Below are 53,280 nucleotides of genomic sequence, written 5' to 3' on the forward strand. Positions count from 1 at the left end.
GCCGCCGAGCTGCGTCACGCGGGCCTCCCGTGGAGCGCCGAACGCCACGACGCCCTCCTCACCCGCGTGCTCGGCCCCCGCCCACGCGAGGGCGAGCGACCGGCCGAGCTCGAGCGGCTGCTGCAGAGCATCCGGAGCCTGCTCGGCGACCCCACGGCCAACCCCGACTCCCCGGTCGAGCTGCTGAAGGCCCTGCGCCGCGCCGGCATCACGGTCGACAGCACCCGCGAGTGGGAGCTGAAGTCGATCAAGCACCCCGCCATCGAGCCCCTGCTCGACTACAAGAAGCGCTCCCGCCTGCTCACCGCGAACGGCTGGAACTGGCTCGACACCTGGGTCGTCGACGGCCGCTTCCACGCGAACTACCTGCCCGGCGGGGTCGTCACGGGCCGGTGGGCGGCCGAGGGCGGCGGGGCCCTGCAGCTGCCGAAGCAGGTGCGCGGGGCCGTCGTCGCCGACGAGGGGCGGATGCTCGTGGTCGCCGACGCCGCCCAGCTCGAGCCGCGCATCCTGGCCGCCCTCGCCGGCGACCGCGCCATGGCCGCCGCGGGCCGAGGGCGCGACCTCTACGACGGCATCGTCGCCTCGGGCGCGGTCGATACGAGGGCCCATGCCAAAGTCGGCATGCTCGGCGCGATGTACGGCGGCACGGCCGGCGAGAGCGGCCGCATGCTCCCGCGCCTCGCCCGCGCGTTCCCGGCGGCGGTCGCCTACGTCGAGGCGGCGGCCCGCACGGGCGAGACGGGCGGCGTCGTGAGCACGCGCCTCGGCCGCACCAGCCCGCGCCCGAGCGACGAATGGCTCGACCTGCACGACCTGGCGGCCTCCGACGGGGCGACGGATGCGCTGCGAACCCGCGCCCGCACCGAAGCCCGCTCGTGGGGGCGCTTCACCCGCAACTTCGTGGTGCAGGGCACGGCCGCCGAGTGGGCGCTGTGCTGGATCGGCTCGATCCGCCGCCGCCTGCACGCTCTGGCCGCGGCAGACGCCGCCGCGAACCCGCGCACCGCGCCCGCCGCGGCCACCGACCCGACGACCGCCGCCGACCCGACGACCGCCGCCGACACCCTCACCACCGGCCCCCACCTCTCCTTCTTCCTCCACGACGAGGTGATGGTGCACACCCCCGCCCACCTCGCCGACGCCGTCGCGCACGAGCTCCGCGAGGCCGCCGCCGAAGCCGGCCGCCTCATCTTCGGCGACGCCCCGGTCGAGTTCCCCGTCACGGTCGCGATCGTCGACAGCTACGACAAGGCGAAGTAGCGAGGGCGAAGTAGCGACACGGCGAGAGGGCGTACCAGCCCGCCCGCCCCCCGCCGTAACGTCGCATCCCCCCGCGATATAGTCGAGAGGTCGCCCCGCCCCCGCCCCCCAGGAGTCCCACCGTGAGCTTGATCGTGCAGAAGTTCGGCGGCTCGTCCGTCGCGAACGCCGAGAGCATCAAGCGGGTCGCGAAGCGCATCGTCGAGACCCGCAAGGCCGGCAATGAGGTCGTCGTCGCGGTCAGCGCCATGGGCGACACCACCGACGAGCTGCTCGACCTGGCCCACGAGGTCGCCCCCATCCCCGCCCCGCGCGAGATGGACATGCTGCTCTCCGCCGGCGAGCGCATCTCCATGGCGCTGCTCGCGATGGCCATCGAGAGCCTCGGCCACACGGCCCGCTCCTTCACGGGCAGCCAGGCCGGCATGATCACGGATGCCCGGCACGGCGCCGCCCGCATCGTCGACGTCACCCCCGTGCGCCTGCGCGAGGCGCTCGACGAAGGGGCGATCGTCATCGTCGCGGGCTTCCAGGGCTTCAATCGCGACACGAAGGACATCACGACCCTCGGTCGCGGCGGCTCCGACACGACGGCCGTCGCCCTCGCGGCCGCCCTGAACGCCGACATCTGCGAGATCTACACCGACGTCGACGGCATCTTCTCGGCCGACCCGCGCCTCGTGCCCAAGGCGCACAAGATCGACCGCATCACGAGCGAGGAGATGCTGGAGCTCGCCGCCAACGGCGCGAAGGTGCTCTACATCCGCGCCGTGGAGTACGCGCGGAGGCACGGGGTCACGCTGCACGTGCGCTCGAGCTTCAACAACAACGAGGGCACCATCGTCTACAACCCCACCGAAAGCGAGACCGCCGTGGAAGAGCCCCTGATCGCCGGAGTCGCCACCGACCTGAGCGAAGCGAAGATCACCGTGGTCGGCGTGCCCGACATCCCGGGCAAGGCGGCCCAGATCTTCACGCTGGTCGCGAAGACCGGCGCGAACATCGACATGATCGTGCAGAACGTGTCGGCGGCCAGCACCGGACTCACGGACATCTCGTTCACGCTGCCCAAGAGCGACGGCCAGCAGGTGCTGACGGCGCTGCGTGCCGAGCAGTCCGAGACCGGCTTCCTCGGCCTGCAGTATGACGACCAGATCGGCAAGCTCGCGCTCGTCGGCGCCGGCATGCGCACCAACGCGGGCGTCTCGGCGAAGCTGTTCACCGCGCTCTACGAGGCGGGCATCAACATCGAGATGATCTCGACCTCCGAGATCCGCATCTCGGTCGTCACCCGCGCCGACACCATCAACGACGCGCTGCGTGTCGTGCACACGGCCTTCGGCCTCGACGCCTCCGAAGAGGCCGTCGTGCACGCCGGCACCGGCCGCTGACGCGAATCCGCTGACCCGAACCCGCTGACGCGGACCCGAAAGAGAGACAGTATGAGCAAGGCACTGAACGTGGGCGTCGTCGGCGCGACAGGACAGGTCGGCAAGGTCATGCGCCGCCTCCTCGAGGAGCGCGACTTCCCGATCGCGTCGATCCGCTTCTTCGCCACCGCCCGCAGCGCCGGTACCGTGCTGCCGTTCCGCGGCCAGGACGTCGTGGTCGAGGACGTCGAGACCGCCGACCCCACGGGCCTCGACATCGCCCTCTTCTCGGCCGGCGCCACCGGCTCCCGCGCGCAGGCCCCGCGCTTCGCGGCGGCCGGCGTCACGGTCATCGACAACTCCAGCGCCTGGCGCATGGACCCCGACGTCCCGCTCGTCGTCTCCGAGGTGAACCCGCACGCGATCGCCCAGGCGACCAAGGGCATCATCGCGAACCCGAACTGCACCACCATGGCGGCCATGCCCGTGCTGAAGGTGCTGCACGAGGAGGCCGGCCTCGAGCGCCTCATCGTCTCGACCTACCAGGCCGTCTCGGGCTCGGGCCTCGCCGGCGCCGAGGAGCTGGCCGAGCAGGCCCGTGCCGCGGTCGCCGACGAGCACCTGCTCGACCTCGTGCACGACGGCTCCGCCGTCACGATGCCCGACCCGGTGAAGTACGTGCGCCCGATCGCCTTCGACGTCATCCCGCTGGCCGGCTCGATCGTCGACGACGGCGACGAGGAGACCGACGAGGAGAAGAAGCTCCGCAACGAGAGCCGCAAGATCCTCGAGCTGCCCGAGCTGCTCGTCTCGGGCACCTGCGTGCGCGTGCCCGTGTTCACCGGGCACTCGCTCTCGATCAACGCCGAGTTCGCGAACGACATCACGCCCGACCGCGCCCGCGAGCTGCTCGCGGCGGCCCCCGGCGTCGAGCTCTCCGACGTGCCGACCCCGCTGCAGGCGGCGGGCAGCGACCCGAGCTTCGTCGGGCGCATCCGCCAGGACCAGTCGGCTCCCGGCAAGCGCGGCCTCGCTCTGTTCATCTCGAACGACAACCTCCGTAAGGGCGCCGCGCTGAACGCCGTGCAGATCGCCGAGGTCATCGCGGCGACCGCCGGTGCGGCCGCCGACAGCGCCGAGGCCACGGCGACCGCCACCGCCTGAGCCGAGCCGCCCGACCCGAGCCGAGCCGAGCCGAGCCGCCTGAGCCGAGCCGCCCGAGCCGAACCGGCCGAGCCCGGCCAGCCCCCGCACCAATCGCCGTGACGCGCTGCACCGAATACTCCTCATGGAGCCTCGTGCAGCGCGTCTCGTCGTCCTCGCCGTCGCGGCGCTGGTCGCCGTCTGCGCCGTGCTCGTCACGGTCTCGGTCGTGACCGGCAGCAGCCGTGCCGACCAGACGGGAACGACCACCGGCCAGTCCACAGGAACCGGCCAGACGACCGGCGGCACCACCGACCCGAACGCCCCCGTCGTCGCCTTCTACGGCGACTCCTACACCCTCGGCACCGGCGCCTCCGACCCCGCCAATCGCTGGTCGAGCGTCATCGCCGCCGAGCGCGGCTGGAACGAGTTCAACTACTCCGTCAACGGCCTCGGCTTCGTCAACCACCGCCAGAGCACCCCGCCCGACTACGGGCCCGAGGACGGTGTCTCGCGCTCCATCGCCGCCGACCCCGACATCCTCTTCGTCACGATGGGCCTGAACGACAACTTCTCGATGCCCGACCGCGCCGCCGACATCCGCACGGCGATCCGCACCGACTTCGCCACCCTGCGCGCGGCGCTCCCCGACGCGCGCATCGTGGTGGTCGAGCCCTTCTGGTACACGGATGACCGTCCCGACTCCCTCGCGCAGATCATCGGTTGGGTGCAGAGCGAGGCGGCCGTCATCGACGCCGACTTCATCCCGGGGGCCTCGCACTGGATCGAGGGGCACCCCGAGTGGATGGCCTCCGACGGCCTGCACCCGAACGACGACGGCTACGCCGAGATGGCGGTGCGCATGGACGAGTCCCTCCGCGCCATCGGCCTCTGAGCGAGCGGATGCGCGGCAGCACCGGCCCGCGGCGTACCGGCGGCCCGCCCGGTGCACCCACCGCACGCCGTCCGGATAAACTCGCGGCATGACGGTGCGCGACACGATCCGGACGGGGTCGTTTCTCGGCTCGGCGGCGCTCGCCGCCGTGGCCCTGGCGACCGCCGTGGCCGGAGTCGTCTCGGGCCTGTCCGACCCGCCCGACAGCGTGGTCGCGTGCCTCGTCTTCCTGATCGCCGTCGGCGTCACCGCCGTCTACCAGCAGCCCATCGGCCGTGTGCCGGGGCTGCCGCCCTTCGGCGTCGCGAGCGCGCTGCTCGTGATCGCCCTCCCCGCCGACAACCCCGTGCTCGAAGTTGGGCTCTGGGTGCTGGCGTTCTTCGTCTCGAAGGCGGTGACCTCCCGCTCCCCGTGGATGGCGGCGCAGTGGACCGGCGTCGCCGCCCTCGGCGCGATCGCCTTCGTCGGCCTCGGCCGGCTGCTGATCGACGCGGGTGTGCCCACCGTCGTCGCGATCGTCGCCGGCAGCGCCGCGCACATCATCGTGGTGCTCGCGGTCTACTTCGCCTGGCAGCAGGGGCGCTGGAACGCCGACGGCGGCCGGGGCCTGTCAGGCATCAGCGTGCTGCGCGTGCTCTTCGTCTTCGCCCTGTCCACCGTGGTGGGTATCGCGGTGCACATCGCGAGCGTCGGCGCGCTGGGCCTGCTGGGCCGGGGCGAGAACGTCGAGCTGGCGCGGATGACCGTTCCGCTGCTGGTCGTCGCGCTGCTGTTCTACGGGCTCGCCAAGCGCTCGCAGACCCGCAGCGGCGAGCGGCGCCTCGGCGGCGTGGTCGACGCGGCACGCGCCCTGCCCTGGGACGTGACGGTCGACCCGAAGGAGACGATGGTCGAGTTCGCCCGCCGGGCGATCGACGCCACCGAGTTCGAGGTGCGCCGCACCCCGCCCGGCCGCAACGAGATCGGCGCCCGCTTCTCGGCGCTCGACACCACCGACCCCCAGCTGAACCCCGAGTCGATCGCCCCGGCCGACGACGACGTCGCGAACGAGCACCGCGAGGACGCGGTCGAGCCGCAGGAGTTCCTGGTGGCGAGCCGCAAGGCCGGGGGAGTGCCCTTCACCTCCGACGACGAGCTCGCCCTCGACGCCATCGGCCACATCGCCAGCGAGACGGCGCGCGTGCGCGGCGCCTACGACACCCTGCTCGACCGGGTCGACCGCGACTCGCTCACCGGCCTGCCGAACTACAACGCCTTCCAGCGCTCCCTCGCGCGCCTGAACGAGGACCGCACCTACGCCTCCGGGATTGCGGTGCTGTTCATCGACCTCGACCAGTTCAAGCGGCTGAACGACACCGAGGGCCACCACATCGGCGACGAGATGCTCTCGGTCGTGGCGACCCGTCTGCGGGCGAGCGTGCGGCCGCACGACTTCGTCGCCCGCGTCGGCGGAGACGAGTTCGTCGTGGTGCTCACGAAGCTGCAGTCGCTCGCCGAGGCGAAGGGCGTGACCGACCGCATCGTGGCGAACATCGGTGCGCCCGCGAACCTCGGCGGCCGCGAGTTCCGCCCGCTGGTGAGCGTCGGCCTCGCCTACTCGGGGCACCAGGAGACCGATCCGCAGTCGATCGTGGTCGACGCCGACCACTCCATGCTGGCCATCAAGAAGTCGCGCCGGCAGGGCGGGCCGTCCTCGGAGTCGAGCGTCGGGATCTCGCCGCACCGCTCGAGCCGCATCAACGAGATCGTGGCGCGGGCCATCGACGACGGCTCGCTGAACGTCGTCTACCAGCCGATCGTGAACACGCTCGAGGACAAGATCTGGGCCTTCGAGTCGCTGGTGCGCTACACGCACCCGGAGCTCGGCCGCATCTCGACGGCGTCGCTGATCGAGAAGGCCAAGGGCCTCGGCCGGATGGACGAGCTGACCCGTCAGGTGATCGCGACCTCGCTGCAGTCGGCGCGGGAGTTCCGCAAGCTGGTGCCCGGCATCACCGTGATGACGATCAACCTCGAGGTGGGCCAGATCCGCGACGAGCACGTCGGGTCGTTCCTGAAGGACATCGTGCCGCGCTACCCCGACGTCACCCTCTGCCTCGAGCTCAACGAGCGCTCGACGAAGGACATCGACGACGACCTCCGCGCCCAGGCCGAGCTCTTCCGCGAGCTCGGCATGCTGATCGCCCTCGACGACTACGGCTCGGAGGCCTCCTCGGTGGGAGCCCTGGTGCGCATCCCGATGGACATCCTGAAGATCGACCGTTCGCTGGTCGACAACCTCGACGACACCCGGCAGCGCGAGGTGGTGCGGGCGCTGCAGGGCTTCGGCGACGCCTTCGACTACTCCACGATCGTCGAGGGCATCGAGACGCAGGATGCGGTGGACGTGCTCGTCGGCATCGGGGTGCGGCACGCGCAGGGCTTCTTCTACGGGCGGCCGGTGCCCTTCGCGCAGACGATGTCGCGGCTGAAGAGCTACGGTGCGGCCGGCACCGTGGGCCGTTCGGTGGCGCCCCCCGCCCCCGCCCCTGTCGCCCCCGCCCCGACCGTGCAGACCGGCTAGAGTTGCGCTGTGTCGACTAGGGGAGTGGCGCGGCCGGTGCTGCCGCGCATCGGGCTGATCGTGGCGGTGCTCGCCATCCTGGCCGTGCTGATCGGCATGGTCGTCGGGGTCGGCGCCATCCTGTCGCAGGGCGGCATCGCCTCGGGCAATCCGTTCGCCGGCACCGCGCTCTACGCCGATCCCGCGTCGAAGGCCGCCACCGCGGCCGGCGAGGCCACCGAGGCGGGCGACAGCGACGACGCCGCCGTGTTCACCCGCATCGCCGAGGTGCCCACCGCGATCTGGCTCACCCCCGAGAAGCACCCGATCGGCGAGGTGGGCGGCTACGTCTCCGACCTCGTGAAGGCGAGCGCGAAGCTCGGACAGGTGCCGCTGTTCACGGTCTACGGCATCCCGAACCGCGACTGCGGCAACTTCTCCAGCGGCGGCCTGACCGTCGAGGAGTACCCCGTCTGGATCGACGAGATCGCCACGTCGCTCGACGACAGCGACTCGATCATCATCCTCGAGCCCGACGCGCTCGCGCTCGCCGACGAGTGCGACAACGTCGAGGAGCGGCTCGGCGAGGTCAGCGCCTCGGTCGACGCCCTCGCGGCTGCCGGCCTCACCGTCTACATCGACGCCGGTCACTCCAACTGGGGCCCGCCCGCCGACATGGCCGATCTGCTCAACCGCGCGGGCATCGACCGGGCCCGCGGATTCTCGACCAACGTCTCGAACTACAACAACACCGACCGCGAGCAGTACTACGCGAACACCATCTCGAACCTCACGAACGGCGCGCACTACGTGATCGACACCGGCCGGAACGGCAACGGATCGACGGGGGAGTGGTGCAACCCCGCCGGGCGCGCCCTGGGTGCCGAGCCCTCGGCCAGCCCCTCCGGATCGGCGCAGGACGCGAACCTCTGGATCAAGCCGCCCGGCGAGAGCGACGGCGAGTGCAACGGCGGCCCCGCGGCCGGCGAGTGGTGGAACGAGAACGCGCTCGAGCTCGCGGCCGACGCCGCCCGCTGACCCCGCTCGGAAGAAAGCCCCGGCATCCACTGATCCGTTGGTAGCATCGGGGCAATGGACACACATGGGGAACGTCGCGTCGCCGTCATCATCGAGGACGACGCCGACATCAGGCATCTGCTCGAGACGGTGCTGACCCAGGCCGGGTTCGAGGTCATCGCGACCGGGAACGGCCTCGACGGGGTGCAGGCGGTGCGCGCCTACGACCCCATGGTCACGACCCTCGACGTCAGCATGCCGGGCATCGACGGGTTCGAGGCGGCCAAGCGCATCCGCACCTTCAGCAACACCTACCTCGTCATGCTCACCGCGCGCGACGAGGAGATCGACACGCTGCAGGGCCTCGAGGCCGGCGCCGACGACTACCTCACCAAGCCCTTCCGCCCCCGTGAGCTGCGCGCCCGCGTCGAGGCGATGATGCGCCGCCCCCGCCAGGTGCTCGCGGTCGACGGCTCCGGCCCGGTCGCCCCGATCGCCGTCCCGGTGCAGGCGCCCGTCGCCGCGCCCGTGCAGGCTCCGGCCGCCACCCCGTTCGCCGCCCCGGCCCCCGCCGTGGCCGAGCCCCAGTACACGCCGGCCGCGACCGTGCAGGCCGTCGCCCCGCAGCCCGCCGCCGCCGAGGCCGCTCCCGCTCAGCCGGCCGTCGCCAAGAACTACGACCGCGAAGACGGCTGGCTCGACCACAACGGCCTCTACGTCAACTCCGAGATGCGGCTGGCCGAGAAGGAGGGCAAGGCGATCGATCTCACGCGCAGCGAGTTCGACCTGCTGAACGCCCTGATGGAGAGCCAGCGCCGGGTGCGCAGCAAGGCCGACCTGGCCCTGCTCCTGCGCGGCGAGAGCTACGTCACCGCCCACTTCGTGAGCGAGGCCGACAAGCGGGCCATCGAGGTGCACATGGCGAACCTGCGGCGCAAGCTCGCCGACAGCATCACCACGCCGCGCTGGATCGAGACCGTCCGCGGCGTCGGCTACCGGCTGGCGGCCTCCGACAACGACTGAGGCGCGGGCCGACTGACGTCTGGCCCGACTGAGGCCCAGCCCGGCTGAGGCCGGGCCGGCTTCCGATCAGGCCGACTTCGCCGACCGGGCCCCGCCGGCCGGGGCATCCGGGCGCCGCATCGATTCGAGCACCCCGAGCAGCTCCTGGCAGGTGGCCCCGCCGACGGCCTGCAGCCGCGGCAGGTGGCGCAGGCTCCCCTGCAGGTCGAAGCCCTTCACGGCCGAGTGCACCATGCCGGCGATCGCCTCGAGCGACCAGGCTCCGAGCATCGTGCTCGACGAGCGGATGCTCAGCAGCACGACATCGGCGTCCTCGAAGTCCCGGTTGCCGAGTGCTTTCATCAGCCTCTGGGATCGGGTCTCCCAGAGGCTGATGAAGTCGTGCACGAACCGGCCGCGCCGGTCGTCGTCCCCCACGGAGTTCAGGAGTGCGACGAGCGCGTCGTGTTCGACGTAGTTCGAGGTCAAACCTTGTACCCGCGGTAGCGGCGGAGCACCTTGCCGAACATCTCCAGGGTCTGGATGATCGTGATGACACCGAGGATCGGCCAGCCGATCCAGAGGATTGTCGACTGCATGAAGGCATCGAGCTGGAACCAGCCGAGCACCAGCACGGCGATGGTGAGGAAGATCACGACGAACGGGATCAGGTAGCTGTTGCCGCGGCCCTTCTCGGCCTTGGCCTGCGCCGCCCAGTTGTCGGTCTGCTTGCGGGAGAGGAACTTCGTCCAGGCGCGGATGAAGTGCCCGAGCCTGATCCACATGTAGACCTCGGCGGGGAACAGGGCCACGGCGAAGAAGATGTCGCGGGCGCTGCGGTCGTGCATCGAGAGCGCGGTGCGCAGGTTCAGCAGGATGGCGACGATCGGGGGCACCAGCCAGATCGGCGAGAACACGAAGGCGCTGATCGAGAGCGAGGCGAGCAGCAGCAGCACGAACAGCACGCGGGTGACCAGGTTGATCAGCATCGAGAAGTTCTCGAGCCAGCGCAGTCGCAGGTTCGGGTGGAAGGGCTGGCCCTTCGTGTCGCCGCGCTGGCCGGGCCACATCAGCTCGATGGCGCCGAAGTTCCACTTCACCTGCTGGCCGTCGAGGCCGCGGATGGTGGTCATGCCGCCGACGTCGGCGCGGGCCTGGGCGGAGATCTTGGTGAGGTAGCCGGCGCTCTTGATCTGCAGCGACAGCAGCGAGTCCTCCACCTCGCTGTCCTTCACCCACGGGGTGTTCTGGTGGTTCTCGACCATGATCTGGCGCAGCGCCTTGGTGGAGAAGATCGAGAACTGGCCGCCGAGCACCGCCATGTTGCGGCCCTTCAGCATGTTCTGCATGTTGAAGGCGGCGAACTGGAAGCGCTGGCCGGTGACGAGGAACTTGGCGACGAAGCCCTTGATGGGCGCCTCGTCGATCGAGAAGATGGCCGAGATGCCGCCGATGCGGGAGTCGGACGTGATCTCCTCGGCCAGGCGCTCCACCGCATCCGGGGCCGCCGTGGTGTCACCGTCGACACCGAGCAGGAAGTCGCAGCCCTCGACCAGCTGGTAGCCGTAGTTGAGCGCGCCCACCTTCTTGTCCTTGTTCTTGCCGATGTCGTGCACGTAGACCTCGGTGAACTGCTCGATCCCGTCGACCTCCTTGAGGTGGGGGCCGGCGTACTGGGCGGCGATCTTCACCGTGTCGTCGGTGGTGTTGTTCACGACGACGTGGATGACGTCGGGGAGGCGGGTCTGGCCCAGCAGCGACTCGAGGACGTCGGCGATCGACTCGGCCTCGTTGTAGGCCGGCACGATGCAGCCGATCGTGGGACGGTAGCTCGGGAGCGATTCGACCGATTCGATGAAGTCGTTCTCGAACTCGTCGCCGTGGTCACCGAGCTCCGTGCGATCGGTGACGTAGGGGTTCAGGTTCTCTGCCATGCCCACAGTCTGACGCAGGGCCCCCAGCGTTGTCGCGCGAATGCGCTAGGGTCGCGTCAAGATCGGCTTAAGATTGCCTCAAGCGAACCGAGAGGGTGTTCTGATGGCACGCATGCGGCGGACCACGCGGCAGACGGGCGCCCTGTCCCGGGGCCGACTGACGGGTTTCGCCGCGCTCGCCCTCACCGGTGTCGTGGCCCTCAGCGGCTGCGGCACGGCGCCGTGGGACCAGTCGCGGTTCAGCACCACCACGCCGACGTCCTCGCCCACGAAGACCCCGACGGCCGCGCCCACGATCACGCCCGTCGTCAACGAGCTGGCCACCGGATCGGCCCAGCACCAGCTGCAGGCCGGCGACATCGCGCTCACCATTGACTACTACTCCACGCTGAGCATGGACGAGTGGACGGCGGAGGCGAACAAGCCCATCACCTTCACGCTCGGCGGCAGGCTCGGCACCGACGACGGGCAGAGCTTCTACCTCTCCCGCGTCTCCGTCACGCCCGCGGTGAACGGCCCGGCGGGCAGCCTGCCGGCACCGGCGCCCATCACCGACCAGTCCTCGGTGAGCCCCGGCTACTACATCAAGGCGCCCTACAGCTACAGCCAGACCTTCATCCTGCCGGCGTTCGACCCGTCGGCCACCTCGGTCACCCTGTCGTTCACCTACGAGATCCTGCTGCAGACCGCACCGGGCTCGGGCGACTACGCGAAGCAGACGGCGAGCGACCAGCTCACGGTCGCGATCGCGCAGCCCGCCGAGTAGCGGCGCGGCCGGGCATCCGGCTCAGTTCACCGCGCTGCGGCGCCCCAGGACGATCCGGTTGCCGCCCTCGTCCCGGGCCTCCGACGCGGCCGCGTCGAGCGCCGAGCGCAGCACCGGCAGGCCGTAGCCGAACGTCTCGGTGTCGACGACGCCGAAGCTCGCCGTGGCCCGCAGCGACTGCTCGGTGTCGATCGGCTCGTCGACGAGCGCGGTCTGCAGCCGGATGGCGAGTTCCTCCGCGTCGTTCGCCGTGGCCACGACGGCCACGATGACGAAGCGTCCGGCACCGGTGTGGCCGAGGAGCGAACAGGTCGGGGCGTGGTGCCGGATGATCTGCGCGACCGAGCGGATGGCGCGGTCGCCGAAGTCGCGGCCGAAGGCCATGTTCATCTGCGGCAGGTTGTCGACGTCCATCGCCACCATCGCGAGGCGCTCGCCGTGGAACGAGCTGCGCTCGATCCAGTCGGCCCACTGCTGCATGAACGGGGCGGCCGAGAGCACGCCGACCACGGAGTGCACGCCCACCGTCACGTCTCCGAGGGCCCGGGCGCCCGAGCGCTCGGCCTGCAGGATCGACAGCGAGATGGTGCTGAGCAGCACCAGGAGGATGGTGATGATCGTCGTGGTCTGGCTGCCGAAGTAGGTCTGGAAGACGTCGCTCGACGGGCCGAGGGTGACGAAGATCGAGGTGCGCAGCACATAGTAGGCGCAGACGATCCAGAGGCAGAAGCTCAGGATGCGCGCGTTGAGGTTGCGCCGCATGCGCGAGCGCATGGTCTCGGCGCCGCCGAGCCCGGCGAACACCGCGATTCCGGCGAACAGCCCGGAGGAACCGGTCCACGCCCCGCCGGCGGGGCCCTCGATCGCGGTGAGCAGGGCGATGACGCCGCCGCCCGCCAGCGCGATCCAGACCAGGCTGCTGCGGCCGTTGAACACGCGGGCCCCCGACCAGAGCGCCCCGATCGAGACGACGTAGGCGGAGTTGCCGATGACGAGCACCCACCAGAGCTCGGGGGCGACGTTCCAGGCCGAGAACGACAGGGCGGTGAGCATGCCGCCGAGGAAGGACAGGCTCCACAGCCGGCCGGAGGCGTCGTTCCGCCGCATGGCGGTGTTGACGATGAAGGACACCCCGCAGAGCAGGATCACGAACGTCGCCGTGAGAAGGAGCGTGCTGCCGTCGAGCTGCATGCCACCCCTCCCGTGATCGCCGTCGAATCTCAGCCTGTCGAGGCGGAGCCCCGCTGCCGAGACATCGCCCCGCCTGTCGAGTCGAAGTCTAACGCGCGCGCGGGATGGTAGCGGTGAAGGTCGTGCCGACCCCGCTGGTCGAGGAGACCGACAGCTCCCCGCCGTGCCGCCGCACGATGTCACGGCTGATCGTGAGCCCGAGGCCTGAGCCGTGGATGGTCGACTGCCGCACGCCCTCCGCCCGGAAGTAGCGGTCGAACAGCTTCTGCTGCTCGAGCTCGCTCAGCCCGATCCCGGTGTCGCTGACCGAGAGGTCGACGGTGCTCTCGCCCGGAGCCACCGACACGGTCACCCGGCCGTTCTCGACGTTGTACTTGATGGCGTTGGTCAGCAGGTTGTCGACGACCTGACGCAGGCGGAACCCGTCGGCCTCGAGCAACACCGGGCCCTCGACCGCGTTCTCGATCGCGATGCCCCGCTCGCCGGCGGTCAGCACATGGGCGTCGATCGCCTGCGCCACGATCTCCGAGAGGTCGCACTGGCTGAACGACATGACGATCTGCTGCTCCTTCTCGCTCGCCGCGGTGAGCAGGTCGGCCACCAGGGCGAGCAGCCGGTCGGAGTTGGCCGAGGCCACCTCGAGCATCGAGCGCGTGCTCGGGTCGAGCCGCTCGTCGTCGAGCGCCAGCTCGAGGTAGCCGAGGATCGAGGTCAGCGGCGTGCGCAGCTCGTGCGACACCGAGGCCACCAGGTCGTCGCGCGCCTGGATGGCGTTGATCTCGCTGGTCACGTCGCGCGACACCATCACACCGCCGTCCAGCCGGCCGTCGGGCGAGGTCAGGGGCCGCGAGCTGATCGACAGCGCGACACGGTGCTCGCCCGGTTCCCCGAGCCAGACCACGAGGTCGTCGTAGCGCTCACCGGCGGTCGCGCGCCGGAACGGCTTCTCCTCCTCGGCGTAGGGGGTGACCCGGTCGGGCTGGTAGAGCACCGGATGCTCGACCGTCGTCTCGGGCAGCCCGAACTCCGTCTGCACCGAGCGGTGGGCGCGGTTCAGCAGGGTCTCCCGACCCGCGCGGTCGAACGCGATCACGCCGAACGTCACGGCGTTCAGCACCTCGTCGAGGGTCTGCTGCTGCCGGCGGGCCCGGCCGAGCGCCACCTCGAGGAGCCCGGCCTGCTGACGCAGCAGTCCCCGCTGCGCCGCCGTGCGGGCCGAGGTCGCGAGAGTGGTCGTCGCGATGAACACGAGGGTGGTGGGCAGCAGCAGCACCGTGGGGATGGAGGCGACTCCGAGCGCCTCGCCGCGGAGCGCGGCCGAGGCCCAGAGCAGGGCGGTCGAGAGCCCCACGCTCACGACGGCGCCCGTGAAGCCGTAGTGGCTCGCCAGCCAGATGACGGGGAACACCAGCAGCAGCCCGGCTCCGAGCATCGTGTTGCCCTCGCGCACCGCGATGATCGCGACGATGTCGACGAGCGGCACCAGCGCGGCCCAGTTGCGGTGGAGACGAGACCACGGGATGAGCGCGGCCGCCCCCGTCAGCGCGAAGACCACCGCGACGCCGCCGAAGAAGCGGACGTCGAGCACCGAGGTCGGCTGGAAGACGTAGCTCGCGCAGACGAGCAGCAGCAGGGCGGCCGACAGCAGCAGTTGCGACTGGAAGACGCCGCGGTCCAGCCGCGAGCGCCGCTCCGCCTCGGTGCTCTCCGCTGCCCTGGCCATGTGTTGAGGCTACAGGCAAGTCCCCGCGCCGGATTGGACTGCCCGAAGGTGTGCCCGGTACCATCCATGAAGGGGTCAGGGGTGATGGCGGCATGAGCGACAGGGTGCACACGGTCGGCATCGTCGACGACCATGAGCTGATCCTCGACAGCCTCACGGGCTGGCTCGGCGCGCACGCCCCCGAGCTCGACGTCGTGGCCCACACCACCTCCTGGGTCGACATGGCGCGGCACCCTGCCTTCCCGCCCGACATCGTGCTGATGGACCTGCAGCTGAAGGAGCCCGTCTCGGTCGAGGCGCGCATCCGCATCTGCCGCTCGGTCGGATCGACGGTGGTCGTGCTCAGCGCCCTCGACAACCCCGAGAACGTGCGGCGCGTGCTCGCCGCCGGCGCCGCGGCGTTCGTGTCCAAGTCCCAGTCGGCCGACGAGCTGCTCACGGCGGTGCGCCGCGTGCTCGGCGTGCGCCCCGACCCCGGGGCGGTGGCCTGGGACGAGGTGGGGCGGTCGGCGCGCAGCCCGGCCTCGAGCATCCGCTTCAGTGAGCACGAGGAGGAGACGCTGCGCCTGTACGCCTCGGGCCACAGCCCGGTGGAGGTCGCGATGATCCTCGGCACGAACATCCAGATCGTGAAGACCGCCCTCGAGCGGGTGCGCGAGCAGTACGCCTCGGAGGGGCGGCAGGCCGAGCGCAAGCAGGACCTGATGCTGCGCGCGGCCGAAGACGGCTACCTCGCGTGAGCGCGCGATGACGCTGCAGATCGCGGCCGACGTCGACGGCCGGAGCGCCAGTCGCGCGCTCGCCACCGCCGGCACCTGGCTGGCCGGGGTGTTCCTCGCGGCCACCGCTCTCATCGCGGCCCTGTTCATCCCGGTCACCGGGCGCGCCGACATCGTGCTCGGCATCGCGGGGCTCGCGGTCACCGGCGTCGGCGTCGTGGGGGCGCTCCGCACGGTGTCGCACGTCCGGGCCGTGCTGTACACGATCGTGGCGGGCCTCGCGCTCGGCCTCTACGCCTTCGTGGTGACCGGGGTGAGCATGGCGGGCGCCACCGCCGCGACGGCCCCCTCGAGCGACTACGTGCTGCTGTCGATGCCCGAGTTCGCCATCCTCGTGGCGGGCATCTCGGCCCGGTCGCTCGGCCGCTCGCTGGTGCTCGGCACCCTCGCCCTCCTGGTCGGCCCTGGCCTCGTGCAGCTCGCGGCCTGGCAGCAGGGCATGCGGCTCGCCGTCGACGTGCCCGTGGTCGCCTCGTACCTCGCCCTGTCGCTGTTCACGATCGCGCTCTGGGTCGGCCGTCGCGAGGCGGCCCGCGGCACGGCGCAGATGCTCGACTCGGCGCTCGCCGAGGAGCGCGACCTCGCGAACGCGCGCTTCACGGCGCGCACGGTGGAGTGGGTGGGAGACACCGTGCTGGCCGACCTGCGTGCGCTCGCCACCGCGGCGCCCGGCCGGCTCGAGCACCGCACCCTCCAGTCGCTCGACCGCGACCTGGCGAACCTCGCCGACACGAGCCTCGTGCTCTCCGGCCCCGAGATCGGGGCGTCGGCCTCGCGCTCGCTCGCCTCCGTGCCGCTCCTGGTGGCGGTGGTGCGGGCGGCCGAGCAGCAGGGGCTGCGCATCCGCGTCACCGGCGACACCGAGGTGATCAACGGCGTGCGGCCCTCCGACGCCCGCAACCTCGAGCGCGCCATCACCGAGTGCCTCGACAACGTGCGCCGGCACTCCGGCCGGAACGACGCCGAGATCGCCGTCTACTCCAGCCCGCCCGAGGTCAGCGTCATGGTGTCGGATGCGGGGGTCGGCTTCGACGTCGACGCCGCGGGCGACGAGACGGTCGGCCTCCGTGTGACCGTGATCGACAGCATCGTCGAGACCGGCGGCTCGGTTCAGATCTGGTCACGGCCCGGCACGGGCACCGCCGTGTTCATGACGGTGCCGGGAGCGCGCGCGTGAGCGCCGGGACGCCGAGCCGCTCGGTGCCGCTCGGCTCGGTGCGGGCACCGCGCGGCTCGACCGCCCTCGACTTCGACCCGCTGGCCGCGATCAGCGCTCGCGGCTTCCTGATCGTGGTCGCGGCCGTCTGCGTCGCGGCCGCCGTGGGGCTGACCGTCACGACCGCCTCCCAGGTGTCGTCCTGGCCGCTGGCGATCGGGTCGCTGGTGGCGCTCGCCGCGGGCTTCGGCTGGTTCATCCGCTCGGCCTTCGACTTCACGGTGGGCGTCTCGAGCGACCGCTACGCCACCGCCTTCGCCCTGCTGGCGGTCGCCACGGTGCTCAACTCGCTCAGCTCGCTCGGCAGCAACCTGCTGGTGCGCGACGACTGGGGCCTCTTGACGCTCGCGTTCGCGCTGATGGCGGCGGGGCCCTTCCGCACCTCGGCCGAGCTCGGGCTCTACACCGGCATCTCGACCGCGCTGGTCACCGTGCTGTCGCTGCTGCACGTGTTCTTCAGCCCGCTCACCGCGGTGCCCATCGTCGTCATCGTGCTGGTGGCCTGCGCCCCGGTGCTCGCCCTCGGCCTCGGGGCGATGGGCTACGCGCGGGTGCTGCTCGGCGGCATCTACGCCGAACGGCTCGCCCAGGCCGAGGCCCGTGACCGGCAGTTCGACGCGCTCCGGCAGCAGTTCATCGACGATGACGGGGTGGGCGCGATCGGGCCCCTCCGCACCGAAGTGGTGCCGTTCCTGGCTCGGCTGCGGATGACCGGCGAGCTCTCCGCCGACGACCGCGCCCGAGCGGCCGAGCTCACCGCGCTGCTCCAGGCGGCGGTCGACGACGCGCGGCCGATCGACTCCCTGGGCGACCAGGTCGACGTGTTCATCGACGAGGCGGGGCTGTCGCTTCGGATGCACGAGGACGACCGGGCGACCATCCGCGCCGTGCTGCGGGAGCTGCAGCAGTCGCCGCGGCGCACGCCCGGCACGCTCGTGCTCGAGCTCCTGGAGGGCGAGGAGGACCGCTTCGGCATCATCCGCTGCTCCAGCACCGACGTGCGGAGCCTGCGGGCCGAGGTGCTGCCGTTCATCCGGATGATGCGGCTGATGATGGGCACCGCCTCCGACGAGGTGGCGGGTGACGAGCTGCTGCTGCACTTCGACCTGCAACGGCTTGCGAACTAGCGGGGCCGGACTGACGGGCTAGGACGCGTCGTCGAGCGCGTCGCTCATGCTGAGCAGGAAGCGGTGCAGCACCTCGGCCTGGGTGCCGTCGAGCCGACGCGCGACCGTCATCATGCGGGTGTGCATCGCGCCGAGGGTCTGTCGCACCTCGTCGTCGGAGCCCGGCGTCGCGATGACGGCGAGGCTGCGGCGGTCGTTCGGGTGGGGCATGCGGGAGAGATGACCCGATTTGGTGAGGCGATCGAGCATGACCGTCACCGAGGCCGACTTCATGGCGAGGTGCTCGGCCAGCATGCCGGGCGTCACCAGGCGGCCCTCGCCCTGCGCCTTCAGGAGGAAGCGGAGGGCGGCCAGGTCGTTCTCGCCCATGTTCATCGACTCGCGCGTGCGTCGGCGCATGGCCTCCTCGGCCAGCCGGTATGCGCGCAGCTCGGCGAGGACCTCGTAGTTCTTCGGTGCCGTGGTGGCGTCAGCCGCGGTCATCGCGCTCGGGCTGGTGGTTGTCGACCTGGTCGACCGCCTCGCGCATCTCGGTGAGGAAGTCGACGATGATGCGCACCTCCTCGGCACTCAGCCGCTCGACCACGTCGATCAGCTCGGGGCGCACGTCACCGAGCGTCGCCGCCTCGATCGCGTCTTTCGGAACCGTCGGCACGATGATGAGCGCGCGGCGGTCGAAGGGACTGGGCTCGCGGTGGATGTGCCCGTTCTTCTCGAGACGGTCGAGCAGGACGGTGATCGAGGCGCTGGTGATGCCGAGGTACTGCGCCAGCTCCTTCGGGCCCACCGTCTTGCCCTGTTCGGTCGCTCGGAGCAGGTAGCGCATGGCGATCAGGTCGTTCTCGCCCATGTTCATGGACTCCTGCGATCGCCTCCGCATGGCGGATTCGGCCGCGCGGAACGTGCGCATCGCCTCAAGCACGGCGATGCTCCTGTCGCGTTCGGCGTCGTCTCCGTACCAGTAGTGTGGCGCCGAATCGGGTCGATTCGTGGTCATCCCATAATCGTAGTCCAACTCTTTACTAGACGGGCTAATGATCCTGGGATATCACCCGTCAGGCGGCGGCGAGCAGCTCCTCGGTCACCCGCACGGCGGGGACGGCCTCGAGCATCGCGGCGGCGGCGGAGAGCGACAGCGCCTGGCCCGTCTCGACGGCCCGGTCGTAGCGGCTGCCCGAGAGGGCGACGTACACCTGGCCGGCGCGCTCGACGAAGCCGAGGAACACCTCGCCCGAGACGACCTCGTACAGGCCCTCGTCGCGGCGGCTGACCTCGTAGCTGATCCCCTGTGAGATGAGTTTCATGCTGGTCATGAGCGCCGCCCTCCGTGTTCCCTCGTGTCGAATTACTACTAGACAGACTAATTAGTAGTTGCCCGACGGCAACGGGGTTGACGCGGGGCGCCTGGATTGATACACAAAGAGAGCCGCCTTCCGCAGTACCGACGGATTGTCACTACTCTGGAGGCACACCGCGGTTCGAAGCCTGAGCCGACAACCTGACCCGGGGGTTTCAGCGTGACGGAAGCAGTCGACGGCGCGCCGAGAGCGGCGGAGCCCGACTCGCAGCGGCCGCGGTCCCGCATCCCGGCCGCCGAGGTACGGCGCCGGGTGCTCGACGTGGCCATGGAGCGGGTCGAGGGCATCGGGCTCACGATCGGCTTCGAGCACATCGTGATGGACGACCTCATCCGCGAGGCCGGAGTGCCGCGCAGCTCGACCTACCGGCTGTGGGACTCCAAGGACGCCTTCGTCACCGAGCTCCTGATCGAGATCGCCCGCGAGACCTCGAACAAGCTCACCGACGACGAGACCCTCGAGCTCAGCGAGCGCATCCTGCTGGCCCATGTCGACGAGCTGGCGGATGCGCGGCAGCGCCAGCAGGTGCTGTACGAGGTCATCCGGGTGGCCCTGGAGCACAACTACCGCGCCGTCATCGACTCGGTGGCCTGGCAGTCCTACGTCGGACTCTCCGCGACGCTGCTCAGCCACCTCGACTGGCCCGCCCGGGTCGAGATCGAACGTGCGCTGCTCTCGGGCAGCGCCGAGTTCGTGGAGCGCATGGCGGAGTTCCACCGGCAGTTCTCGGCCGTGCTCGGCTATCGCCTCAAGCCGGAGTGGGACGGTGACTACCGGCCGTACGCCACCGTCATCTCCGCCGTCGTCGAGGGCCTCGGACTCCGCCACCTGGGCAACCCGGCCATCGTCGACGCCCGCTACCGGGGGCCGGCGACGATCACCTCCGACGACGCCGAGTGGGCGCTGCCGGCCATCGCGCTGCTCGCCGTCTTCGAGCGCTTCCTCGAACCCGACCCCGACTACGACGCCGCCGCGGTGATCGCGTCGCTGAAGCAGCGGGCAGGCCAGGAACCCGAGGCCTAGCGGCGCTGCTCGTTGAGGGCGCTGGGCACGGCGCTCGCGAGCGCCAGGCGGTGGCACTCGCGGGCGGCCTCCTCGAGCGTGCCGAAGTAGCCGGCGCCGATGAGCTCCCGCGGCTGGGCCCAGGTCACGGCACGGAAGGCCCAGACCGTGCGGTCACCCACCTTGACGGGCAGGTGCCGGATCTCGGCGTAGGGCTGGGTGGTGCCGGGTCGTGGGAAGACCCACGAGTTCGCGTGCAGGGTCTGAACGGGATGCCAGTCGGCCAACGATGCTCCTCTCGAGAAGCACGCCGGCCCGCGCACCACCGATGGTAGTGCGCGGGCCTGACATCCGTGGCCGAGAGGCCGCCGGCCTGCGCCGGAGGCTGCGGATCAGCCGGAGGGGTTCTCCACCGGGCTGCCGCCGGGCTCGGTGCCCGTGTCGGGGTCGACCGTCGAGGGGTCGGGGACGTCGGTGTCGATCTCGGGCTCGGAGCCGGGCTTCTGGTCGCTCATTCCGTGTCTCCGTCCTGGTTCCCGCTGTCCTGGGCGCCGCCGCCCGAGACCGTGTCCTCGCCGGGCTCGGAGGTGCTGCCGTCGGAGCTCGAGCCGTCGGGCAGGTCTTCTGCGCGGTTCTTCTCGGACTCGCTCACGTCGGTGGATCCGTCTTTCGCGGTCATCGTCGTCTCCTTACTGTTCGGTGGTGGGGTTTCGGGTCAGAGGTCGAGCTTGGCGTTGTCGCCGCCCTCGTAGGGCTCGCCGGTCACCTTCGACTTGACGAAGCTGAACAGCGTGGCGACCCGGCCGCCCGGGCTGTCCCAGTACTCGGCGCCGTCGGCCGTGAACTTGAGCAGGCGCACCTCGGGGTCGTCGGGGCCGTCGGGGAACCAGGCCTCGAGCGTGGAGCTCCACAGCTCCTTCACCTTGGCCTGGTCGGCGACCTCGGCGGCGGTGCCGGTGAGCGACACCCAGCTGTCGTTCGAGCTCAGCGTCACACCGGCCGTCGGGTTCACCTGGAGGTTCTGCAGTGCCGAGGCGTGGGCGCCCACGATGAACCAGAGGTCGCCGTCGAACTCGGCCTCCTGCACGGTGAGCGGATGCGCGACCAGGCGACCCTGGTCGTCGACCGTGGTCAGCATCGCGAACCGGAAATCCTTCACGAGGCCCGCGAGGGTCTCGGTGTCGCTTTTCTCTGTCATGTTCGCGACCGTACTGCTGTTGGCGGTTTTCGGCTCGCGTGTCTCACTGGGAGAGCGCCTCGCATCGCGAGCCCGCCCTCCGAAGAGAACAAGGAACTCATGCCCGACTCCCGCTCCCTGCCCTATCCCCTCGGCATCAGCTTCGTCGACGGCCAGGCGAACGCCGCCGTCTACAGCGAGACCGCCGACGCGGTCTACGTCTGCACCTTCGACGAAGACGGCACCGAGACCCGCACGATGCTCGAGCAGCGCACGGGCCACGTCTTCCACGGCCTCGTCGCCGGCATGGGTGTCGGCACCCGCTACGGCCTGCGCGTCGACGGCCCGTGGAACCCCGAGGCCGGCCTGCGTCACAACGTGCACAAGCTGCTGCTCGACCCGCACGCCACCGCGATCGAGGGCGGCTACGACTACTCGAAGAACGAGACGCTGTTCGGCCACAAGCTCGACGACCCCGAGACGCTGAACGAGCTGGACTCGGCTCCGGCGAGCCCGCGCTGCGTGGTCACCACCGGTCCCGACGGGCCCGACTTCGACTGGGGCGGCGATCGTGCGCCGCGCATCCCGCTGAGTGAGACGGTCGTGTACGAGACCCACGTCAAGGGGTTCACGATGCTGCACCCCGAGATCCCCGAGGACGTGCGCGGCACCTACGCCGGCCTCGCGCATCCGGCCGCCCTGAAGCACTTCACCGACCTCGGCGTCACCTCGGTCGAGCTGCTGCCCGTGCACCAGTTCGTGCAGGACAGCCACCTCGAGGAGAAGGGCCTGCGCAACTACTGGGGCTACAACTCGATCGGCTTCTTCGCGCCGCACAACGAGTACGCCACGGGCGGGGCCGACGCCGCCGGCGGTCACCAGGTCGACGAGTTCAAGGCGATGGTGAAGGCGTTCCACGCCGCCGGCCTCGAGGTCATCCTCGACGTGGTCTACAACCACACCGCCGAGGGCAACGACCTCGGCCCGACGCTCAGCTTCAAGGGCATCGACAACGCCGCCTACTACCGCCTGGTCGAGGGCGACGAGCAGCACTACTTCGACACCACGGGCACCGGCAACAGCCTCAACGTCAGCCACCCGGCGGCCCTGCAGCTGATCATGGACTCGCTGCGCTACTGGGTGACCGAGATGCACATCGACGGCTTCCGCTTCGACCTCGCCACCACCCTCACCCGGCAGGGCGGCGACGCCGAGCTGCACAGCGCGTTCCTCACGCTGATCCAGCAGGATCCGGTGCTCGCCCCCGTGAAGATGATCGCCGAGCCCTGGGACACCGCCGGCTACCAGGTCGGCGGCTTCCCGGCCGGCTGGTCGGAGTGGAACGGCAAGTTCCGCGACGACGTGCGCGACTTCTGGAACGGCACCGACACCGTGCTCGGCACCGTCTCGCAGCGCATCCTGGGCTCACCCGACGTCTACGAGGCCTCGCGCCGCTCGCCGTTGTCGAGCGTCAACTTCGTCACCGCGCACGACGGCTTCACGCTGCACGACCTCACCTCGTACGCCTCGAAGCACAACGCGGCGAACGGCGAGGACAACAACGACGGCGAGAGCGACAACCGCTCGTCCAACGGCGGCGCCGAGGGCCCCACCGACGACGAGGCCGTGAACGCGCGCCGCGACCGCAAGCGGCGGAACCTCATGGCCACGCTGCTGCTCTCGGCCGGCGTGCCGATGATCCTCGGCGGCGACGAGCTCGGGCGCACCCAGGGCGGCAACAACAACGCCTACTGCCAGGACAACGAGGTGTCCTGGTACGACTGGGCCGCCGTCGACCTCGAGCTGTTCGAGTTCACGCGGGCGCTGCTCCAGCTGCGGCGCGAGAGTCCGGCGCTCCGCCCGGAGTGGTTCCGGCACGCGCCCGACGCCGACGTGCCCGAGGAGATCGCGGGCGACACCGTCGTGCTCGAGCGCAGCGACGGCAAGGAGTTCGCCGACCACGACTGGGACAACCCGAACGCCCGCACGATCACCCTGGTCTTCGAGCACGAGGGCGACGACTCGTTCGCGCTGCTCCTGAACGCGGCCGAGAACGGTGTCGAGTTCCAGGTTCCGGATGCGCCGGGCGCCGAGTGGGAGCTCGCCCTCTCGAGCGACCCCGAGCAGCAGGTGGTCGCCCCGGTCACCACCCTCATCGCCTCGGGCGGCTCCTTCACCCTCCTCCGCTCCCGCGCCTGACCGCCACCGCGTGACCCCTGAGCGGGCCCGGCATCGCGCCCGGGCCCGCTCAGCGCCTGGTTCGTCACTGCACGCAGGGGCTCTCCGCGGTGACACGGATGCCATCCGGCAGCCCGCGGATCGTGGCCCGCTCGAGGCCCGGCCCGCCGGTCGCCGGCGCCCAGATGTCGAGCCCCGACGCCCGTTCGACCCGCTGCAGGCCGGCCGTCAGCCAGGCGCCCGTCACGGCGTCGAACGCCACGGTGTCGGCGTCGTCGGCCGCCTCGCCCTCCCAGACGGGCAGCAGCACCGTGCCCGAGGCGCGCTGCCCGGCGCCGTCGGAGCACTCCGCGACCGTGACCGCGGGCGCTGCGTCGGCGTGACCACCGTCGACCCCGGCCTGCGCGAGGAACGCCGTCACGGCCGCCGACGCCGCGGCGAGCGCGGCATCCCGGTCGGCGGGAGCTGCCGTGGGCGCGGGCGACGCGCTCGCCGGGGGCGCGCTCAGCTGCACCGACCGGCCGTCGTCACCGGGCCAGAGCAGGGTGACGGCGGCCAGGGCCCCGATGCCGAACCCCGGCAGGGCCCGCACCGCGGCTTCGACGTCGGCCGGCACCGCCGCCGCGGCGGGCTCGGTGAGGGTGACCGTGGGACCGAAGGAGTCGGTCGAGACCGCCGCCGCCAGAGGGAGCCGACGGAGCAGCTCGGTGGCGGCGAGCTCGTCGGGCGGCGAGCCGTCGGCGGGCAGCGGATCCCCGAGCGTCGTCACGGTCACCGGGGCGATGCCCGGACCACCCGGCACCGTCAGCGTGATGTCGACGCGGTACGCGCCGCTGAACGTGGCCGGCCCCGCGGTCGCACGCACGGCCGCGGGCAACCGCGTGAGGCCGTCCGAGTCGGCGGCGTCGACGACGATCGACACGATCCAGTCGCCGTGGTGGTCCATCAGGTCACGATCCTGCACCTCGCCGCGGGCGGCGGCGACGCCATCCAGGGAGCCGAGTGCGAGGGCAGCCGCCTCCGCTTGCTTCTGCAAGGCCTCGGGAGGATCGGACCGGAGCCAGGAGCAACCGGTGACCCCGAGGGCGATCGACGACAGCACGAGGAGGATCGCGGTGAGTCTCGTGGTCGGTCTGCGCATCCGTGCCCCCCGGCTGGTCGAGGTTCGACACTAGCGGGGGAGGCTGAACGGCGCGGTGGCCGCCGCGGGTGGCCGGAGAGTGAGGGGGCGCCGGGAATGGGGTGCCGGGTGGGCGGGGCAGGCGTACGGTGACGGCCATGAGCGACCAGAGCGACATCGACGAATCCGTGGCAGGGGCGGCGCCCGAGGGCGAGACCCTGGGCGGCACCCACCCCGACCCCGACAACAGCGCGAGCAAGGACCCGAGCGACTGGGTCACCGGCGACGAGCCGATGACCGGCCCGCAGAAGAGCTACCTCGACACCCTCGCCCGCGAGGCGGGGGAGGAGCTGCCCGCCGACCTCACCAAGGCGCAGGCCTCCGAGCAGATCGACCGGCTGCAGCAGAGCACCGGCCGCGGTCAGTGACCTCGCCGCGCATCCGCACCGCTGGCACGAGAACCGCCGAGCACGAGAACCGCCGAGCACGAGAGCACGAGAGAAGGAACCGAGAATGAAGAGAGTCCTGGTCTGGGCCGCCGTCGGCGGAACCGCCGTCTGGCTGCTGACCCGCAAGTCGAGCCTCGACAAGGGCCGCCTCGCCAAGGAGGCCGCCCTCGCCGTGTGGAACGACCCGGCGGTGAAGAAGACGCGCAAGCGCACCGCCAAGAAGATCAAGAAGGCCGCGAAGAAGCTCGACTAGAGCCCTCCGCCTCCCGCTAGAACGCGCGCCGGGCGCCGCCCTCTCCGAGTGGCGGCGACCCGGCGTTGCCGCGTGCACCGGCCAGCCCGCCGAGGAGCTCCCGCAGCGCCTCCGGAGCCGACACCGCCGGGGCCCAGCCGAGCACGGCGCGGGCCCGCTCGGTCGACATCAGAGGCACCGAGGTGGCGATGTCGAGCCAGCCCGGGTCCGACGGCTGCACCCGGGCCTTCCACGTCACCCACATCAGCGCCCGCACGACCGCCGCGCGGATGGGCACCGCCCGCCCGCCGAGCGCCGCCGCCAGCACGTCGGGCGACACCACGGGCTCGGTGGCGATGTTGAACGCCCCGCCCGCCTGCCGCTCGATCGCCCGCCAGAATGCGTCGGCCACGTCGTCGGCGTGCACGACCTGCGAGATCAGCTGCGAGGGCAGCGTCACCACCGGCAGCCGCAGCCGCCCGAGCAGCCGCCGCGGCACGAACGGGCCGGCGAACAGCCGCGCGATCTCCGACGACGCGTCGGCCTGGAAGACGAGGCCGGGCCGCAGTCGGGTGACGACCGTCGACGGGTTCGCCCGCTCGAACGCGTCCAGGGCCCGCTCGTTGATCGCCTTGTGCCGTGAGTAGTGCGAGCTCGGCAGACCGCCCGTCGGCCACTCCTCGTCGACCCGGCGGTACTTCGGCCCCGGGCTGTAGGCCCCGACCGACGACGCCACGAGCACGTGCGGCACGCCCGCGTCGGCAGCGGCACCGAGCACGGCCGCGGTGCCGCGCACGTTGGTGCGCCAGAGCAGGTGCTCGACGTGGTTGGGCTGCAGGGCCCAGGCCAGGTGCACGACGGCGTCGGCTCCGTTCAGGATGCTCGCCAGCCGCCGCCGAGCGGTGTCCTCACCGACGTCGACCGCGTGCCAGCGCAGCCCGGCGTAGGGCTCCGCCTCCTCGGGGATGCGGCGGGCGACGCCCACGACCTCGGTGGCGGCGGGAGCGTCGGCGAGACGGCGGAGCAGGGCGGTGCCGAGATTGCCGGTCGCGCCGATGACGACGATCTTCACGAGTGGTCCTTCCGGAGCGGATTCGGGGCTGTGCGAACCAGCATCGTCCGGTTGCCCGATTATGGGAGTACGAGTCTCAACGGATTCTCGCTAACCTCGACGCAGGTCGGGCGGCGGCGCCGACCGTTTCGGGTACTGTCGGCGCCGCGCCCCACCGTTCCTCCCTACCTGCCCCTTTGCTGGGAGTGCTCACAGGAGTAGGCAGGAGGCATGAGCGACAACGATTCCGACGCGCTCGGAGCAGACACACTGCCCGATGTGGATGTTCAGAAGGGCGACCTCGGCGACGAGGACCTGACCCGCAAGGACATGACCTACAGCCCCTCCAGCGGTCGCGAGACCGAGGAGCTGCAGCACGAGGCCGGCGAGTCCGCCGCCCTGGACGACCCCGACATCGACGCCTCCCGCGTGACGTCGCTGCCCGGCACGGGCGGCCCCGACGACGTCGGCGAGATCGACATCGAGGGTGCGGAGATCAACATCCCGCACCGCACGAACTGATGTCCCCTCGCGACGAGGACAAGTCCTCGATCGGCGAGCGCATCACCGGTGAACGTGATCCGAAGGATCCCGACGGTCTGCTGACCGTCGACGACGTCACCCCTCAGACGGAACCGGCAGACAGCATTGCCGGGGACGAGTACCCGACCATCCCCGAACACAAAGGAATCACATCATGAGCTTCATCGCCTTCCTCATCCTCGGCCTCATCGCCGGCGCCATCGCCAAGCTGATCCTCCCGGGTCGCCAGGGCGGCGGCTGGTTCGTCACCCTGCTGCTCGGCGTCGTCGGCGCCCTGCTCGGCGGCTGGCTCGGTGGCCTGCTGTTCGGTGCGGACCTGCAGGAGTTCTGGTCGATCCAGACCTGGGTCGTCGCGATCGTCGGCTCGATCATCGTGCTGCTGATCTACGGCCTCATCTTCGGCCGCAAGGGCCGCCGCGCCTGATCATCCCCTGAGGTCGCACCCGCGACCCGCTGAACGACCGCGAAGGCGGCCGGCTGACTGGTTCAGCCGGCCGCCTTCGCCGGTTCCGTCACCAGCTGGATGTCGCCGCGGTTCGCCGTCTCGGCGATCGCTGCGACCCACTCCGGGTTGATCGGATGCCGGTCGGCGGTGTCGAAGCGGAAGCGCAGGGCCGTGCCCGGGTTCAGCCAGATCGTCTCGCGGCCGCTGCCCTGCGTCTTGGCGACCGTCCAGCTCAGCGCGCAGGACTCGGCTCGCCGCAGTTTGCCGATGATGACGATCTTGAGATGCGCGAGCATCCGGTCGTCGATCTCGATCTCGAAGTCGCCGCCGTAGATGAGTGAGCCCACGGCCCCATTATGCGCGCTCGGCGAGCGGGCACCGTACAATCGGGGCAGGCTTGGGCCATGAAGCGAATCACGTATGCCGGAGAGACGGTCCTGACCTCGGATGAGGTGGCCACCGCACTCGTGGAGCTGACCGCGGCGCTCGCCAAGCGAGGGCTCGCGGAAGCGGTCGTGATCCCCATCGTCACGGCGTCCGGCCGTCTCGACCGCTCGGCCGAACTCGTCGTCGGCATGGGCAACGACGTGCTCGCCGTGCCGGATGACCAGGAGGGCGAGGAGCCCGACTTCTCGGCCGAGGCGAAGACGCTGCGCGACCACATCGGATCGGTCACGCCGAACCGCTCGAAGGCCGTGCCGGTCGAGCGTGCCGAGCCCGGGTCGTCGTTCAACGACTTCGACCTCGAGCTGGGCGACGTGGGCGGGCTGAAGCCGCTCTGAGAGCGACGCCCTACGCGATCTCGCTCAGCGCGTCCTCGGGCGACTCGTACGGCCCGAACCAGGCCTTCCCGGTGTGCAGGTGCGCCAGTTTGGCGTGCCAGCCGTCGTTCATGCGGTAGAGCCGCGCGATCGGCTGCGTGACGTCACCCGTGTGCACGAGTGCGCTCTTCTCGTTCTCGAATTCGATGGTCCCCATGAAGCAACGATAGACAGCCCCCGGTTTCCGGCGGGTAAACACTTCGCTAAGTGACCTGCGCGACAAAGGAGGTCACCAGGACGACAGAACGACCCCTCCCGCTTCACCCCGTTCCACCCCCTCGAAATGCTGATCCAGCGGTCGCCGATGAGCGTCGCCGCGATCCGGAGAACGTCTCGAGGGGGACCCATGCTGCAGAACAAGAACACGTCGATCGACGCCGAGAAGGGCCTCGACCGCCGCACCGTCATGAAGGGCGCCGCCTGGTCGGTTCCCGTCATCGCCCTGGCCGTCGCCACCCCGGCGCACGCCGCCTCCATCGTCGACGTCGGCGCCTTCGCGCTCCGCGGCTCCTGCGGCACGCTGGGCCTCCTCGGCCCCGGCTTCACCCTGCAGGCCGGCCCCACCACCCCGCTGCCCGTCGGCACCACCGTCACCATCACCGGCTCGGGCATCGCCAACATCGGCGTGTTCTCGGTCTCGGGCGGCACCGCCACGGTGAACGTGCTCTCGAACACCAGCCGTCAGATCACGCTGACCGCCGCCCTTCCGGCCGGCGCCACCATCGCGTTCCGCACCACGCTGTCGATCAGCGTCGCGTTCCAGCTGAACGCCGTCGCGACGCTCCCCACCGGCTACTCCGGCTCGGGCGCGAAGACCGCCGGCAACGTCAGCAGCACGCTGATCCTCTGCTCGGCCAACTGACCCACCCCGCCCGGCGCTCGGCGGCGGCCCTCCGGGGTCGCCGCCGGGCGCTCCGCCGTCTCTGCGGGTGCCGTCGCCCGCTCCGGAGGAAGTCCCGCCGATGACCGCTGCCGCCGCCGCCCTCGCCCTGACCCTCGCCGCCGTGCTGCTCGTGAGCGGCACCCTCAAGCTCCTGCCCGCGGGTCGGCTCAGCCTCGACGACCTGGCCGCGCTCGGCGTTCCCCGGGTGCTCCGGCGCCCCTGGTTCGCCGCGGCCCTCCCCGCCGCCGAGCTCCTGCTCGGGCTGGCCCTGCTCCTCGCCCCCGCGCCGCTGTTCACCGCCGCCGCCGCCGCCACCGTGCTGCTGACCCTCGCCTTCACGATCGTGGTGGCCGGCGTGCTCCGCCGCGGCGACCGGGTCGACTGCTCCTGCTTCGGGATGCTCCGCTCACCCGTCACGCCCGCCACCGCCGCCCGCAACGTCGCCCTGCTGCTCGCGGCCGCCGTGACCGCGGTCACCACCCGCCAGGGGGCGGTGCTCACCCTGCCCGCCCTGGCCCCGGACGGCTGGACCGCCTTCTTCGCCACCACCACGGCGGTCCTGGCCGTTGCGGCGCTGCTGCTCAGGGCCGCCCGACGGGCTCCGTCCGCCGTCCACCCGGCCGCCGCGCCGGCCGTGCGCGACGGCTCCGCGTGGCCCGTCCCCGACGTCGAGGTGCTGGCCGGCGGCGAGCTCGTCCTCCTCGCCGACCTCGCTCGCGCCAAGCCGCTGCTGATCGTCCTGCTCTCGGCCGAGTGCCACGCCTGCGAGCGGGTCGCGCCCCAGCTCGGCGGCTGGCGGGAGACGTTCGGCGGGGCGGTCGAGGTGGCCGCGCTCAGCTCGGACGACGCCTCGGCGCTGGCGGCCGCGCATCCGCTTCTCGACGTGCCTGTGCACCGGGGAGCCCGCGCGCTCATGACCGTGGCCGGCATCCCGGGCTACCCGTCGGCGCTGCTCGTCGGCACCGACGGCCTGGTGGCCGGCGGGCCCGCGGTCGGTTCGGCGGAGGTCGAGGCGCTGGCCGCGACCATCGCCGAGGTCCTGACCGCCGCCCCACCCGTGACATCTCGGTAGTGATTGCTGATGTGCCGATGGCGTGAGGTCGATTGGATGATTGAGCGGCTTAGCGATCAACGGGTGTCGATGCACCCTGAAGCGCGAGAAGCAACCGGAAGCACGGGGGAGTGACGATGGCACAGAACGCACGCACCAGCTCGACGATGGAGTCGATGCGCCGGCAGCGCGCCGCGAGCGAGCGGGGCGCCCGCTTCGGGCAGACGGAGCTCTCCATCCTGCGCGTGCCGTCGGGCGGCACCCCGGTGCGCAAGATCTGCCGCCCCGACGAGATGGCGGTCGAGGTGGTCGTGCCCCTCGGCGGCACGATCATGGTGCGCCCCGAGAGCCGCGACGAGCGGGCGGTGCGCGCCGGTGAGGCGCTCTACCTGATCGGCTGCCGCCGCTACGCCGCCTACGCCCTGCGCGGCGCCAGCGCCGTGACCCTCGGCCTGCCGTTCTCGGCCGTCGACGAGTACATCGACCGCTCCAGCACCTCGCCCGTGCTCGTGCAGAACTCGGCCGTGCTCCAGCCGGCCACCTCGTTCCTCGGCACGCTGCTCGAGGGCGGCGACGAGCTCGACCGGCTCTCCAGCTACTTCGCCGAGAAGCTGATCTGGGAGATGGTCGCCTCCGTCTACCTCGAGGGCAAGGGCGTCGGAGCCGCCGAGGCGCCGAACACGGGCATCCTCGATCGGGCGATGGCCCAGATCGCGGCCTACCGCACCGACCGTTCGCTCACCCCCGAGGCGGTGGCGAGGTCGCTCAACGTCTCGATGCGCCAGCTGCAGCGCGTGTTCTCGGCGACGGGATCGACGCCGTCGCGGGAGATCCGCCGGCAGCGGGCCGAGCTGGCGGTGTCGATGCTGCGCAGCGAGTCGTTCGGCGTGCTGAACGTCACCCAGATCGCGCACCACAGCGGCTTCAGCGACGCCGCCGAGCTGCGCCGGGCGCTGGTCGCCTTCGGCTACCCCTCGCCGCGCGAGCTCAGAGCGGGCGCGGGCTCATAGAGAGCCCGCCGACGACTCGATGAGCCGCCGCTCGACCAGTTCGGCGAGGAACGCCCGCACGTCGCCGCCCACCTCTGCAGGCTCCAGCCCGAAGCGCTCGGCCACCGCCGTCAGCACGCCGTCGGCCCCCTCGGAGCCGTGCTCGTCGACCGCGATCCAGATGGCGGCCGCCGACCCCTCGAGCACGAACGGCACCGCGCCGATCTCGGCCAGGTCGAGCACCGCGATGCGCTCGGCCGCGTCGTCGTCGGACCGATGCCACGCGACGTCGGGCCCGATGCGGTAGGTCGTCACTCCTCCACTCTATCGACGCCCGTCACGCCCTCCCGGGCGGTCGAGACGTCGATGAACTCCCGCAGGTCGGCGACGACCTCCTCGGGAGAGCGCCGGGTGGCGAGCGCCAGGTGCCCGGCCAGCCACGACAGGCAGACGACGGATGCTCCCACCACGTCACCCGCATCCGGCGCCGAGGCGCCGCCGATCAGCTCGCTGAGAGCCGTCGTCATGGCCCGCATGTTCTCGTCGTTCGTGGCGTCGCCGCTCTGCGACACCACCGCGTCGAGCAGGAGCCTGGCGGCCCTGGCGCCGTCGGCCGGCATTCCGTTCTCGATCATCCTGGACCCCCACAGTCTCGGTTGAGCGTATTAACCCGCCCGGAGACGGGGTGTCAACCCTATCGATCTCAGTAGTGGCGTCTCTCCGCATGACACCGATGGCAGTGTAAATTCCGTAGTGCGTCAGTAGTCCCTGGGGGAGACCCGACTCCCGCTCTGCTCAGGCGCATCCTCGATGGAGAACCATGACCCCGAGTTCCCCGAGCGATCCCAGCGATCGCTCTCCCCACGACCAGGCCGTCGCCGAGACCGCGTCCTGGGTCTCCGGAATGGTCGCGCGCTCGCGCAGCGCCGCCGAGCCGGTGCCCGGCATCGTCGCGCCGCTGGAGTTCGTCGTCGACTTCGCCGCCAACAGCCAGTCCGACGCGGTGAGCGTGTCGATGGCGAACGGGTCCGTGGGCGTCGCGCCCTGGGCCGCCGACGCCTCGGGCGTCGTGACGATCAGCCTGCGCTGGTCGGAGGGCTTCCGGCTGGCCGGGCTCGAGCCGGGGCGCGAGATCGACGGCTGGACGGTCTCGGCCGTCGCCGCGGGCCGCGCCGACCTCGAGCATCCGTCGCTCGGCCGGGGCGAACCGGCGGTCGCCGTGCCCGCGCTGACGCTCGTGAAGGCGGGAGCCCCCGACGGTCTCGACGAGATCACCGCGCGCGTGTCGGGCACCTCGGACTACTGCCGCGACTTCACGATCCGCGGCTGGTCGCGCGCCTGAGCCGCTGGCTGCGCCTGAGCTCCTGGCTACGCCCTAGCTGACAGTCCACCCCCGGGCATGAGGAAGGCCCCTCACCGGATCGTTTGGGGTTCACCGGCAAGGGGCCTCTACGTGCTCGCGGCGATTGGGTGACCGCTGGTGCGAGACGCCGTCGAATCCTCAGACGTCATCGGGTCCGACTACTCCACACTAGGCGTGTCGCGCCGTGCACCAACCCCCTGTCGCTGATATCACCCGCAGTATCACCCTTGGCTCACCCGCCCCCGTTCGGGGGCCGCGAGCGAACCCCGCTCTGGTGGGCGGCGCGGGCGGAAAGCTAGGGTGATGGCGTGCAGAGCGAGCTGGTCGACCGCATCGAGGACGTCGCCCGCCGCGTCTTCGGCTGGCAGCAGCTGCGCCCCGGTCAGACCGAGGCGATCACCGCCGTCGCGGGCGGGTCGGACGTGCTCGCCGTGATGTCGACCGGCTACGGCAAGTCGGCGATCTACCAGATCGCGGGCCACCTGCTCGAGGGCCCGACGGTCGTCGTCTCGCCGCTGATCTCGCTGCAGCTCGACCAGGTGCGGCACATCGACGAGCGCACCGGTACGAACGACGCGGTCGCCGTCAACTCCTCCCAGTCCAAGCGCTCGAACGCCGCCGCGTGGAGCGCCGTCTCCTCCGGCGAGGCCGAGTTCCTCTTCCTCGCGCCCGAGCAGCTCGCCCGCGAGGAGGTGATCGACGAGCTCGGCACCCTCGGCGTCGGGCTCGTGGTGGTCGACGAGGCGCACTGCGTCTCGGCTTGGGGCCACGACTTCCGCCCCGACTACCTCCGTCTCGGCGGCATGATCGACCGCCTCGGCCGGCCTCCGGTGCTCGCCCTCACCGCCACCGGCTCGGCACCCGTCCGCGAGGAGATCGTGCAGCGGCTCCGGATGCACGACCCGGTGCTCTTCGTGCGCGGCTTCGACCGCCCGAACGTGCACCTCGCGGTCGAGCGCCACGAGAGCGAGCACGAGAAGGCGCGGGCCGTGCTCGCCGAGGTTCTGGCCGCCCCGAAGCCCGGTCTGGTCTACGTGGCCACCCGGGCGGACACCACGACGACGGCCGACGAGCTGGCGCAGGCGGGCATCCGCTCGGCCGCGTACCACGGCGGTCTCGGCGCGACCGGGCGTCGCGCGGTGCACGAGCTGTTCCAGGGCGACGGCGTCGACGCGGTGGTCGCCACCTCGGCCTTCGGCATGGGTATCGACAAGCCGAACGTGCGCTTCGTGGTGCACGCCGACATCACGGACTCGCTCGACTCCTACTACCAGGAGGTCGGCCGCAGCGGTCGCGACGGCGCCCCCGCGCGGGCCACCCTGCACTACCGCGAGGAGGACCTGGTCCTCCGCCGCTTCTTCGCGGGAGGCCGCCCCGCGCCCTCCGACGTCGAGGCGATCATCCGCTCTCTGGCTGTCGACGACCCGCGGATGCTCGCCGCCGTCGCCACCCGCAGCAGCCTCTCGCCCCGCGCTGCCGGCACCCTGGTGAACCTGCTCGTCGAGTCGGGCGTGGCGACCGAGGACACCACGGGAATCGCCCTCGCCCGCCCGATCGACCCGGCGGACGCGGTGGCCGCGGTGGAGCGTCTCGCCGACCAGCGGCTGGACATCGAGGAGTCGCGGCTGGCGATGATCCGCTCGTACGCCGAGACGACCCGCTGCCGCCGCCAGCTGCTGCTGGCCTACTTCGGCGACACCCTCGCGGAGCCCTGCGGCAACTGCGACACCTGCGACAGCGGCAGTGCGTACCGGCCGCCCGTGCCGGCCTCGCCCGGCCTGCCCGTCTTCGAGAAGTCGCAGCGCGTGCGCCACACCCTCTGGGGCCCGGGCGAGATCGTCAGCGTCGAGCCCGACCGCGTCACGGCGTTCTTCGTGACGAAAGGCTACCGCGTGCTCTCGCTCGCGGCGATCGCGTCGCACGCCCTCCTCGTCCCGGCCTGACGGGTTCTACGCACCGCGCCCCTTCTCGGCTCGCTGGCACCGCGGTTGACTCGGTGTATGGAGCAATCCCCGTTCGATCCTCACCGCATCGACGCCCTCGTGTTCGACGTGATCGGCACCCTCGTCGACGAGGAGCCGGCGTGGCAGGCAGCCGCTGCTCGGCTGGCCTCTGCCGCCGGCCTCTCCCAGGCCGCCGAACTCGCCGACCGCTGGGCCGCCGCCCTGAACGACCGCATGGACGCCGTGATCGCGGGCACCGCCGCGTGGCAGCCCCACCGACGGCTCGTCGCTGAGGCCGCCTCCGCAGCGATCTCGTCACTGGGCGGCACCGCCAACGCCGCCACCATCGCGCTGGCCGAGGGCCTCGACCGCGAGTACCGCGCCTGGCCCGAGGTCGCCGAGGTGACCGCGGCCCTCCGGCGCAGCCGCCTGGTCGCCGGCGTCAGCAACGGCGACCTCGACGCGCTGGCCCGGCTCGCGAACACGAACGCGATCAGCTGGGACGTCGCCCTCTCCACCTCCGCCGTCCACACCTTCAAGCCCGCTCCGGCCGCCTACCGCTATGCCATCGACGAGCTCGCCCTCGACCCGACCCGCACCCTCTTCGTCGCGGCCCACCCCTGGGACCTCCGCGCCGCCGCCCGCCACGGCTTCCGCACCGCCTACGTCGCCCGCCCGGGCGCCGAACGCCCGGCCCCCACTGATCGCTTCGATGTGGAGGCCCACCCCGACCTCACGGCGCTGGCGACCCTCCTCGCCTGACCGGCGCCGCTCAGCCGCCCGACCGCTCCTCGTTGTCGCGCAGCTGCCGCATGACCCGTCGATTGAGCTCGATGTTGCCGGCGCCCATGATCAGCAGCACGACCGCGTAGACCAACTGTCCCCAGTCCTGCCGCACGAGCGCGAAGACCGCGATGCCGACCATCCCCGCGGTCAGCGCACTGCCGACGACCTGAATCACCCGCGCTCGCCGCAGCCGCTTCTGCACCGAGGGCGTGACATCCGGTGGCCACGGCTCGTCCCACGAACGCCTGTGCAGCCACACCGTCCCGACGGACAGCAGGATGCTCGCCCCCACCAGCACGACCGCCCCCACGATGCTCCACGGCGGCATCGCAAGCAGCCACCCTCCGGCCACAGCCCCGCCGACGGCCGCCCCCATGGCCAGCCACCCCGCCACCCGCGGGCTCACGCTGGCACCCCGCCCGGGCCCGCCACAGCGGGCCGGGCGTCTTCGAGCCGCAGTGCTCCCGCGACCAGCAGCACGAGCCCACCGAACCCGAGCCCATACGCGATGATCGTCACCGGCCAGCTCCCGCCGCTTACGGTGGCCACCCCGCCGATCCCGTCGGTCCAGGTGCACGAGCGCCCGAGCGGAAACACCGTCAGCTCCCCGGTCACCGTTCCCTGCGCGACGTCGTTCAACGGCAGCGGCGACCACGGCCCCTCGCTGGCGCAGTTCGCCCCGGCCCCGCCGTCGTGCAGATTCACGAACACCGCGCCGACCCACACGAGGCACCCCACCACCAACGCCACGAACCCCACCGCGACGGCCCACCACGCGCGCTTCATCCCCGCACCCTATCCCCAAGTCGACACTCGTCGCCCATTCCCAGGCGCCGCCGCTAGCCTCCCTGCACCCCCCCCCGGTTCAGCCACCGACCATGGCCGTGTGGCAAGATGACCCGGATCGACCGGGGAGACGATATGCAGATGCACCACGCCAGACGACCGACACCGTCGCCCGTCGCCTTCATCCTGAAGTGGGTGGCCATCGCCGCCGCAGTGGCCCTGATCAGCGTCGTCTCGATCACCGCCTACGCCGTCACCAGCGTCACCCAGCAGTTCAGCTCGAACGCCGTCGACATCGGCAACTCGACCGCCGCCCCGCCCGCCCCGCCGCCCTTCCTCGGCGCCTACGAGGGCGGCTTCAACCTGCTCGTCGTCGGCACCGACAACGACCCGAACCAGGGCGTGAGCTTCGGTGAGCGCGACGCGACCCTGAACGACGTGAACATCCTGCTGCACGTCTCGGCCGACCACCAGAACGCCGTCGTCGTCAGCTTTCCGCGTGACCTCGTCATCCCGCAGCCCGAGTGCACCGACCCCGCGACCGGCACGGTGAACGAGGCGAGCGACGCCGAGGCCCTCAACGACGCCTGGGGCCGCGGCGGCCTCGCCTGCACCGCGGCGACGATCTCGGGCTTCACGGGCGTCGACATCCAGTACGCCGCCGCCACCTCGTTCGACGGCGTCATCGAGCTCACCAACGCGGTCGGGGGAGTCGAGGTCTGCCTCACCGGCGACATCGCCGACACCGATTCGGGTCTCTACCTGTCCGCCGGCCGTACGGTCATCCAGGGTCAGGATGCTCTCGCCTTCCTCCGCAACCGCAAGGGTGTCGGCGACGGCAGCGACCTGTCCCGAATCGGCTCGCAGCAGCAGTACCTCTCCTCACTGCTCCGCAAGATCAAGAGCGAGAGCACCCTCTCGGACATCACCAAGGTCTACGGACTCGCCCAGGCCGCCGCCCAGAACATCAAGCCGTCGACCTCGCTGCAGAGCCCCGACTCGATGGTCTCGCTGGCGCTGACCCTGAAGGACATCGACCTCTCCAAGGTCGTCTTCGTCTCCTACCCGGTGGCCGAGTACGTGAACGACATCAACAAGGTGCAGCCCGTCCCCGAACTGGCCGACCAGCTGTTCACCAAGATCCTCGCCGACCAGCCCTTCACCCTCAGCCCCGACTCGGCCCCCACCGGATCGGCCGACGAGGGCGAAGCCGCTCCCGACCCCGCGCCCACCGACGCCGCACCCCCCGCCGACGCCGCCCCCACCGACTCCGCGGCCACCCCCGAAGTCATCGAGGGCCTCTCCGGCCAGAACGCGGCAGAGGAGACCTGCGCGGTTCCCAACTGACTTCGAGACGGATGCTCTTCTAGACCCGTTTCGCTGACGGTGTGCACCTCGACGACCCAGCCACACCATCGTCGGCAAGCGCGGAGCGCGCGGCAGCCCTGTCGGGTTCAGGCGGTGAATCGCCCGCACCCGGAATGCTGCCGCGCGCTTCGCGCTTGCCCACGGATGGTCATTGCTGGCTCGGTAGGAAACGATCACTGATCGGCTGATTTGATTGACCCGGACAGCGCGCGCCGATATAATTGAGGCACGCTCATGAACGGTTCAGTCGCTTTCTCGCCCACCCCCGCCGACACCACCCCGTCGGCCGTCGAGACGCGCGAATCGCTCCTCCGGGGCATCGGTGCCGATGCGGATGCGGTGGCCGTCATTCAGAGAGAGCAGGCCGCTCTCGACGCTCGGGCGGTTCAGTACCTGGCGGCAGCAGCCCGCAAGTCGAACTGGCTGGCGACGCTTCCCGGCGGGTCGCTCGAGCACTCGCGTCGGTCGCTGGTCGCCGAGATCGCCACGACGTTGCATCTTCCGGAGTCGACGGCCGCCCAGCGCATCGACGACGCCGAGATGCTCTGCGACTTCCTCCCCGTCACCCTCGACGCGCTGACCCGCGGCGACCTGACGTACCGCCACGCGCAAGCCGTCGTGCGGCAGGCCCGAACCCTCCCCGAGGCCGCGCGCGGCGAGTTCGAGGTGGTCGCTCTGGCGAACGTCCACCGCCAGACGTCGACACAGCTCTCGTCGCACGCGCGCTTGGTCCGAGAGCGGATGCACCCCGAATCCATCGACGCCCGCCACCGTGAGGCCCGCGAAGAACGAGCCGTCTGGCTCGAGAGGGAGCGCGACGGCATGGCCACCCTGGTCTGCCACCTCCCCGCGGTCGCGGCGACGGCCATCGACGACACCCTCGACCAGCTCGGCCGCGCCCTCCGCTCGCCCGAGGAGTCGCGCACCCACGCCCAGCTCCGAGCCGACTCCTTCGTCGAGCTCCTGCTGCACCGCGATGGCGACAGCGACGCGGTCGCCCGCGCCCGAGGCGTCACGGCGAACATTGCGGTCACCGTGCCGATGCTGACCCTTCTCGGCCACTCTGACCAACCGGCCGAACTGCACGGCTACGGCCCCATCGATCTCGAAACCGCCCGCACCCTCACCGCCGGAGCCCCGTCACTCCTGCGCATCCTCACCGACCCCGTCACCGGCCAGCGCCTCTCGGTGGGCCGCGACCGCTACAAGGTGCCGGCCGACCTGCGCGCCGCGATCATCCTCGACGACGAGACCTGCCGCTTCCCCGGCTGCACCCGCAACGCCGACCGCTGCGACCTCGATCACGTGCTCGACTGGGCCAAAGGCGGCGAATCGAGCCTGGCGAACCTGGCCGCCCTCTGCCGCCGCCACCACACCCTCAAGCACCACACCGACTGGACGGTCACGGCAGCACCCGGCCGCGCCCTCCACTGGACCTCCCCGTCCGGCGCCCGTCACACCACCGAGCCGCCCGACCGCGCCCCCACCCCTAGGGTTGCCGCACGCGCCACCGCGCATCCGCTGCCCGACCAACCCCCGTTCTGAGCCGACTCGGCGACCCAACCGACCCCCGTTCTAAGCCGACTTGGCGACCCCGCACGTCGACCCATCTCCGCCGAACCCGCGACCGCCACGGCCCGCTCTCGTCAGCGAGGGCGGCCGAGCGCTACTCCGTGCAGCGGTGCGAGCGCCCCGTCCAGCGCCACCTCGAGCGGCCACGCCGAGCGCTCGGGCTGGCTGAGAACGAGCCCGCCCTGTATCGCCGCCAGGATGCTCGTCGCCACCCTCCCCGGATCTGTCGACGCGTCGACGAGCCCGGCCACGCGCATCCGTTCGACGCCCGCCCCCAGCGCATCACGCCAGGCGCGCATCGCATCGGCGATCGTTTGCTCCAGCTCGGGGTCGGACATGGCGGCCTGGGTTGCCAGCGAACCGATCGGGCACGCCCACCGTCCGCGGCTGATGTAGTACTCGACGAGCGCCGACCGCCAGCGCTCCCAGGACTCCCACGAGCCCAGGTCGTGGATGTGGGGCTCCTGGGCCTCGAGGAGCTGGCGGCCCTCCCACTGCGCGACCTCGCTCACGAGCTCGGTCTTGCCGCCCCGAAAGTAGTGGAACAGCTGGCTCTTACTGGTCAGCGTCGCAGCCCGTACGTCGTCGAGGGTGGTTCCGCCGATACCCGAAGCGAGGATCTGCTCTCCCGTCGCCTCGATGATCCGCTGCCGCGTACGACGCCCTCGCTCGGTGATTTTCGCGCCGTCCATGCGTCGATCCTACGCTATTGGACTATTCAGTCCACCACATGCTAGAACTGGACCGTGAAGTCCAATCAAGAAGTTCTCGCCTCCCTCGTCCCCGACCTCCGTCTCGCCGGTCGCACCGCCATCGTTACCGGATCCTCGAGCGGGATCGGAGAAGCGATCGCGAGAGTGCTCGCCGCGTCCGGGGCCACGGTCGTCGTCACCGGCCGCGATGCACAGCGCATCGACGCCGTCGTCGCCTCCATCACCGCCGCCGGCGGCACCGCCCTGGGCGTGCCCTCCGACTTGGCCGGCGGCTACGACGGCCTGCGCCGGTTCGCCGAGGCCGCCACCGAGGCCCTCGGCGGCAGGGTGGACATCCTGGTCAACAACGCCGGTGTCTACCCGGTCGGCCCGACCTCGATGCTCGCCGACGCCGATCTCGATGCCGTGCTGGCGACGAACATCCGTGCACCCCATGTGCTCGTCGCCGCGTTGGCGCCCGCCATGGCCGAACGTGGGGAGGGAGCCATCGTCAACATCGGCTCATGGATGTCCCGGGTCGGCATCCCCTTCGGCGCCGCCTACACGGCTTCGAAGGCGGCCATCGAGCAGATGACCCGCACTTGGGCCGCCGAGTACGGCCCGCGCGGAGTCAACGTGAACACCGTCGCCCCGGGCGCGACCGCGACGCCGGGCAATGCGGCAGAGGCCGACCAGGTCGACGCGATGACGGCCGCCACGGTCGCGGGCGCCCCTGTGCGCCCCGTCGACATCGCCTTCGCCGTGCGTTTCCTGGTCTCCGACGAGGCGCGCTACGCCCACGGCACGGTCCTCGACATCGACGGCGGCATCGCCAACACCCGCCTGACCTGACCTGACCGGCGCCGGCCCGACTAGCTCACGAACGCACCGAACCACAGGATCGGCAACGAGAGGAGGGCGACGACCCCTGCGATCAGCGCAATGATCACACTCGTCCTCCTCCCCGCGTCAGACATGATCGCCGCACGCACCGCGCCCGCCAGCTCCACCACCGCCAGGATCTCGATCGGGATCCAGGCCGCTAGGAAAAACGGGTACAGCCACAGCCACCCATCGAACCCGAACGCCGGCGGTACCCACATCACGAGGAACAGTGCAGCGAAAGCGGCCACGACGCCAAGCACTCGCCGCCGTCGGCTCACTGCCGCGGACCGACCCGCATCCCGCGCGACCGACACCCCATCGCTGCTCATGACCGCATCCTAACCACCGCGGCGTTCATGGCGGCCTCTACTCCAATGTCCGTTTAGAGAGCTTGAGAGGCTTTCGGTCAAGCTCGCGGTGCACCTTCCGCCCCTTCTCGGTGATCAGCAGCGCCTAGGGCTGTCCCGGCTCGCCCGCCGCGCCCCTACCGATCCCGCGGATCAGGCGGCGGCCGCATTCGCCGACGAGCGACACTCGCTCGGCGGTCGTCCCGCGACCGACTCCGCCGCGATCTCGCGGAGCCGTGCGAGACGAGTGTGGGTCGCGGTGAGGGCCTCGATCTGGCGTCGGATGCGCTCGCTCTCCTCGTCGAAGTGGTCGAGCATCCTCGGTGTGGCCACTCCCGTGTCGAGGAAGGGCAGGAGTTCGATGATCCGGCGGCTGGGCATACCCGCTGCATAGAGCATCTGCATGAAGCGCACGCGTGCCACGTCGGACTCCCGGTATTCGCGGTGTCCGCCCGTCGTCCGCTCGGACTCCAGGAGGCCTTGTTCCTCGTAGTAGCGCAGCGACCGCACGCTGACGTCGGCCCGTTTCGCGAGTTCACCGATTCGCATGTTGTGGCTCCTGGGCTTGATTCTCACGTCAACGTCAGGTTCTAGCGTAGCGGTATGGACCTTTCTGGAAGCACTGCCCTTGTCACCGGCGCGAACCGCGGCATCGGACGCCATCTCGCCGCTCAGCTGATCGAACGCGGGGCGAAGGTGTACGCGACCGCCCGACGCCCCGAACTGATCGATCTCGAGGGCGTCGAGCGTCTTGCCCTCGACATCACCTCCCCGGCATCCGTCGCCGCCGCTGCCGCTGTCGCGACCGACGTCGATCTCCTCATCAACAACGCCGGGATCGCGACCACGGCGACTCTGCTCGGCGATCTGGACGCAGCGCACGCCGACATGGACACGAACGTCTGGGGCACCCTGTCCGTCATCCGTGCGTTCGCACCCATCCTGTCCGCGAACGGCGGCGGGAGCATCGTGAACATCGCCTCGGGCGCCTCCTGGCTGGCCATGCCAGGGGCCTCCGCCTACGCGGTGTCGAAAGCTGCCCTGTGGAACATGGGCAACGCGTTGCGTCATGAGCTAGCCGGGCAACGGACAGCTGTGATGTCCGTGCACCTCGGGGTAGCCGACACCGATATGTCTGCAGGAGTCGCGATGGCGAAAACCGACCCCGCGGACGTGGCGCGCGCGACCCTGGCCGGGGTGGAGCGCGGAGACTACGAGGTGGTGGTGGATGAGCAGGCTGCGTTGATCAAGCAAATGCTCGCCCGGGATCCCAAAGAGCTGTACGCCGTCCTGGCCCAGATGCTCGCATCGTAGAACCGCTTGCCCGCTGCGCGATGGCGGCGCCCGTGGTCGGCGTGATGCGAACCATCGGCGGCTTGGTAGCAGCCGCGCGACATCGATGGTCTGCTGGTCGATCGAGCGGTGAACGGTACCGGGCACCTTGGCGCCGAGACAGCGACCCGGACCGTCGATCCTGCTCGTGGACTCTCGCGGGTTCTGCGCGCGGGGCCGACTGCTCTGGCCCGTAAATAGAAAGGGGAGCTGAGTGGGCTGGTCTTACGAGTTGCCCCCTGTCTTGGGGGGATGCCTTCGTTCTCCGCGGGCCTATGCTGACGGCACCTGGCGGATCGGTTTCGGCTACCCCGTCATGGCGTGGAGATGGCTCCCCGCCTTGCGAATGTTTGGGGCATTCCGGGGCGGGGAGCAGACGAATCGCGTTCAGAAAGCTAGGGGTCTCGCTGATTAGAACGACCGTCTCGACCTGCAACGTCATTGAGACCGGCCGAGAGCGACGCTACACCTCGAGCGCGACGTTATACGCGCACGATGGGAACCAGCGCAAACTGGCCCTGCTTTTCTCAGAGGCTGCGCTGACGGTCGTGCCAGTAAGGTGACCGCCCGTCGGTTTTAAGACTGAGCGGCGATTGCTCTGAAATCCGTCAACACTGTCGCCTTCGATGGGTGATCGTCATTGCCGATCCGACGCAAGTTCAGGATGCCGCTGGTCACGAGAGCAACCATCGCGATCATGCTGAGGATGGGGCCAGCGGGGTGTTGCTGGCCCAGGATCAGGATGACGAGCTGGGCGGCGACACCAGCTCTCCGAAGCCGATGATGGCCTATTTGAAGGCGCGTGAGTTGACGTACCGGGTCATTGGGCCTGCTTCATCAGGCGGACGCTACGCCAGATGAACCAACCGCCGAGCAGAACTGCGATGACGCCGCCCATCCACATCTTCAGGTGAAGGGCTCCGGAGAGGCCCCGCGTCATCGTCTCCTGTCCCATCGGGGTAACGAACGTCATCACACCCAGGACCACGCACAGCGCTCCGAACGCGAGCGCGAACCACAAGAACGGCTTGGACCGGCTGAGCTGCTTCATGGTGTCAGCATATGGTTCCGACGAGCCGCGGCCACCGGCGTCAGCCTCGGGAGGTGTCGATGATGAACGAGACAACAAGATTGGTCAGAACGAACGCTGCTGAGACGAAGCACAGAGCGGAGAGCAGGATGCGAAGGGTTCAGTGGCCAAATCAGCCGAGCTGCAGTCAGCTAGAGCCCACTCATTTCTTGAAAGAGCACCGCGTGCTCCTCTGAGCAGAAGATGATGGTCCGGGTTACGCGGAACCCCTCGTTAGCAGGGACGGCTCGGCCGCACTCTTTGCAGCGGTCACGCCACCGCGCCTTGGCGGCACCGGTTGTTCCTTGATCCGACGTCGGATCCTGAATTAGCACTTCTATCCTTCGCGTGCCCGGGTCGGGTCAGGCAACGCTTCAATGACAATACATAGATTCGACACCTGTAGGGACCCCCAGATGAGGGGGCAAACGCGGCGCGACCGAAAAGCGTATCGTGTGATCGAAATGCGCGACGTCGCGCCTCTGTTCAGAGTCGCGCACCTCGGCGAGGGTCTGCGCTGTTGCCACTTGAAGGACCCTCCCAATGACGAACAACACTCTGCCAACTGCTTCACCGCGCCCGCGGATGATGCAGATCGAAGGGCTCCGTGCCGTAGCCGCCCTCCTAGTGGCTATCTTCCACATTTGGATTGGCCGAGTCTCCGGTAGCGTCGACGTTTTCTTTGTCGTCGCCGGCTACCTAATCACGACAACTCTGCTCGGACACTTCACCAAATTCGGGCACGTGCGCCCGCTCTTCTACCTTGGTCGTCTCGCCCGTCGCCTGCTTCCTGCCTCCCTGACGGTGCTCGCCGTAGTCGCAGCGGCGTCGTTCATCTTCCTGCCCGCGAACGTGTGGCTGCCCACCATGCGGCAAGTGCTCGCATCCGCGCTGTACTCCGAGAACTGGCTGCTCGCCGCCGAGTCGATCGACTACCTCGCGAAAGACGCCTTCCACAGCCCCGTTCAGAACTTCTGGGCAATGTCGGTACAGGGGCAGTTTTACATTATTTGGTTGATCGTCTTCGGCATCATCGGCCTTGTGACGGTCGCCGCTCGGCACAAGGCCCGCGTCGTACTCGCGACGCTCGTTGCGCTGTTCGCTATATCGATCGTCTACTCAACCATCGCCACCAACGCGGACCAGGCGTTCGCGTACTACAACACGTTCGCTCGCGTATGGGAATTCGCCCTAGGTGGCATCGGCGCGATCATCATCCCGCAGCTGCGACTACCTCAGATGCTCCGATCGGTGCTGGGCTGGCTCGGACTACTTGGCGTACTCACCTGCGGTTTCCTGCTGCAGGTATCGCAGGTCTTCCCCGGCTATGCTGCGCTTTGGCCGACCGTCTCAGCGCTCCTGGTCATCATCGGCGGCAGTGGCGGCGGCGCCCTCACCGCAGGCCGCATCCTCTCAACCAGACCCCTTGTCTGGCTTGGCGGGATCTCGTACGGCATCTACCTCTGGCACTGGCCGATCCTTGTGTTCGTTCTCCAATACCGCAAAGGCGAGACGCCCAGCCTTCCATGGGGGATAGCCATCATCTGGGCTGCGATCGTCCTTGCTTGGCTAACGAAACGCTTTATCGAGGACCCCGTCGTGACATGGTCCCGGTCGTCGGAGCCTCGGCGGAAACGACTGGCGACAGTAGCACCCGTCGGCGCCCTCGTCGTCGTGGTAATCAGTTCCATGTTCCTCATCGGCGTCACCCAGGCGAAGCTGGATTCTGACAAGGCCTACGCCGCCTCAATCACGTCCGGGTCGGTCGCGTGCCTAGGAGCTGCGTCGACAGCCGCAACGTGTGTGAACGACGACCTGCCTTCGCCGCCTATCCCGCTTGACCCGCGCGAGGACAATGCCGAGGTTAGCGACTACCGATGCCGCACCGATCCAGACGACACCGAACTGAAGAAGTGCACGTACGGGCCCGGGGATGCAGACACGACCGTTGTGCTCATCGGAAACTCGCACGCAGTCAATTGGTTCCCGGCCCTCGAGAGCCTTACAACCGCCCGAGGTTGGAAGCTCGACGTCTACTACAAGGCTGCATGCGCCTTTAATACAACAGCGCGCACTGGCCCTAAGTCTGAGGTTGACTCCTGTCGCGTCTGGAACGAGAAATTGGAGGCCGAACTTGCTAGCCAGCCGGCATACGACTACATGTTGTCGTCGTACTCGGCCGGGGGCGAGAAGTTCGTGAGCCCCGACGGCAACGTCGATCCCGACGCCGGTGTTGCGGGGTTCCGTGACGCATGGAAACCGCTCCTCGATCGTGGCACCACGGTCTGGGCAATGGAAGACACACCTCTGCTCCCCCAGGCGCTCTATGACTGCTACCTCGGCAACCTCGCCAACTCCTCGGAGTGCGGAACGATCGCTGCATCTGACGTCTTCCAGACGCGCGACTTGATCGTGGATGCTGCAGACGACCTCCGCGGTGCAAAGGTCATCGATATGAAGCGGTACTTCTGCCCAGGTGATGAATGCGTTCTATCCGCTGGTGGGGTGAACATTTACCGCGACACCAGTCACTTCACGGCGACGTGGTCGCTCACGCTCGCACCTTATCTCGAGCAGGCTCTGAGCCTTCCGCCGTCATGAATCAGGAATAGGGCCCGCCATTTAGGACCGCTCGGACCGCGGCGTGACTTTGGCTGTGTTTAGAACGAACGTTCTAGTATTGCGCCATGGGCCAGAACCGCCGCTATCCCGAGCACGCGATCGAACGCGAGATCGAGGAGGCCGTGACGCACCCCAGCCGGTGTCCTTGACTGCCGCCGGGGTCGACGCCGACCGCCACCCGATCACCGCCCCCGAGCGGCCTGTGCCCGTCGAAGCGTGGGCGCGGTTCCGCGAAGCGACCGTGCGCCCGCGCTGTGAGGCGATCGCCTGGCATGATCACGCGGTACAGGTTCGGTGGACGATGCGGAACGGTCAGTCCGTCAACGCGTGGGTGTGGCGCTCCGCTGTAGCGGCGCCGCCCGAGTGAGACCAGCAGTGGATAGAAGCAACGCCCCGGCGGCGTACCCCAGCGCCGATGCGATAGTCGCACGTGCCGGGAAGCTCTACCGAAGTGCAGGCGATGTGCCGCCGAGCCTAATTGATCAGAACGAACGCTGCTGAGACGAAGCACAGAGCAGAGAGCAGGATGCGGCGCCGACCGACCGGCTCGCCCTTGGCTCGCGGATGCTTGGTCGTCCACGACACCGTGTAAAACGTCAAAGCGAGGCAGACCGCAAGGCCGACCCAGCGCAGTGTGTTCAGCGTCTCCATGCAGGCCAGCCTCCCACGCCAAGAGGAAGCTTGAGCGCTACTGACACCTCAAGGTCATCGGCACTGTCTGTATGGCGGTTAGGCTCGGGACTGCGAAGGTCACGACGGGTCCCCTGCTTGGTCGTGACCTTCGTGTCATGTGTTCAAGCGGCCAGGGTCACACTTCGCCCGACGAGTCCTGCGTTGAAGCTTTTTCCTGCTTATAGGGGGCGAAAAGGAACAGGGCGGCTCCTACGGATATAAGGATGAGCCCGGCAATCAGGAAGATCAGTTCTTTCCCTTGGTCCCTCAGCAGCGACCGGAAGCTCAACAGGAGACATCCTGCTCCCAACGCCATGAGGACCGAGGCAATGTTGCGAAGTGTGCCTTTCGACCTACGGACGCTGCTCATGCGGCCACTGTCCTCAAATAAATTCCTCGAGCTCGATACGGTCGCCTCCAGCGTCGTGAGTGCAAGATGAGGGAAGCGGACGGACCCAACTGAATTCCAAGTTCGGACCAATTAGCGTTGTTGGCGTGACCGAGGCGGTACCCGTCGTCTTCGTGCTCGAGCCGCCAAGCGTTTTCGATCAGGTGCCGGCGATCTTATCCACGATCCAGGAGTGATCGTCCTCGATCCCGAAGGCAAGCAGCAATACCATCGACGTGCCTCATTTAGAAATCAGCCACAGCGCCGGTGAAACGGCTGAATTGTTGCTCGAGGTGCTTTCCACTTGATCGCCGCCCATCACATGACTCGTGAAAGCGATCTTGTAGTACATGTTTTTCTTCGGCAGTGCCGGAATGCGAACGGGAAACACTAGTTTCGTGACTTCGCCGGGTTTCAAGTAGTCGTTGAGAACCATTCGCCGGCCGGGGTACCCGCTGCGAATCTCGGTCGCAAAAACGGCGGTCCCCCACTTTCCGCCAGGGAAGTTGCTTTGGAAAGTTGGGATGCCCGGGCCGTTCTGATCCGTGACGTTGTGCCCGTTCGGCCAAACCTCGAGCTGCGCCCCCCGCACAGTCAGCGGCCCTGCGTTCCTCACGGTTGCCGCGAAGTGAAGCGTCCGGCCTCCGCCTACGACGAAAACGGGAAGGGACTCTCGTTGAAAATCGGCCTTCTCGCGAGCACCCCCCGCCCAAGTAGTCAAGTCTGAGCGGCCTGCAGACAATGGAGCCGCCGCCCCCAGGAGGGCTACGAGTGGGGCTCCAACCAATCCACCTATTAGCGTCCGACGTCCAGTATCCATCTCAGTCCCCCGGATTCTGCGGTAGCAACCGCGCCATCCGAACGTACAGCTTCTTTTCGCCCGTCGCATTGCGCGCGCGGGCGAAACACTCGGACCCTACATCAGAGGGGTTTGCGCCGTTACTGGCGTCCCTAGTATGTGAACGTGGGAACCAATATCGCGATGCTCGTCGTGGCGGCTCGTCGACGGATACAGCTTCGTGTGACCGCCGACAGCGACCACGGCCTCACCGACATCGGGCCGACCATCTGATGAGCGGAAGCGCATTCACCTTCACCCTGCTGATCCTCGGGTTGTGCGCAGCGATGATCGTGATGCACGAGCCTCGCCCGTCGTACCCGATATCAGGGATCAAGACGCTTCAAAATCATCAATCTCTCGGTGTCCATCCTGATCCTGATCGTATTCATCAGCATTGCGGCCGCGTTGTTGGCGCAGCAGACCAGCTGAGCCTCTGGACGCTCGTGGAGGCGACTGGCGGGACGGTCCGTTTTGTATGGTTAATCTGAGCACATGAACGACGCATTCCCTCTGCCTGAACGAACGCGAGAGTACGCGCAAGCCGCGCTCGCCGACGCCCTTCAAGTCGTTATCGCTAGGCGCTCGTCCGAAGAGTGGGAACTTTCGGCGGCGAATCTGGTGCTGATGGTGAGGTCGTGGCTGGAAACGGGGATTGACCCTGCAGAGGCCGTCGTGCAGGTCGCTATGTCTGGTGCGACCGCCTTTGATACTATGGCAGCGGTTTTGGCCGAGGACCCCCTTCAACTCATGGAAGCTGTCGAATTTCCCATCTGGGAGTAAATAGCAGGGCTACCGGCTTAGCAGTCGCGTCCGATCGCGGCTAAGTCAGAATTGGTGTCGCTCGGGCGTCGCACTTTCTAAATGCTTAGAGCCGTTCTGGCCCGGGCATTCTCTCGATTACCTGACTCGACATCTGCTGCCCGCGCCCCTGTTCCAGCCGCACGTAGTACTCGCGACTGATACCGGCGAGCGCGGCGAGCTCCTCGCCCTTCAGCCTCGGCACCCGCCGCTCGTCGTCGGGCAGCCCGAGCGCGACCGGGTCCAGCTGCACCTGCCGCGACTTCAGGAACTGAGAGACCTCGCCCGCCCGCCCCCGCGCTCACCGCAGGATCTCGACCATCAGCACCCATGCGTTCACGATCGACACGATGAAGATCACGATGAACCCTGCCGCCACATGGAACAGCCCGTCCGGGTTGCCGGCAATGAGCAGGATGCCCCCGACGAGCACGCCCGAGAGCTGACCGATCCCGAGCACGATCGTCGGGATCTTAAGGGCGAGCCGCGGCCCGTCGTGGCTCCGGAGCATCCGCACCGCCGCATCCACCTGGAACGCCAGCGCGGCCGTCGCGAACGCCACCAGCTCGATTCCGAGCACCTCGGCGCTCTGCGACGGGATGAGCATCGCCATCGACGACACCAGAATGACCGCGATCGACGCGATCGTGGCCCCCGCTCGTGCGGGCAGCGCCGACCCGGCGATGATCTGCTTCACGTTCACCGAGACGGCGACGATGCTCAACCCCGCGAGCGCTCCGGCGGCCCCCACGGTCGCCGCCGCGAAGTCGTGCCACCCCTCGAGATCCACGCTCGTCATGGGAGAAGCGTAGCCAACCGAGGAAGCTGGAAGCGGGCCGATCCGCTGTCGAACCGGCCCGCTGCAGCGACCGGACTAGGCCGCGTTGACCGACACGTCGACGGTGTCGTCGTACTTGACGCCGTCGGGCCCGGTCCAGAACGCCTGAATGGCACCCAGGATGCCCGGCTGCGCGTTGGCCGCGAAGGTGACGCCGACTCGTGCCGCACCCTCTCCGTCCGTGGTGGCGGTGTTCTCGTTCATCGTGAACGGCCCGGACACGTAGACGAACGACACGACCTGCCCGGCTACCGGGTTGCCCTCGGGGTCGGTCCTCACCCGAGCGCCGGGGCGGAAGTCATCGACCAGCGTTTCGCCGGGGTTGCCGGTCGCCGAGATGCCGGCGAACGTGTACTTGGGGATGGGCGTCTCGCTGGCTGCAGCGAGGGGCGTCGCGACGGCGACGGCGATGACGGGGACGGCCCAGGCTGACCCGGCCAGGACTTGACGGCGGGAGATTCCGGGCGCGCTGACGTTCTTGCTCATTGGCATTCTGCTTTCGGATCGACCGCCCCTGATGGCGCACGGCGCGGCCTTGGGGTTTCGGCTTCAGGTCACCGGCGCGGGCGGAAGTCCCCAAGCTACGGGGAGCAGGATGCGACGAGTACCGCCTCGACGGGTGGTGTTGCGTGTGAGGCGCACAGCGATCCGAAGGGTCTACGGGCGGTAAACAGATTCACCCCAATCCGAAATCCTCGCGGCTTCGAACTGCGGCAACTCGCGATGGCGGTCAGGCGACGTCGAGGCCCAGCTCGGCGTCGATCGCGCGATTCTTCTTCGCGACCCGACGGTCATGGAGGTAGGCGATGCCGGCCGCCCCGAAGTAGAGCAGCACCATCGGGATCGCGAGAAGGAACATGGACATGACGTCGGCGGCCGGAGTGGCGATCGCCGTGAAGAGAGTGATCACCAGGATGGCGATGCGCCACGATTTGAGGATCGCTTTGGCGGTCAGGACCCCGGCGAAGTTCAGCAGAACCAGGAACACCGGGAGGACGAACGCGATGCCGATCGCGAGGACGAGCTTCAGCACGAAGTCGTAATACGTGCGGGCCGAGATGAGAGCGGTGGTGTCCTGCGGCGCGAAACCGGTGAGCAGCACGACCATGTGCGGCATCACGAACCAACCCGCGGCGCAGCCGGCCAGGAACAGCGGGACGGCCGACAGCACGAAGCCGACCGCGTACTGCTTCTCCCGGCGCTTCATGCCAGGAACCGCGAAGGCCCAGATCTGGTAGAGCCAGACGGGCGAGGAGATGACGACGCCGACGGTGAACGCGATCTGGATGCGCAGATCGAAGGCGGACGAGATGTCGGTGAAGTTCAATGACGCCGTGCGCCCCTGGGCATCGGAGAGTTCCTGGATCGGGACGGTGAGCGCTTGCAACACGGCATCGGACAGGATCCAGCCGACGACCATGCCGACCACGATGCCGAGGGCTGCGAGGAAGAGCCGCTTGCGCAGCTCGATCAGGTGCGCGCCGAGTGACATGCGCCCGTCTGCCGGACGCTTCGATCGAGGCGTCCGGGGCGTGCGCGGCGCGCGCTCATCCCCCGAGCGCGAACTCCGCGCTCCGATGGCGACCATCGTCAGTTCTTGCCGGAGTCTGGCTCGCTGCGAACCGCGTCGGAGTGCACCGGCGTGACGCGCGGTGTCTCCAGCGGGGGAGCGACATCAGTCGTCGTGGTTGCAGGCGCGGTGGCTACGGGCGGAGCAGTGGTCGCGGGCGGCGCGGTGTCGACCGCATCCGCCGGCTTGTCATCGTCACGAAGGCCCTTGGTCTCCTGCTTGAAGATGCGCAGCGACTGGGCCAGGCCCTTCGAAAGTGCGGGCAGCCGGGTCGCGCCGAACAGCAGCAGGACGACCACGAGAACGATGATCAGGTGCCAGCCGTTGAGATTTCCGAGCATGAGTGAAGCCCCCTAGTGGTTTTGCATGAGTGTACCCGGCGCAGTCATGAGACTGCCCCGAAGCGGGTGAGCGGAAAGATGATCCTGAAGACGTCCCCGACGATGCCGGAGCGGTCGACGAGACGCACGCACGTCGCGGTGGTCGGCGCCCCCCGGCACTGCGCGATGGAGTCACTTGAGTCCGAGCGATGGTCGCCCAATACGAAGTACTGGTCGTCGGGCACGGTGAAAGGCGTGAAGCAGCGCAGTGATGCCGGCACGGTCGAGCAGTCGAGCACCCCCGCCTCGAACGGCAGATCATCGAGGATGTACGGCTCATCGACTGCGGCGCCGTCGACCGTGATCCGCCCTTCGGCGTCGCAGCACGATACGGTCTCGCCCGGACCGGCGATCACCCGTTTCACCAGCACATGATCGTTCGTCGGACCGATACCGACCAGGCCGCCAATCCACTTGGCCGCCGCCTTCAGAGGATTGGTCTCAGCCGGCGGTGACGGTTCCCACGCCGTCGAGGCATTGAACACGACGACGTCGCCATCGGACGGCCCGCCTCCCAGATAAGCAAGACGGTTGACCAGGATGCGGTCGCCCACCTCGAGCGTCGACTCCATCGACCCCGACGGAACCGAGTACAGCCGCACCAAAAAGGTCTGGACGAGAGCGAGCACGACGAACGCGGCGACGAGATTGACGAAGGGGTTCCTCGCCAGCCGACGCATCAACGACGGGCCTCGCGGCGTCGGGGTCAGAGCGTCGGAGTCATCGGTCACAGCGCTCACCTTAATAGAAGGGGTGGGTTGAACGCCGAGGTCACTTCTCCCAGTCGCTTCGTGGGGTGAAACCGAGGGTGAAAAACTCGTCGCCCACCTGATCGAACTCGTCGCCGTCGTTACTTTCGACACGCGCGTGAGGGCCTCTCGGCCCCGAGCGATCCATCGAACTTCGACATTGGGGACCCTCTATGACCTTCACTCCTTCCCACGACTCCGACGCCACTTTCACGGGTGAGCCTGCAGGTGAGACTCGCGGCCTCACCCGCCGCCAGGTCACGACGGCGGCAGCCTGGGCCGCCCCGGTGATCGCGCTCGCGGTTGCGACGCCGCTCGCCGCGGCCAGCGAGGTCTTCGACAGCCCGACTGCCTTCGTCAGCGGTGCACTCGCCGCGACCGGCACGAGCGCAACCCAGCGCACGGCGACCTACGAGGGTGGCGCGCTCAACTACAACAGCGCCGGCGTTCCCGGGCTGAACTCCGGCGACATCACGATCTCGGTCTACAACAACAAGACCGCCTCATGGACTCTGACCACCGACGTGGTCACGGCCTACCAGGCAGCCGGCTGGGTCCTCGTCACGGCGAGCCCTGAGTCGACGGTGTTCATCCACTCGGCCATCAGCAACGGTGCGACCATCTCGATGCCGGCCATCAGCTGGTCTGCTCCGGCGGGCAGCTCCAAGCCCGTCCTCGGGATCATGGTGTCCTCTGACAACGACGACGTCTCCGGTCTGGGCGTCAGCCTGAACTGAGGGTCCTACCGGCGCCAATCAGCGCGCCGCGATGAGGGGCGGGTGTGCGCATCCGCCCCTCATTTGTGTCGGCGCAGTTCACTCCCGAGTACGCGGATGAGTCCGACCGTTCCGTGGCGGAGCCGCCGGACGCGTGCGACGAACAGGGCGCGAAGCGTTCGCGGGAGTTCGGGATGCTCCTGAAAATACAGCTGAGTCGAGTGCCACAGCGCAGTGTAGTTCTACAGGTACCTAAGGCGCTCGACGAGCTGGAGGTCGCCTCGGAGGCATCGATG

The 53,280-nt window shown here is 69.4% G+C and carries 66 protein-coding genes (1 of these 66 only partly in view); 34 read left to right on the plus strand and 32 right to left on the minus strand.

Annotated elements, in window-relative coordinates; genetic code table 11:
- The 7 genes from HQQ85_RS11895 to HQQ85_RS11925 all read left to right on the plus strand — a co-directional run.
- Positions 1-1,263 carry the 3' portion of a bifunctional 3'-5' exonuclease/DNA polymerase gene (locus HQQ85_RS11895; protein ID WP_173182668.1) on the plus strand. 645 nt of this gene lie to the left of the window's left edge, so the window shows 1,263 of its 1,908 coding nt (coding positions 646-1,908); the start codon falls outside the window, past its left edge; the stop codon is at positions 1,261-1,263.
- Between the two features lie 122 nt (positions 1,264-1,385).
- Positions 1,386-2,654, plus strand: coding sequence for an aspartate kinase (locus tag HQQ85_RS11900; protein ID WP_173182669.1), 1,269 nt, complete (start codon positions 1,386-1,388; stop codon positions 2,652-2,654).
- A 51-nt stretch (positions 2,655-2,705) separates the two neighbouring features.
- Complete coding sequence (locus HQQ85_RS11905) at positions 2,706-3,797, plus strand: aspartate-semialdehyde dehydrogenase (protein ID WP_173182670.1); 1,092 nt, start codon at positions 2,706-2,708, stop codon at positions 3,795-3,797.
- 124 nt (positions 3,798-3,921) lie between these two features.
- Complete coding sequence (locus HQQ85_RS11910) at positions 3,922-4,671, plus strand: SGNH/GDSL hydrolase family protein (RefSeq protein ID WP_173182671.1); 750 nt, start codon at positions 3,922-3,924, stop codon at positions 4,669-4,671.
- 88 nt (positions 4,672-4,759) lie between these two features.
- Entirely contained in the window at positions 4,760-7,234 is a 2,475-nt protein-coding gene (locus HQQ85_RS11915) for an EAL domain-containing protein (RefSeq protein WP_173182672.1), read from the plus strand.
- 9 nt (positions 7,235-7,243) lie between these two features.
- Complete coding sequence (locus HQQ85_RS11920; protein ID WP_173182673.1) at positions 7,244-8,251, plus strand: glycoside hydrolase family 6 protein; 1,008 nt, start codon at positions 7,244-7,246, stop codon at positions 8,249-8,251.
- Between the two features lie 54 nt (positions 8,252-8,305).
- Positions 8,306-9,253, plus strand: coding sequence for a response regulator transcription factor (locus tag HQQ85_RS11925; protein WP_173182674.1), 948 nt, complete (start codon positions 8,306-8,308; stop codon positions 9,251-9,253).
- Positions 9,254-9,319: 66 nt separating this feature from the next.
- Here HQQ85_RS11925 and HQQ85_RS11930 read toward each other — a convergent pair whose 3' ends face one another.
- Both HQQ85_RS11930 and HQQ85_RS11935 read right to left on the minus strand, forming a co-directional pair.
- Positions 9,320-9,721, minus strand: a complete 402-nt coding sequence (locus tag HQQ85_RS11930; RefSeq protein ID WP_173182675.1) for a hypothetical protein — start codon at positions 9,719-9,721, stop codon at positions 9,320-9,322.
- Entirely contained in the window at positions 9,718-11,166 is a 1,449-nt protein-coding gene (locus HQQ85_RS11935) for a glycosyltransferase family 2 protein (RefSeq protein ID WP_173182676.1), read from the minus strand. The genes HQQ85_RS11930 and HQQ85_RS11935 overlap by 4 nt, the downstream gene beginning before the upstream one ends.
- A gap of 103 nt (positions 11,167-11,269) precedes the next feature.
- Between HQQ85_RS11935 and HQQ85_RS11940 the strand changes: the two genes are divergently transcribed.
- Positions 11,270-11,932, plus strand: coding sequence for a hypothetical protein (locus tag HQQ85_RS11940; protein ID WP_254069314.1), 663 nt, complete (start codon positions 11,270-11,272; stop codon positions 11,930-11,932).
- 21 nt (positions 11,933-11,953) lie between these two features.
- Here HQQ85_RS11940 and HQQ85_RS11945 read toward each other — a convergent pair whose 3' ends face one another.
- On the minus strand, positions 11,954-13,123 hold the full coding sequence (locus HQQ85_RS11945) for a GGDEF domain-containing protein (RefSeq protein WP_173182677.1): 1,170 nt from the start codon (positions 13,121-13,123) through the stop codon (positions 11,954-11,956).
- An 88-nt stretch (positions 13,124-13,211) separates the two neighbouring features.
- Positions 13,212-14,846 carry a cell wall metabolism sensor histidine kinase WalK gene (locus HQQ85_RS11950; RefSeq protein ID WP_173182678.1) on the minus strand — a complete coding sequence of 545 codons (1,635 nt, stop codon included), beginning with the start codon at positions 14,844-14,846 and terminating at the stop codon, positions 13,212-13,214.
- A 92-nt stretch (positions 14,847-14,938) separates the two neighbouring features.
- On the opposite strand from HQQ85_RS11950, the gene HQQ85_RS11955 reads away from it, so the two are divergent.
- The 3 genes from HQQ85_RS11955 to HQQ85_RS11965 are packed head-to-tail and all read left to right on the plus strand — an operon-like array spanning position 14,939 to position 17,968.
- Positions 14,939-15,586 carry a response regulator transcription factor gene (locus HQQ85_RS11955; protein WP_173182679.1) on the plus strand — a complete coding sequence of 216 codons (648 nt, stop codon included), beginning with the start codon at positions 14,939-14,941 and terminating at the stop codon, positions 15,584-15,586.
- A 7-nt stretch (positions 15,587-15,593) separates the two neighbouring features.
- A complete protein-coding gene (locus HQQ85_RS11960) occupies positions 15,594-16,802 on the plus strand; it encodes a sensor histidine kinase (RefSeq protein ID WP_173182680.1) in 1,209 nt (402 codons plus the stop codon).
- Positions 16,799-17,968, plus strand: a complete 1,170-nt coding sequence (locus tag HQQ85_RS11965; RefSeq protein WP_173182681.1) for a hypothetical protein — start codon at positions 16,799-16,801, stop codon at positions 17,966-17,968. The genes HQQ85_RS11960 and HQQ85_RS11965 overlap by 4 nt, the downstream gene beginning before the upstream one ends.
- An 18-nt stretch (positions 17,969-17,986) precedes the next feature.
- Here the strand turns inward: HQQ85_RS11965 and HQQ85_RS11970 are convergent, their stop codons facing one another.
- From HQQ85_RS11970 to HQQ85_RS11980, 3 genes are read right to left on the minus strand one after another with little or no spacing between them, the layout of a single operon-like run.
- Positions 17,987-18,451, minus strand: a complete 465-nt coding sequence (locus HQQ85_RS11970) for a MarR family winged helix-turn-helix transcriptional regulator (RefSeq protein ID WP_173182682.1) — start codon at positions 18,449-18,451, stop codon at positions 17,987-17,989.
- The gene (locus tag HQQ85_RS11975; RefSeq protein WP_173182683.1) at positions 18,438-18,965 is read right to left on the minus strand and encodes a MarR family winged helix-turn-helix transcriptional regulator; all 528 of its coding nucleotides are present in this window, start codon (positions 18,963-18,965) and stop codon (positions 18,438-18,440) included. The genes HQQ85_RS11970 and HQQ85_RS11975 overlap by 14 nt, the downstream gene beginning before the upstream one ends.
- A 58-nt stretch (positions 18,966-19,023) precedes the next feature.
- Complete coding sequence (locus HQQ85_RS11980) at positions 19,024-19,281, minus strand: hypothetical protein (protein WP_173182684.1); 258 nt, start codon at positions 19,279-19,281, stop codon at positions 19,024-19,026.
- Positions 19,282-19,485: 204 nt separating this feature from the next.
- Between HQQ85_RS11980 and HQQ85_RS11985 the strand changes: the two genes are divergently transcribed.
- Positions 19,486-20,349 carry a TetR/AcrR family transcriptional regulator gene (locus HQQ85_RS11985; RefSeq protein ID WP_173182685.1) on the plus strand — a complete coding sequence of 288 codons (864 nt, stop codon included), beginning with the start codon at positions 19,486-19,488 and terminating at the stop codon, positions 20,347-20,349.
- On the opposite strand, the gene HQQ85_RS11990 is transcribed toward HQQ85_RS11985, so the two are convergent.
- From HQQ85_RS11990 to HQQ85_RS12000, 4 genes are all read right to left on the minus strand, one after another.
- Positions 20,346-20,615 (minus strand): hypothetical protein, encoded by a 270-nt coding sequence (locus HQQ85_RS11990; protein ID WP_173182686.1) that lies wholly within the window; start codon positions 20,613-20,615, stop codon positions 20,346-20,348. The genes HQQ85_RS11985 and HQQ85_RS11990 overlap by 4 nt on opposite strands.
- Before the next feature lie 105 nt (positions 20,616-20,720).
- The gene (locus tag HQQ85_RS21365) at positions 20,721-20,843 is read right to left on the minus strand and encodes a hypothetical protein (protein WP_256430669.1); all 123 of its coding nucleotides are present in this window, start codon (positions 20,841-20,843) and stop codon (positions 20,721-20,723) included.
- On the minus strand, positions 20,840-21,007 hold the full coding sequence (locus HQQ85_RS11995) for a hypothetical protein (protein ID WP_173182687.1): 168 nt from the start codon (positions 21,005-21,007) through the stop codon (positions 20,840-20,842). Before HQQ85_RS11995 ends, HQQ85_RS21365 begins: the two co-directional genes overlap by 4 nt.
- Before the next feature lie 36 nt (positions 21,008-21,043).
- A complete protein-coding gene (locus HQQ85_RS12000; RefSeq protein WP_173182688.1) occupies positions 21,044-21,526 on the minus strand; it encodes a pyridoxamine 5'-phosphate oxidase family protein in 483 nt (160 codons plus the stop codon).
- A 99-nt stretch (positions 21,527-21,625) separates the two neighbouring features.
- Here HQQ85_RS12000 and glgX point away from each other — a divergent pair, with 99 nt between their 5' ends.
- Positions 21,626-23,704: a glycogen debranching protein GlgX gene (gene glgX, locus HQQ85_RS12005; protein WP_173182689.1), complete on the plus strand. Its 2,079-nt coding sequence runs from the start codon at positions 21,626-21,628 to the stop codon at positions 23,702-23,704.
- A gap of 64 nt (positions 23,705-23,768) precedes the next feature.
- Here the strand turns inward: glgX and HQQ85_RS12010 are convergent, their stop codons facing one another.
- Positions 23,769-24,824, minus strand: a complete 1,056-nt coding sequence (locus tag HQQ85_RS12010; protein WP_173182690.1) for a hypothetical protein — start codon at positions 24,822-24,824, stop codon at positions 23,769-23,771.
- A gap of 137 nt (positions 24,825-24,961) precedes the next feature.
- Here HQQ85_RS12010 and HQQ85_RS12015 point away from each other — a divergent pair, with 137 nt between their 5' ends.
- Both HQQ85_RS12015 and HQQ85_RS12020 read left to right on the plus strand, forming a co-directional pair.
- The gene (locus HQQ85_RS12015) at positions 24,962-25,231 is read left to right on the plus strand and encodes a DUF3072 domain-containing protein (RefSeq protein WP_173182691.1); all 270 of its coding nucleotides are present in this window, start codon (positions 24,962-24,964) and stop codon (positions 25,229-25,231) included.
- A gap of 85 nt (positions 25,232-25,316) precedes the next feature.
- Complete coding sequence (locus tag HQQ85_RS12020) at positions 25,317-25,505, plus strand: hypothetical protein (RefSeq protein ID WP_173182692.1); 189 nt, start codon at positions 25,317-25,319, stop codon at positions 25,503-25,505.
- A 16-nt stretch (positions 25,506-25,521) separates the two neighbouring features.
- On the opposite strand, the gene HQQ85_RS12025 is transcribed toward HQQ85_RS12020, so the two are convergent.
- Complete coding sequence (locus HQQ85_RS12025; RefSeq protein WP_173182693.1) at positions 25,522-26,556, minus strand: NAD-dependent epimerase/dehydratase family protein; 1,035 nt, start codon at positions 26,554-26,556, stop codon at positions 25,522-25,524.
- A 210-nt stretch (positions 26,557-26,766) separates the two neighbouring features.
- Between HQQ85_RS12025 and HQQ85_RS12030 the strand changes: the two genes are divergently transcribed.
- From HQQ85_RS12030 to HQQ85_RS12040, 3 genes are read left to right on the plus strand one after another with little or no spacing between them, the layout of a single operon-like run.
- The gene (locus tag HQQ85_RS12030; protein ID WP_173182694.1) at positions 26,767-27,057 is read left to right on the plus strand and encodes a hypothetical protein; all 291 of its coding nucleotides are present in this window, start codon (positions 26,767-26,769) and stop codon (positions 27,055-27,057) included.
- Complete coding sequence (locus HQQ85_RS12035; RefSeq protein ID WP_173182695.1) at positions 27,057-27,236, plus strand: hypothetical protein; 180 nt, start codon at positions 27,057-27,059, stop codon at positions 27,234-27,236. The genes HQQ85_RS12030 and HQQ85_RS12035 overlap by 1 nt, the downstream gene beginning before the upstream one ends.
- Entirely contained in the window at positions 27,233-27,502 is a 270-nt protein-coding gene (locus HQQ85_RS12040) for a GlsB/YeaQ/YmgE family stress response membrane protein (protein WP_173182696.1), read from the plus strand. The genes HQQ85_RS12035 and HQQ85_RS12040 overlap by 4 nt, the downstream gene beginning before the upstream one ends.
- A 62-nt stretch (positions 27,503-27,564) precedes the next feature.
- Here the strand turns inward: HQQ85_RS12040 and HQQ85_RS12045 are convergent, their stop codons facing one another.
- On the minus strand, positions 27,565-27,870 hold the full coding sequence (locus HQQ85_RS12045; protein ID WP_173182697.1) for a hypothetical protein: 306 nt from the start codon (positions 27,868-27,870) through the stop codon (positions 27,565-27,567).
- Between the two features lie 57 nt (positions 27,871-27,927).
- Here HQQ85_RS12045 and HQQ85_RS12050 point away from each other — a divergent pair, with 57 nt between their 5' ends.
- Positions 27,928-28,305, plus strand: a complete 378-nt coding sequence (locus HQQ85_RS12050; RefSeq protein ID WP_173182698.1) for a hypothetical protein — start codon at positions 27,928-27,930, stop codon at positions 28,303-28,305.
- A gap of 10 nt (positions 28,306-28,315) precedes the next feature.
- Here HQQ85_RS12050 and HQQ85_RS12055 read toward each other — a convergent pair whose 3' ends face one another.
- A complete protein-coding gene (locus tag HQQ85_RS12055; protein ID WP_173182699.1) occupies positions 28,316-28,501 on the minus strand; it encodes a hypothetical protein in 186 nt (61 codons plus the stop codon).
- Positions 28,502-28,690: 189 nt separating this feature from the next.
- On the opposite strand from HQQ85_RS12055, the gene HQQ85_RS12060 reads away from it, so the two are divergent.
- From HQQ85_RS12060 to HQQ85_RS12070, 3 genes are all read left to right on the plus strand, one after another.
- Positions 28,691-29,206 (plus strand): hypothetical protein, encoded by a 516-nt coding sequence (locus HQQ85_RS12060; RefSeq protein ID WP_173181769.1) that lies wholly within the window; start codon positions 28,691-28,693, stop codon positions 29,204-29,206.
- A 100-nt stretch (positions 29,207-29,306) separates the two neighbouring features.
- Positions 29,307-30,299, plus strand: a complete 993-nt coding sequence (locus HQQ85_RS12065) for a MauE/DoxX family redox-associated membrane protein (protein ID WP_173182700.1) — start codon at positions 29,307-29,309, stop codon at positions 30,297-30,299.
- A gap of 116 nt (positions 30,300-30,415) precedes the next feature.
- Positions 30,416-31,288 (plus strand): helix-turn-helix domain-containing protein, encoded by an 873-nt coding sequence (locus HQQ85_RS12070; protein ID WP_173182701.1) that lies wholly within the window; start codon positions 30,416-30,418, stop codon positions 31,286-31,288.
- On the opposite strand, the gene HQQ85_RS12075 is transcribed toward HQQ85_RS12070, so the two are convergent.
- Both HQQ85_RS12075 and HQQ85_RS12080 read right to left on the minus strand, forming a co-directional pair.
- A complete protein-coding gene (locus HQQ85_RS12075) occupies positions 31,283-31,582 on the minus strand; it encodes a PqqD family protein (protein WP_173182702.1) in 300 nt (99 codons plus the stop codon). The two genes, HQQ85_RS12070 and HQQ85_RS12075, sit on opposite strands and share 6 nt — an antisense overlap.
- Positions 31,579-31,902, minus strand: a complete 324-nt coding sequence (locus HQQ85_RS12080) for a hypothetical protein (protein WP_173182703.1) — start codon at positions 31,900-31,902, stop codon at positions 31,579-31,581. Before HQQ85_RS12080 ends, HQQ85_RS12075 begins: the two co-directional genes overlap by 4 nt.
- Positions 31,903-32,087: 185 nt before the next feature.
- Between HQQ85_RS12080 and HQQ85_RS12085 the strand changes: the two genes are divergently transcribed.
- From HQQ85_RS12085 to HQQ85_RS12095, 3 genes are all read left to right on the plus strand, one after another.
- Positions 32,088-32,609, plus strand: coding sequence for a hypothetical protein (locus tag HQQ85_RS12085; protein WP_173182704.1), 522 nt, complete (start codon positions 32,088-32,090; stop codon positions 32,607-32,609).
- Positions 32,610-32,938: 329 nt separating this feature from the next.
- Positions 32,939-34,573 (plus strand): RecQ family ATP-dependent DNA helicase, encoded by a 1,635-nt coding sequence (locus tag HQQ85_RS12090; protein WP_173182705.1) that lies wholly within the window; start codon positions 32,939-32,941, stop codon positions 34,571-34,573.
- Between the two features lie 57 nt (positions 34,574-34,630).
- A complete protein-coding gene (locus HQQ85_RS12095) occupies positions 34,631-35,335 on the plus strand; it encodes a haloacid dehalogenase type II (protein WP_173182706.1) in 705 nt (234 codons plus the stop codon).
- A gap of 10 nt (positions 35,336-35,345) precedes the next feature.
- On the opposite strand, the gene HQQ85_RS12100 is transcribed toward HQQ85_RS12095, so the two are convergent.
- Together HQQ85_RS12100 and HQQ85_RS12105 are read right to left on the minus strand one after the other, a co-directional pair.
- Entirely contained in the window at positions 35,346-35,765 is a 420-nt protein-coding gene (locus HQQ85_RS12100) for a hypothetical protein (RefSeq protein ID WP_173182707.1), read from the minus strand.
- Positions 35,762-36,145 (minus strand): hypothetical protein, encoded by a 384-nt coding sequence (locus tag HQQ85_RS12105; RefSeq protein WP_173182708.1) that lies wholly within the window; start codon positions 36,143-36,145, stop codon positions 35,762-35,764. The genes HQQ85_RS12100 and HQQ85_RS12105 overlap by 4 nt, the downstream gene beginning before the upstream one ends.
- A 141-nt stretch (positions 36,146-36,286) precedes the next feature.
- On the opposite strand from HQQ85_RS12105, the gene HQQ85_RS12110 reads away from it, so the two are divergent.
- Both HQQ85_RS12110 and HQQ85_RS12115 read left to right on the plus strand, forming a co-directional pair.
- A complete protein-coding gene (locus HQQ85_RS12110) occupies positions 36,287-37,492 on the plus strand; it encodes an LCP family protein (protein ID WP_173182709.1) in 1,206 nt (401 codons plus the stop codon).
- Between the two features lie 255 nt (positions 37,493-37,747).
- On the plus strand, positions 37,748-39,058 hold the full coding sequence (locus HQQ85_RS12115; RefSeq protein WP_173182710.1) for an HNH endonuclease signature motif containing protein: 1,311 nt from the start codon (positions 37,748-37,750) through the stop codon (positions 39,056-39,058).
- A 101-nt stretch (positions 39,059-39,159) separates the two neighbouring features.
- Here HQQ85_RS12115 and HQQ85_RS12120 read toward each other — a convergent pair whose 3' ends face one another.
- Positions 39,160-39,777 (minus strand): TetR/AcrR family transcriptional regulator, encoded by a 618-nt coding sequence (locus HQQ85_RS12120; protein ID WP_173182711.1) that lies wholly within the window; start codon positions 39,775-39,777, stop codon positions 39,160-39,162.
- 54 nt (positions 39,778-39,831) lie between these two features.
- Here HQQ85_RS12120 and HQQ85_RS12125 point away from each other — a divergent pair, with 54 nt between their 5' ends.
- On the plus strand, positions 39,832-40,629 hold the full coding sequence (locus tag HQQ85_RS12125) for an SDR family oxidoreductase (RefSeq protein ID WP_173182712.1): 798 nt from the start codon (positions 39,832-39,834) through the stop codon (positions 40,627-40,629).
- Between the two features lie 20 nt (positions 40,630-40,649).
- Here the strand turns inward: HQQ85_RS12125 and HQQ85_RS12130 are convergent, their stop codons facing one another.
- Positions 40,650-40,991 carry a hypothetical protein gene (locus tag HQQ85_RS12130; protein WP_173182713.1) on the minus strand — a complete coding sequence of 114 codons (342 nt, stop codon included), beginning with the start codon at positions 40,989-40,991 and terminating at the stop codon, positions 40,650-40,652.
- A gap of 171 nt (positions 40,992-41,162) precedes the next feature.
- Entirely contained in the window at positions 41,163-41,558 is a 396-nt protein-coding gene (locus tag HQQ85_RS12135; RefSeq protein WP_173182714.1) for a MerR family transcriptional regulator, read from the minus strand.
- A gap of 54 nt (positions 41,559-41,612) precedes the next feature.
- Here HQQ85_RS12135 and HQQ85_RS12140 point away from each other — a divergent pair, with 54 nt between their 5' ends.
- Positions 41,613-42,323, plus strand: coding sequence for an SDR family oxidoreductase (locus tag HQQ85_RS12140; RefSeq protein ID WP_173182715.1), 711 nt, complete (start codon positions 41,613-41,615; stop codon positions 42,321-42,323).
- Between the two features lie 648 nt (positions 42,324-42,971).
- The gene (locus tag HQQ85_RS12145; protein ID WP_173182716.1) at positions 42,972-43,202 is read left to right on the plus strand and encodes a hypothetical protein; all 231 of its coding nucleotides are present in this window, start codon (positions 42,972-42,974) and stop codon (positions 43,200-43,202) included.
- On the opposite strand, the gene HQQ85_RS12150 is transcribed toward HQQ85_RS12145, so the two are convergent.
- Positions 43,162-43,392 (minus strand): hypothetical protein, encoded by a 231-nt coding sequence (locus HQQ85_RS12150; RefSeq protein WP_173182717.1) that lies wholly within the window; start codon positions 43,390-43,392, stop codon positions 43,162-43,164. The two genes, HQQ85_RS12145 and HQQ85_RS12150, sit on opposite strands and share 41 nt — an antisense overlap.
- Positions 43,393-43,953: 561 nt before the next feature.
- Between HQQ85_RS12150 and HQQ85_RS12155 the strand changes: the two genes are divergently transcribed.
- Positions 43,954-46,011: an acyltransferase family protein gene (locus tag HQQ85_RS12155; protein ID WP_173182718.1), complete on the plus strand. Its 2,058-nt coding sequence runs from the start codon at positions 43,954-43,956 to the stop codon at positions 46,009-46,011.
- 495 nt (positions 46,012-46,506) lie between these two features.
- Here HQQ85_RS12155 and HQQ85_RS12160 read toward each other — a convergent pair whose 3' ends face one another.
- From HQQ85_RS12160 to HQQ85_RS12170, 3 genes are all read right to left on the minus strand, one after another.
- A complete protein-coding gene (locus tag HQQ85_RS12160) occupies positions 46,507-46,683 on the minus strand; it encodes a hypothetical protein (RefSeq protein ID WP_173182719.1) in 177 nt (58 codons plus the stop codon).
- Between the two features lie 157 nt (positions 46,684-46,840).
- Positions 46,841-47,074 (minus strand): hypothetical protein, encoded by a 234-nt coding sequence (locus tag HQQ85_RS12165; protein ID WP_173182720.1) that lies wholly within the window; start codon positions 47,072-47,074, stop codon positions 46,841-46,843.
- A 259-nt stretch (positions 47,075-47,333) separates the two neighbouring features.
- Entirely contained in the window at positions 47,334-47,528 is a 195-nt protein-coding gene (locus HQQ85_RS12170; protein ID WP_173182721.1) for a hypothetical protein, read from the minus strand.
- A 635-nt stretch (positions 47,529-48,163) separates the two neighbouring features.
- Between HQQ85_RS12170 and HQQ85_RS12175 the strand changes: the two genes are divergently transcribed.
- Positions 48,164-48,421, plus strand: coding sequence for a hypothetical protein (locus HQQ85_RS12175; protein ID WP_173182722.1), 258 nt, complete (start codon positions 48,164-48,166; stop codon positions 48,419-48,421).
- A 4-nt stretch (positions 48,422-48,425) separates the two neighbouring features.
- Entirely contained in the window at positions 48,426-48,713 is a 288-nt protein-coding gene (locus HQQ85_RS12180) for a hypothetical protein (RefSeq protein WP_173182723.1), read from the plus strand.
- Positions 48,714-48,798: 85 nt separating this feature from the next.
- Here the strand turns inward: HQQ85_RS12180 and HQQ85_RS12185 are convergent, their stop codons facing one another.
- The 6 genes from HQQ85_RS12185 to lepB all read right to left on the minus strand — a co-directional run bounded on the left by HQQ85_RS12185 (position 48,799) and on the right by lepB (position 52,250).
- Entirely contained in the window at positions 48,799-48,984 is a 186-nt protein-coding gene (locus HQQ85_RS12185) for a helix-turn-helix domain-containing protein (protein ID WP_173182724.1), read from the minus strand.
- A gap of 48 nt (positions 48,985-49,032) precedes the next feature.
- Positions 49,033-49,530 (minus strand): hypothetical protein, encoded by a 498-nt coding sequence (locus HQQ85_RS12190; protein WP_173182725.1) that lies wholly within the window; start codon positions 49,528-49,530, stop codon positions 49,033-49,035.
- A 75-nt stretch (positions 49,531-49,605) separates the two neighbouring features.
- Positions 49,606-50,055 (minus strand): hypothetical protein, encoded by a 450-nt coding sequence (locus HQQ85_RS12195; RefSeq protein ID WP_173182726.1) that lies wholly within the window; start codon positions 50,053-50,055, stop codon positions 49,606-49,608.
- Between the two features lie 244 nt (positions 50,056-50,299).
- Positions 50,300-51,061 (minus strand): twin-arginine translocase subunit TatC, encoded by a 762-nt coding sequence (gene tatC / locus HQQ85_RS12200; RefSeq protein ID WP_173182727.1) that lies wholly within the window; start codon positions 51,059-51,061, stop codon positions 50,300-50,302.
- Between the two features lie 98 nt (positions 51,062-51,159).
- On the minus strand, positions 51,160-51,480 hold the full coding sequence (gene tatA / locus HQQ85_RS12205) for a Sec-independent protein translocase subunit TatA (protein WP_173182728.1): 321 nt from the start codon (positions 51,478-51,480) through the stop codon (positions 51,160-51,162).
- 44 nt (positions 51,481-51,524) lie between these two features.
- The gene (gene lepB, locus HQQ85_RS12210; RefSeq protein WP_371741872.1) at positions 51,525-52,250 is read right to left on the minus strand and encodes a signal peptidase I; all 726 of its coding nucleotides are present in this window, start codon (positions 52,248-52,250) and stop codon (positions 51,525-51,527) included.
- Positions 52,251-52,441: 191 nt separating this feature from the next.
- On the opposite strand from lepB, the gene HQQ85_RS12215 reads away from it, so the two are divergent.
- Entirely contained in the window at positions 52,442-53,005 is a 564-nt protein-coding gene (locus tag HQQ85_RS12215) for a hypothetical protein (RefSeq protein WP_173182729.1), read from the plus strand.
- Positions 53,006-53,280 lie beyond the last annotated feature (275 nt).

It is taken from the genome of Herbiconiux sp. VKM Ac-2851 (assembly GCF_013205105.1).
Taxonomy (GTDB): domain Bacteria; phylum Actinomycetota; class Actinomycetes; order Actinomycetales; family Microbacteriaceae; genus Herbiconiux; species Herbiconiux flava.

Coding starts and splice junctions, on each gene's coding strand:
- HQQ85_RS11995 (WP_173182687.1), bottom strand. CDS start 21,007: ATGACCGCGAAAGACGGATCCACCGACGTGAGCGAGTCCGAGAAGAAC.
- HQQ85_RS11980 (WP_173182684.1), bottom strand. CDS start 19,281: ATGACCAGCATGAAACTCATCTCACAGGGGATCAGCTACGAGGTCAGC.
- HQQ85_RS12150 (WP_173182717.1), bottom strand. CDS start 43,392: ATGAAGCAGCTCAGCCGGTCCAAGCCGTTCTTGTGGTTCGCGCTCGCG.
- HQQ85_RS12080 (WP_173182703.1), bottom strand. CDS start 31,902: ATGATCGAGAACGGAATGCCGGCCGACGGCGCCAGGGCCGCCAGGCTC.
- HQQ85_RS12195 (WP_173182726.1), bottom strand. CDS start 50,055: ATGAGCAAGAACGTCAGCGCGCCCGGAATCTCCCGCCGTCAAGTCCTG.
- HQQ85_RS12055 (WP_173182699.1), bottom strand. CDS start 28,501: ATGGGGACCATCGAATTCGAGAACGAGAAGAGCGCACTCGTGCACACG.
- HQQ85_RS11910 (WP_173182671.1), top strand. CDS start 3,922: ATGGAGCCTCGTGCAGCGCGTCTCGTCGTCCTCGCCGTCGCGGCGCTG.
- HQQ85_RS12030 (WP_173182694.1), top strand. CDS start 26,767: ATGAGCGACAACGATTCCGACGCGCTCGGAGCAGACACACTGCCCGAT.
- HQQ85_RS11945 (WP_173182677.1), bottom strand. CDS start 13,123: ATGCAGCTCGACGGCAGCACGCTCCTTCTCACGGCGACGTTCGTGATC.
- HQQ85_RS11975 (WP_173182683.1), bottom strand. CDS start 18,965: ATGACCACGAATCGACCCGATTCGGCGCCACACTACTGGTACGGAGAC.
- HQQ85_RS12050 (WP_173182698.1), top strand. CDS start 27,928: ATGAAGCGAATCACGTATGCCGGAGAGACGGTCCTGACCTCGGATGAG.
- HQQ85_RS11955 (WP_173182679.1), top strand. CDS start 14,939: ATGAGCGACAGGGTGCACACGGTCGGCATCGTCGACGACCATGAGCTG.
- HQQ85_RS12105 (WP_173182708.1), bottom strand. CDS start 36,145: ATGAAGCGCGCGTGGTGGGCCGTCGCGGTGGGGTTCGTGGCGTTGGTG.
- HQQ85_RS12060 (WP_173181769.1), top strand. CDS start 28,691: ATGCTGCAGAACAAGAACACGTCGATCGACGCCGAGAAGGGCCTCGAC.
- HQQ85_RS12155 (WP_173182718.1), top strand. CDS start 43,954: ATGACGAACAACACTCTGCCAACTGCTTCACCGCGCCCGCGGATGATG.
- HQQ85_RS12065 (WP_173182700.1), top strand. CDS start 29,307: ATGACCGCTGCCGCCGCCGCCCTCGCCCTGACCCTCGCCGCCGTGCTG.
- HQQ85_RS12165 (WP_173182720.1), bottom strand. CDS start 47,074: ATGAGCAGCGTCCGTAGGTCGAAAGGCACACTTCGCAACATTGCCTCG.
- HQQ85_RS12130 (WP_173182713.1), bottom strand. CDS start 40,991: ATGAGCAGCGATGGGGTGTCGGTCGCGCGGGATGCGGGTCGGTCCGCG.
- HQQ85_RS11905 (WP_173182670.1), top strand. CDS start 2,706: ATGAGCAAGGCACTGAACGTGGGCGTCGTCGGCGCGACAGGACAGGTC.
- glgX (WP_173182689.1), top strand. CDS start 21,626: ATGCCCGACTCCCGCTCCCTGCCCTATCCCCTCGGCATCAGCTTCGTC.
- HQQ85_RS11960 (WP_173182680.1), top strand. CDS start 15,594: ATGACGCTGCAGATCGCGGCCGACGTCGACGGCCGGAGCGCCAGTCGC.
- HQQ85_RS12070 (WP_173182701.1), top strand. CDS start 30,416: ATGGCACAGAACGCACGCACCAGCTCGACGATGGAGTCGATGCGCCGG.
- HQQ85_RS11915 (WP_173182672.1), top strand. CDS start 4,760: ATGACGGTGCGCGACACGATCCGGACGGGGTCGTTTCTCGGCTCGGCG.
- HQQ85_RS12020 (WP_173182692.1), top strand. CDS start 25,317: ATGAAGAGAGTCCTGGTCTGGGCCGCCGTCGGCGGAACCGCCGTCTGG.
- HQQ85_RS12170 (WP_173182721.1), bottom strand. CDS start 47,528: ATGGTTCTCAACGACTACTTGAAACCCGGCGAAGTCACGAAACTAGTG.
- HQQ85_RS12085 (WP_173182704.1), top strand. CDS start 32,088: ATGACCCCGAGTTCCCCGAGCGATCCCAGCGATCGCTCTCCCCACGAC.
- HQQ85_RS12135 (WP_173182714.1), bottom strand. CDS start 41,558: ATGCGAATCGGTGAACTCGCGAAACGGGCCGACGTCAGCGTGCGGTCG.
- tatA (WP_173182728.1), bottom strand. CDS start 51,480: ATGCTCGGAAATCTCAACGGCTGGCACCTGATCATCGTTCTCGTGGTC.
- HQQ85_RS12015 (WP_173182691.1), top strand. CDS start 24,962: ATGAGCGACCAGAGCGACATCGACGAATCCGTGGCAGGGGCGGCGCCC.
- HQQ85_RS12180 (WP_173182723.1), top strand. CDS start 48,426: ATGAACGACGCATTCCCTCTGCCTGAACGAACGCGAGAGTACGCGCAA.
- HQQ85_RS21365 (WP_256430669.1), bottom strand. CDS start 20,843: ATGAGCGACCAGAAGCCCGGCTCCGAGCCCGAGATCGACACCGACGTC.
- tatC (WP_173182727.1), bottom strand. CDS start 51,061: ATGTCACTCGGCGCGCACCTGATCGAGCTGCGCAAGCGGCTCTTCCTC.
- HQQ85_RS12010 (WP_173182690.1), bottom strand. CDS start 24,824: ATGCGCAGACCGACCACGAGACTCACCGCGATCCTCCTCGTGCTGTCG.
- HQQ85_RS12190 (WP_173182725.1), bottom strand. CDS start 49,530: ATGACGAGCGTGGATCTCGAGGGGTGGCACGACTTCGCGGCGGCGACC.
- HQQ85_RS12140 (WP_173182715.1), top strand. CDS start 41,613: ATGGACCTTTCTGGAAGCACTGCCCTTGTCACCGGCGCGAACCGCGGC.
- HQQ85_RS12120 (WP_173182711.1), bottom strand. CDS start 39,777: ATGGACGGCGCGAAAATCACCGAGCGAGGGCGTCGTACGCGGCAGCGG.
- HQQ85_RS11950 (WP_173182678.1), bottom strand. CDS start 14,846: ATGGCCAGGGCAGCGGAGAGCACCGAGGCGGAGCGGCGCTCGCGGCTG.
- HQQ85_RS12115 (WP_173182710.1), top strand. CDS start 37,748: ATGAACGGTTCAGTCGCTTTCTCGCCCACCCCCGCCGACACCACCCCG.
- HQQ85_RS12000 (WP_173182688.1), bottom strand. CDS start 21,526: ATGACAGAGAAAAGCGACACCGAGACCCTCGCGGGCCTCGTGAAGGAT.
- HQQ85_RS11935 (WP_173182676.1), bottom strand. CDS start 11,166: ATGGCAGAGAACCTGAACCCCTACGTCACCGATCGCACGGAGCTCGGT.
- HQQ85_RS12035 (WP_173182695.1), top strand. CDS start 27,057: ATGTCCCCTCGCGACGAGGACAAGTCCTCGATCGGCGAGCGCATCACC.
- HQQ85_RS12110 (WP_173182709.1), top strand. CDS start 36,287: ATGCACCACGCCAGACGACCGACACCGTCGCCCGTCGCCTTCATCCTG.
- HQQ85_RS12215 (WP_173182729.1), top strand. CDS start 52,442: ATGACCTTCACTCCTTCCCACGACTCCGACGCCACTTTCACGGGTGAG.
- HQQ85_RS11940 (WP_254069314.1), top strand. CDS start 11,270: ATGGCACGCATGCGGCGGACCACGCGGCAGACGGGCGCCCTGTCCCGG.
- HQQ85_RS12160 (WP_173182719.1), bottom strand. CDS start 46,683: ATGGAGACGCTGAACACACTGCGCTGGGTCGGCCTTGCGGTCTGCCTC.
- HQQ85_RS12095 (WP_173182706.1), top strand. CDS start 34,631: ATGGAGCAATCCCCGTTCGATCCTCACCGCATCGACGCCCTCGTGTTC.
- HQQ85_RS12040 (WP_173182696.1), top strand. CDS start 27,233: ATGAGCTTCATCGCCTTCCTCATCCTCGGCCTCATCGCCGGCGCCATC.
- HQQ85_RS12175 (WP_173182722.1), top strand. CDS start 48,164: ATGAGCGGAAGCGCATTCACCTTCACCCTGCTGATCCTCGGGTTGTGC.
- HQQ85_RS11925 (WP_173182674.1), top strand. CDS start 8,306: ATGGACACACATGGGGAACGTCGCGTCGCCGTCATCATCGAGGACGAC.
- HQQ85_RS11970 (WP_173182682.1), bottom strand. CDS start 18,451: ATGACCGCGGCTGACGCCACCACGGCACCGAAGAACTACGAGGTCCTC.